Origin of the sequence: Terasakiella sediminum, from assembly GCF_033100395.1 — a bacterium.
GTDB lineage: Bacteria > Pseudomonadota > Alphaproteobacteria > Rhodospirillales > Terasakiellaceae > Terasakiella.
In genome coordinates this window covers 1-57,671 of record NZ_JAWLVJ010000025.1, presented here as the reverse complement: position 1 = coordinate 57,671, position 57,671 = coordinate 1, and the positions used below count along the sequence as shown (strand labels likewise).

The window sequence follows — 57,671 nt, the reverse complement described above, 5'->3', positions numbered from 1 at the left end:
CCCCATGTGGATAAGGTCAACCATGCAGCCGATCGCATTCGGGCGCTGCGTCCCGACCTTCCGGTCGATGGGGATTTGCAGCTTGATGCCAGCCTGGTGCCGAGCGTGAGCGAGAAAAAAGCTCCTGATTCAGATGTGGCGGGTCACGCCAACGTGCTGATCTTCCCGGATTTGGAAGCTGGTAACATCGGTTACAAGATGGCCGAACGGATCGGTAAAGCGCATGCCATCGGCCCTGTTCTTCAAGGCCTTGCACGCCCGGCCAACGATTTGTCACGCGGCTGCGACGCTGATGCGGTTTATCGCATGATCGCTGTGACGGTTGCCCAGTCACATGCCCAGACCCAAGCTTAAGAATTTTACCAAACGGATTTAGAAAAATGACCGATACCACCATGAAAACGGAAACTGGAATGTTTGATAAAGTCACCCGACTGTTCCCCGGTCTTGCCATTTGTTTGGTGATTGCGGCTGCTGCCAAGTTCCTTTCGGAACATTATGGGGCCCCGCAAATGCTGTTTGCCCTTCTGCTGGGGATGGCATTGCACTTCCTGATGGAAGATAAAGCCTGTAAACCCGGTATTGAATCCGGTGCAAAGATCATCTTGCGCACAGGTGTGGCCTTGCTGGGGCTTCGGATCACGGTTGACCAGGTTGTGGGCCTTGGCGCAGCACCGATCCTGTGGGTTGCCGGTGGTGTATTCCTGACCATTGCCTTTGGGGCTTTGCTCAATAAAGCCATGGGCCGCACTTTCCGTTTTGGGATTTTAAGTGGCGGATCCGTTGGGATCTGTGGAGCCTCTGCGGCACTCGCTATTTCTTCTGTTATGCCTAAAGACGACCGTCTGGAACGTAACACCATCTTCGCCGTTCTGACCGTAACGACTTTGTCTACCATCGCCATGATCGTTTACCCGATCATTTGTACAGCCCTTGATCTGACGGATGAACAAGCAGGCCTCTTCCTGGGCGGAACAATCCATGACGTGGCGCAAGTGGTTGGTGCGGGCTATAGCTTGTCTGAAAGCACGGGCGATATCTCCACCATCACCAAACTGTTTCGTGTGGCTTTGCTGGTACCTGTGGTCTTCGTTCTGGGTGTCTGCTTCAAGATGTGGGCGTCCAAGCAGGACGGCATGGAAGTGGAAAGTGGCAAGCTGCCGGTTCCTTTCTTCGTCATCGGCTTCTGCCTGCTGGTGTTTGCCAACACCATGGGCTGGGTACCGGAAATGGTACGCGAACCCATGATCGGTGCCTCTGGCTGGTTTCTGGTCACAGCGATTGCAGCGCTCGGTATCAAAACATCCCTCAAATCTCTCGTCGAAGTGGGCTTCGGACCCGTCGCCCTGATGATCCTGGAAACAGCTTTCATCGCTGTCTGGGTATTGCTCGGCATCATGTACATTCTATAGATTGAAGTAACGGACCATGGACCACAATTTTCACAATGTCAGACGATTACCTCCCTACGTTTTTGCCGAAGTGGACGCACTGAAAACCCCGGCACGTGCGGCAGGCGAGGATATTATTGATCTGGCGATGGGAAATCCGGATCGGCCCACGCCACAGCATATCGTTGATAAGCTGGTGGAAACAGTGGCCGACCCCCGGACCCACCGTTATTCGAATTCTTGCGGTATCCCGGGCCTGAGAAAGGCGCATGCCAATTACTATATGCGCCGTTTCGGGGTTGAGATTGACCCGGATTGCGAAAATATCGTGACCCTTGGGTCCAAGGAAGGCCTTGCAAACCTTGCAAGCGCAATTTCAGCCCCGGGTGATGTGATGCTGGTCCCAAACCCCAGCTATCCGATCCACCCGTTCGGGTTCATCATGTCCGGTGCGTCTGTGCGCAATATTCCGATCAAGCCGGACCAGACCTTCTTTGATGCGTTGGAACGTGCAGTTCAGCATTCTGTACCCAAACCAACCGCCGTCATCCTGAATTATCCCAACAACCCAACAGCAGAACTTGCAAGCGTTGAGTTCTATGAAGAAGTGGTGAGCTTCTGTAAGCATCACGGTATCTGGATTTTGTCTGATCTGGCTTATTCAGAGATTTATTATGGCGACACGCCACCGCCTTCTGTTCTGCAGGTCAAAGGCGCGAAAGATGTCGCCATTGAATTTACGTCCATGTCTAAAACTTACAACATGCCGGGATGGCGTATCGGGTTTGCAGCCGGGAATAAAGAACTGATCGCAGCCCTTACCCGCATCAAATCATATTTAGACTACGGGGCCTTCACACCAGTTCAGGTCGCCGCCATTGCCGCACTGAACGGTCCGCAGGACTGTGTGGAAGAAATTCGCGGTGTTTATAAAGAACGTCGCGACGTCTTAATCAATGGATTGGCGGCTGCGGGTTGGGATATTCCCGCCCCGGAAGCAGGCATGTTTGCCTGGGCCCCGATCCCTGAAAAATTCGCACACCTTGGATCACTTGAATTTGCCAAGCTGTTGCTAACCGAAGCCAAGGTTGCCGTGGCACCGGGTATCGGTTTTGGCGAACATGGCAACGAACATGTCCGGATTGGTCTGGTTGAAAATACACAACGTATCCGACAGGCCGTTCGAAATATCAAAGCATTTATCAATCAATAAAAAAAAGGTGAAATAAGCAATCAGCGGAGGCGCACAATGAGTACTAAAAATCCTATACGAGTATTATATAATTGCATTGATGGACAGTTTGGTGTCCGACAGAAATTGATCGGCGCATTTGCGGCTGTGTCCATTCTGGCCGTCATTTCCGGTGCGGTTGCTTTCGTTGCCTTTAATGTTGCGGGTGAAGCCCTGCAGGAAATCACCGATGATCATATCCCGCCGATGGTTTCCGCCAACGAATTGATGCTGAACAGTGAACGACTGGCTGCTGATATCCGGGCATTTGCTACCATTGAAGATTTGGAAGCGCTGAATAAGGAACGTTCCCGCATTGAATTCAGCTTTGCGGTGGTTGATAAGAACTTTCAGGCGCTGCGGGCCGTGTTCCCCAGTGATGAACGTGTCCAGAAAGCCATGGACCTTGAACAGAAACTGAAGGTCAATTTCAAAGAAATCGCTGATATTCAGACAGAGAAACTGACCATTGCCCAGCAACTGAACCAGATTTTTGCAACCATTGGCGAGACACGGGCAGAAGTTTCTAAAAAACTGGCACCCGCTTATTCATTTTCGCGCGGGATCATTGATAACGGGCGCATGATTGTGGATGAACAGGATTATCTGCTGGACAGCGTCAGCTCTTCCAAGCAAGTGCTGAGCGAAGTGATTGAGGCAGCGGAAGGCAGTATCGTTTATGCACAACTGGAACGTCAGATTTTGCAATATGAAGCCAACCTGACGGCCTTGCTGAATATGACTGATCCGAAAACACTGGAACTGGCGAATATCCGCACCTTTGATTTGATTGTGACCGCGCAGGAAATAGTTGAAAAGCTGCCACCTTTGATGAAGGAAAATTACAGCCCACTGGTGACGACACTGGTTGGTTTTTCCAAGCAGGAAGAAGGTAAGGATACGGTTCTTTCGCTACATATGAAAACATCTGAAGCCACGGCCAAAGCCAATGGTTTGATTGAAAGTCTCTACAGCAATTTGAACCGTCTGGGCTCTCTTATCGGTAATCTGAATTCTGATTTGAATGAGAATATCAATCTGGCAGGGGCGAACGCCAAACAGACCAGTGACAAGATGTTGTGGGCTGTGGGTGCAGCGACCATTACCAGTTTGCTGGTCTCAGTTCTGACTGTTTGGCTTTATGTTATGCGCAATGTGGGGCGTCGCCTCCAGGCGCTGCATCAGACCATGCGTGGCTTGTCCCGTGGCGACCTGAGCGTGGATATCGATACTGATGGCAATGATGAAATTTCCAAAATGGCAAAAGCTGTTGGGATTTTCAAAACCAATGCCATTGAAATTGAAAAGCTGAAAGCCGAAGAACTGGATAAGGAATATCAGCAGAAAATTGGTCTGGCCCAGGAATTGGAAAAGCTGGCAAGCTCTCTGTCTGACGAAGTTCTTGAACTGGCCCATGGAGTGAAAGATCAGTCTGTCGTCCTGCAGAGTTCAGCCGATAAAATGGACAAGGTGGTTGAAGATACTTTTGCTCAGAGTAACAAGCTTGATACGGCCTCGAACGAAACCAGTCAGGCGGTCGCGACCATTGCGACAGCGGTGGATGAACTGGCAGCAACGGGCGATGAAATTCAACGTCAGGCTCATCATTCCCTTGAAATTTCAGATGCAGCACAAGTTCAGTCACAGGATGCCAGTGGCAAGGTGACGGGGTTGAAAAAAGCGGCTGACAGCATTGGTCAGGTGACCGATCTGATTTCTGATATTGCGGAACAGACCAACCTTCTTGCCCTTAACGCGACCATCGAAGCCGCGCGCGCGGGCGATGCAGGTAAAGGCTTTGCTGTGGTGGCAAGTGAGGTTAAGACGCTGGCGGACCAGACCGCTAAGGCGACCGATCAAATTTCGCAACATATCGCGGATATCCAGTCTGCAACGCAAGGTGCAGCCGACAGTATCACCAGCACATTGGGCACGATCAATCAGATAAATGAAATCGCCGGATCGATTGTGCATACGGTGGAAGAACAGAGCAATGCAATCTCTGAAATTTCCCACAATATGCATACGGCTGCCGATAAAACCAACGAGGTTTGCAGCGGGGTGACGGCTGTTCATAAAGATACGGAAGAAAACAAGAAACTGTCAGGTGAAGTAAGAACGGCGGCTGATAGTGCAGGTCAGCAGATCCACCAGTTGGACGAAAATATCGAACAGGTGATCATGACCCTGCAACAATCCGCAGCCGGGCAAAATGCTGCCGCTCAAGAGGTACTGAACAGCAAGAAGGCTTAACAGCTTGGTGCGGCTCCCCACAGTCGCACTAAAGCGGGGCGTTCATCCTAATATGTGGTCCACCCTTTTATAGGGGAGGGTGAACGTCCCAGCTTTTTACGAAAGGTACTTTCCTCATGATCCTGCCGGGCGCGGTGGTTGGGTATTTTCTAAGAACTGGTCCGGCCATTCTGGCTGGCGTTTTGGGCGGTATGATTTAGGCACAGGTGTACTGGAAAATTTCCGCGAAAATCTTTGACCAGTTCATAAATGTCCAAGGTGGTGATAACCGCGCGAATGGGCGAACAGGCTTGGGGCTGAATATCTCCCGGTCGATTGTCGAAGCTCATGGCGCGGAATCGGATATCGTGACAATCAGTCACATGGTTCGGTTTTTACTTTGATACTCCGGTAAAACAAGCGGTATAAGCACCGAATTTTGAAAGAATTTATAACTCAGAACCTTTCATACCTGTATCCTATCACATTGAAATAGATAGAAATAATTTTGCATAGCTTGACGTAAGTTGATGTGGTTAATGAGATTGAGAGTGATTCTTAAAAAAGTGCTTGATGTGAATGAAATTGCGAACTATTCTCAGCCGCAGCTAAATATTCATGTTGAGGAAAAACTATGAAAACCACCTTTAAAGTTGGTGCGGCAGCACTTTCTTTTGCATTGCTTGCTTCTACGGTAATGGCTGACGATAAAGTCTATGCAGACTTCCCGATTACGGTAAAAGGCTATGAAGGTAAGAAAACCACTTCTGTTTCTTACACTGGCCAGATCGCACGTCAGACACTGCATGATTCTCTGAAAAAACTGGCAGGTCAGGGCAACGGCAAGCCAAATGCAGAACTGAAAGCAAAGATGCTGTCTTACTTTGAAGGTAAAGATGCAGGTCGTGCGATCCTGGCACCAAAATCAAAAGGTGCGTTTGTTATTTCCCAGACAGAAGTTGACGCGATCAGCAAAAAGAAAAACCTGTCCGGCAAGACCTATAAAGGGGTCATCGTTGGTATGCCAAACGGCCTGACAGGTGAAGAGCTGGTGAAATTCTGGATCGAAAAAGCATCAGAAGCCAACAAAGGTGTGGACTTGGCAAACGGGTACAACTACCCACAACTGATTTCCAAATTCATCATGGGTGCTGTTCTTTATAACCAGGCCGTTGATAATTACCTGGATGAAAAACTGGCGGCAGACACCAAGCCAAACGACAAGCCTTATTCTGATGGCGCGGCCTACACAGGTAAAGAACATGTCTGGGACGAAGCTTTCGGTTATTTCGGCACACCTGCCCACACCATGACCCTGACAGCCAAGCAAGTCTATGAAATTGCCAAGCTAGGTTCAGCTTCCAAAGATGCGAAAGATGCGCTGATGTATGCCGACTATAACAAAGACGGCAAAGTAGATCTCAAAACAGAAGCAGCTTTTGGTCCGGCTTACTATGCGGCGGGCTTTGATAAAGGTGGCAAGACCACTTATCTACACACCATCACCGAAGCTTTCATTGATGGCCGTGCGCTGATTGCCTCTGCCAAGGGTGAAAAACTGACAGATGCACAACGCACCCAGTTGAAAGGCTACGCCGACACCATCGCCAAAAACTGGGAAATGGTTTTGGCCGAAGCTACGTTTAAATATGCGGGTTCCGTCTATAAAGACATGGCGAAGCTGCAAGTGATCATGGACGCCAATGGCGAGACAGACAAACAGTATAAAGCCTACGTCAAGCACTGGGGGGAGCTGAAAGGTTTCGCACTGGCGCTACAGACAGGCAAAAGCAACATGGGTGAAGCTTCTACCAAGCTGAACCGTCTGATCGGTGCGGGTCCGCTGCTGTTGAACGCGAGCCAGGTGACAGACATTGATCGCAAAGGCAATTACCTGCGGGATCAGACCATTTCCTGGGGAGAATACATGCTGCATATGGCCAAAGTGCAAAAGCTGATGGTTGATGCCTTTGGTGTGAAAGCCAAGTCAAACGATGTCACCAAAGAAATGGCTGAGTTGATTGACAAGCTGGGTGATTCCCTCACAGCTGAAAACGACTAACAAAACATGGAACAGGGCGGTTGGTGATCAGTCGCCCTGTTTTCTTTAAAAGAAATAAAAGCTGATGGATTTCTCTGCCCTGACATTTTTAGAGGATCTGGTTGATCCTCTTATCAATCCTCAAAAGCGAATCTTTATCGGATATTTGCTGAGTGCGCTTGTTGTCGCACTCATTTTTTATTTTATTTCTTCTAATTCTAAATTATCAGATGGGATCAAGCAGATATTCAGCAAAGATATCTGGTGGTCAAAATCAGCCCGCAGCGATTATCTGATCGTGGTGATCAACAAGGTCTTCATGATGGGGATTGCACCTGTGTTGCTGAGCAAACTGGCGCTGGCGACAATCCTGTTTGAAAGTCTGCATACGGTCTTTGATGGGCGTCCACAGTTGTTGGTCACAGCGTCTGACTGGATGATTGCCTTTCTTTTTACGCTCACGCTGTTTTTGTTTGATGATTTTGCCAAATACTGGCTGCATCGCTGGTTACATACGGTGCCGTTTTTGTGGCCATTCCATAAAGTGCATCATACGGCAGAGACATTGACACCCTTTACAGTCTTGCGTGCACATCCGGTTGAAGGCGTGTTGTTTGCGCTGCGTTCGACCATCGTGCAGGCAGCGACGTTGGGCGTTTTCTTCTTCTTTTTTGGCAGCCGGATGGAATTGATGACCGTCTTTGGGGCCAATATTTTCCTATTTATCTTTAATGTGACCGGGGCAAACCTGCGCCATTCTCATGTCTGGATCAGCTATGGGCGTTGGCTGGAACATATTCTGATTTCACCTGCCCAGCATCAAATCCATCATTCCATTGAACAACGTCATTATGACACTAATTATGGGGCTGTTCTGGCGATCTGGGACTGGATGGGCAAAAGCCTGCATCTGGCTGTGGGTGAAAAAAATATTCAATTTGGCGTTGCCGGGGAAACTTCGGCCTGCCATAACCTTAAAAACATATATCTGACCCCGTTTTCTGAAGCGGTGCAGTCTATATCTGTATGGAGACAAGAAAAAATGAAAAATATTGGTTCCAAATTGCGTGCCGGGATGAAATCACTGCTGGTTGCAGGCGTTGTTGGCTTGCCGATGATGGCAAGCTCTGCTGAGGCGGCAGAACTTAATATCTATTCCCACCGCCAGCCATTTCTGATCAACCCTTTCATCAAAGCCTATGAAAAAGAAACCGGAACCAAGGTGAATATCGTTTATGCCGCCAAAGGTTTGGCCCAGCGTCTTCAGGCAGAAGGCAAGCGCAGCCCGGCAGATGTGATCCTGACCGTGGATATTGCACGCCTGAGCGTCTATGCCGATAAAGATCTGCTGGCCCCGGTAAAATCCGATGTGCTGATGAAAAATATCCCAGCCCATATGCGCGACAAAGATGGCAAGTGGTTTGCTTTCTCCAAACGTGCCCGCGTGATTGTGGCTGCCAAGGTAGCCGAAGACACCAAAGAGATTAAAACATACGAAGACCTGGCTGATCCGAAATGGAAAGGCCGCATCTGTGCACGACCGGGCAGTCACGTTTATAACCGCGCCCTGATCGCGTCCTTCATCGAACATAAAGGAGAAGAGGCTGCACAAAAATGGTCACAGGCCATCGTGGATAATCTGGCGCGTCGCCCACAAGGCAATGACCGCGCACAAGTGAAGGCCATTTTCGAAGGTGTGTGTGATCTGGCTGTGATCAACAACTATTACTTCGGTAAGCTGAAACATTCTGATAAAGCGGATCAACGTGAATGGGCGGAAAGTGTGCGTTTGATCTTCCCGAACCAGGAAGATCGCGGCACACATGTGAATATTTCCGGTGGCGGAATTGCGATCCATTCCAAAAACAAGGAAGAAGCCACCCGTTTCCTTGAATTCCTGACCTCCAAAACTGCGCAGGGGCTTTATGGTGCAATTAACTATGAATATCCTGTGAACCCTGCTATTGAAGCCTCAGATGAATTGAAATCCTGGGGTGAGTTTAAAGAAGACGATATGCCAATCGGTCGTATCTCTGAACTGGCCCCCGAAGCACAACGAATTATTGACCGGGTTGGATGGTAAAGCAGGACACTTTCTCGCGCCTTTTGCGTAAACGACCACAGATCACGCCATGGACTTTAGTGACCATGGCGCTGGTTTTGGTGTTTCTTGCCCCCATCTTTGCGGTCTTTGTGGCCGCAAGCGGGGACAGTGGTGGGCTGTGGGCGCATTTGTTCACGACCGTTTTGCCGCGCTATACGGCCAATACCCTGACCCTGATGTTTGGCGTTGGTGTGGTCTCACTGGTCTTTGGGGTTTCAAGTGCGTGGATGATCACCCGCTATGAATTCCCAGGGCGCAGGGTGTTTGAATGGCTGTTGCTGTTACCTGCAGCGGTGCCGACCTATCTGATTGCTTATACCTATACTGATTTTCTTGAATATGCGGGACCCGTGCAGCAAATGCTGCGTGAACTGATGGGCTGGAAATCGGCACGTGATTACTGGTTCCCGGAAATCCGGTCCATGTATGGGGCGATGTTGGTGCTGGGTGCTGTGCTCTATCCTTATGTTTATATGATGACGCGCACATCATTCTTGCTGACGCCCTCTGCCTTGTTTGAGGTTGGCCAGCTTGCCAAGCGTAATGTGTTTTTCAAGGTGGCTTTGCCATTGTCGCGCCCTGCCATTGTGGCGGGCCTGTCGCTTGTCTTGATGGAAACGATTTCTGAATTCGGCGCGGTGGAATATTTCGCGATTGAGACTATCACCCTTGGTATTTTCAATGTCTGGCTGGGGATGAACAGTCTTCCGGCGGCAGCCCAAATCGCCTCTATTTCTTTCCTGTTCATCATCGCGCTTTTGTCTTTGGAACTACTGGCCCGTTCCAAACGACGGTTTCACAATACGTCCAAAAAATCCAAGGGCCTGCTCCCGGTTAAGGCAAGCCTCGGTCGCGCCATCGGCTGTATCACGGTCTGTTTGATCCCGGTTGTGGTTGGATTTGTTGTGCCTGTCGGTGTGCTGCTGACTTTTGTATTAAAAGGCTATTCCATCGATTTTGAAGATACGGTGATCACGGCCTCCATGAACTCCATCACGCTCGCCGGATCAGTTGCGATCTTCATCGTTACGTCAGCGGCCTTTATGGGAATTGTGTCGAACTATCAGGGTGGGACTTTCCTGAAACGAATGACCGCACTGGCCTCCATCGGATACGCCTTCCCCGGTACCATTCTGGCCATCGGTGTTATTACAGTTGGCGGTGCGGTGGATAATACGATTGCCAATTTCCTGGAAAACACCTTCGGGATTTCTTATCAGGGCTGGCTGACGGGCAGTGTGGGGTTGGTTGCTATTGCCTGTACCATCCGCTTTCAGGCGGTCGGGTATGGCGCGGTGAATTCCGGCATGGAACGTATGCCACGCTATATGATGGATGCCAGCCGGGTGCTGGGCCGCACTTTCATGCAAAGCATCGCTAAAGTCATCATGCCCTTGCTGAAGACATCACTTCTGACGGGGGGCTTGCTGGTGTTTGTGGATGTGATGAAAGAACTGCCCATGACGCTGCTGTTGCGGCCCTTCAACTATGAAACACTGGCAACTTTTGTCTATCAATACGCCAAGGATGAACTGCTGGAAGAAGCCGCTTTGCCTGCGCTGTTTATCGTCTTGATGGGGATCATTCCGGTCATGGTGATGAACGCGACCTTGCGCAGGATGTCCAAGTAACTTGCTTGACAATCGAGCTTAAAAGGATCACAAAGAGGGCATGAAAAACGTATGTGCCTCTTTTGTGAATTTCTATTATTCGCTGTTATCATAACAGCGGACACATACCCTATTGTTTACCCGCTGCGTTGTCAGCGAAACATTCAATAGGTCCTTTTCGGCAACGCAGTCATTTTAAGAGAAATGCGATGCCTGATATAAAATCAATCAAAACTGTCGGAATTATGGGGTTTGGTGCCTTTGGCCGCCTGATTGCCGAACACCTGCAGGATCACTTTACCTTACGTATCCATGATCCCTCCCTATTGTCCTTTGAACATCAATGTGATGTCGCGACACTTGGGGACTGTGATCTCATCATCCTGGCTGTTCCGGTGCAGAAACTGGAAGACGCCATCCATCAACTGAACCCGCATCTGAAAGAAGGTACGATCATCGTTGATGTCGGCTCGGTCAAACTGAAGGCCGTTGAGGTCATGCAGCGCTGCCTCCCACCGTTCGTTGAGGTCATCGGCACGCACCCTTTGTTTGGTCCGCAAAGCGCCAAGGATGGAGTACAGGGGCACAAGGTTGTGCTCTGCCCGGTGCGCGGGAAATCTTTTTTGCGGATTGCTGCATTCTTGAAGAATGTGCTGGGGCTTCAGGTCTTTATTGAGACAGCAGATAAACATGATCGTGATGTTGCCATGGTGCAGGGACTGACCCATCTGATTGCCCGCATTCTCTTGCGCATGGAACCCTTTCCCAAGCGGCTGACGACAGCGAGCTTTGATCGCCTTGTCGAAGCGGTGGACATGGTGCGTCACGACTCAGAAAACGTCTACCAGACCATTGAGCGCGACAACCCGCATGCCGCGCGCATCCGGGATGAGTTCTTTAAGAATGCCAACGACATTCTGGCTGAACTGGACCCGGATACGACATTACGCCAGATATCGAACTAACCGCCCTATATTGTCATTCCCGCGAACGCGGGAACCTAGAAATCCCCGGTAACCACTGGGTCCCCGCTTTCGCGGGGATGACAGAAGGTGGATGCGTCAATGACGAGTGAGGGGAGGTGTAAATGACAAGTGATTGGGATTAATGGCTCGTCCCGGCAGAATAGGAAATCTTGTTCCATACATTATACTTCCCAACAGGTTTTTTCATCGGGATGCGTTTGACTTCTTCGAAGGTGGCGGCGTCATAGACCACAAGCGCACCGTCCATATCCCACACCGATACCAAGGCGTATTTGCCATCCTTGGTGAATTCGACGTGGGCATTGGTTTTGCCCGGTTGCGGGTTAATCGTCTTCACGATTTCCAGCGTGCGTTTGTCGATGATATGCAGCAGATCACGATCCTTGCCGAAGAATACATCGGTCCAGGCATACGGCGTGTTTTCGTGGCTGCGCATAAAGAAGCCGGGACCCTTGGTTTCAAGGCGTTTGATGGTTTTCCAGCTTTCCATGTTGATGACGCTGATCTTGCCTTCTTTCAAATGCGGGGTCGCCATGACCGGATCACCTTTATATTCCCAGGTGATGCCGGAGCCTAAGTGCGGCATGCCTGCCAGGTCAAGGTTGGCGATCTTTTTGCCCACGTCCAGGTTATAGGCGACACCGTGGATACCATCGCGCGACGCGCCAAAGACGTTGATATAGTCCTGATCAAAGAAGAAATCGTCCAGATAGTCTTCAAGCTGGATGCGTTTGTAAGAAAGGGTCCCACGCTGGGTGATCTCGACTTCTTTCTCATCCCCACGATAATCATGAACGAAGGCCCCGAACTTTGGGCTCGCATCCGGATCATAAGTGATTTCCCAAATCTCTTTCAGGTCTTTCAAGGCAGCAATAAAGCTCATGCGTGGCGGGGCGTTATAGACCGCACTGACGCGGGAGGAATTGCCCTTGCCGTCGCTTACATCAAAATATTTCACAGGTTCCAGTGTCTCTGCATTCAGCACCACCATGGAATGGGGCAGGTAGTTTCCGGCCAAGACCCATTTGCCGTCACTGGAAACCGCGATGTTGCGCATGTTCACAGCCACGCGGATTTCTGCCACGATCTGCAGGGTGTGCAGGTCATATTTAGACACCCAGCCATCACGGGACCCCAGATAGACAAAGCGCCCATCCGGTGAATATTTCGCCCCGCCATGCAGAGAGAAGCGGGATTTGAAACGCCAAATCGGCTCAAACTTGTCGCCATCCAGAATGGTGACAGAATGATCACCCGTTTCCACAACAGTAAAGAGGTTCAGCGGATCGGCGTTATGGATCGGTTTACCCGGCAGACGGGACGGGACGACATGGACTTCGTGGGTCTCTTTCATCTGATCCATGGTCCATGTGGGGATTTTACCCAGTGGGCTGTAGATGAAATCTGTAAGGGCTGCGATTTCTTTATCGTTTAAATCTTCGCCAAAGCCAGGCATCTGTGTTGCAGGGCGGCCATTTTTGATGACGCCGACAGCCTTTTTCTTGCGAAGCCGTTTGAGGTTTTCCGGCAGCAAAGCCGGGCCAATGGCGCCATAGCGATCCAGCCCGTGGCAGGCCGCGCAATTGTCTTTATAGAGTTCTTTGACATCCAGGTCAGTATCGGTCGCAACGGCGGAGCCGACATAACAGGTGGTGAGAAGGGCAGTTGCCGCCATGAGTTTCTTAAGCATATTCTTCTTCCTTATTGTGCTGCTGCACCGGGGCTGTCTGTCAGCCCGATTTCTTCATCCGTCAGGTAACAACCCGGATCTTCGGTCCAGTAATCGTTGGTGATGCGATGGGCACGGCACCGTGTGTTGCCGTTACAAACATTCAGATAGGCACATTCCCCGCAGCGCCCGGTGACGGGACGGGGGCGTTGTTTCAGGCCTGCCATCAGGGGATCACTTGTGTCGTGCCAGATGTCGCCAAAGGCGCGTTCTTTCACATTGCCCAGCTTGTGATGCCACCACATGGTGTCGGGGTGGACGTTGCCCAGGTTATCAATATTGGCCACATTCTGCCCCGAGGCATTGCCGCCCCACTGGATGAGCTTGCCGAGGAAATGATCGGCCTTGTCCGGGTGGTGTTTTCTGACCCACTGCAGCATGTAAATGCCGTCAGCGTCGTTGTTGCCTGTGGTGATTTCCAGCTCGACACCTTTTTGCAGATTGTTCCAGCATTTTTCAAACAACAGGTCCATGGCCCAGCGGGTATGCTGGAAATAGGCATCATCGTCCTTGTTCTGGTTTCCACGCCCCGCGTAGTTCAGGTGCGAGAGATAAAACTTGTCCACGCCTTCTTCATCCAGCAGGTTGAGGATTTTGGGGAATTCTTCCACATTATCTTCGGTGAGCGTAAAACGAAGACCGACTTTCAGGTCGTGTTCCTTACACAGGCGAATACCGTTCAGGGCTTCATCATAGGCCCCTTCTTTGACGCGGAAAGCATCATTCACCGCCCCAATGCCATCAATACTGACACCCACATAGTCATAATCAATGGCCGCGATTTGATCGATATTATCCTTGGTGATCAATGTGCCGTTGCTGGAAAGAGCTGTATAGAACCCCATGTCTTTGGAATGTTGGGAAATCTTGAAAATGTCCGGGCGCAGCAAAGGTTCGCCCCCCGACAGGATCAGCACAGGCACGCGCGCAGCTTTCAGATCGTCCATGACGTTGAAGACTTCCTGCGTATCCAGTTCCCCACGGAAGGCCTTGTCCACAGAACCTGCATAACAATGCTTGCAGCCCAAATTACATTGGCGCACCAGGTTCCAGATCACGACCGGGCCGGGGGGATCACGATGTTCGCGGACCTCGCTCGGATTGATCAGTTCTTTCATCATGGATGTAATACGAAACATGTCTGATTTTCCTTTTAAGCAATCCGAAGACCGGTTTTCTTTAAAATGCGCGAACTGAACAACACTTCATGTCCGCGATCATCCTCACCCAGCATGTCAGCGATGATCTGAACGCGTGCGTGGCAGGTTTCCTTGTCTTTGCCATGCACCATGGCGAACAGGTTATAGTTCCAGATGCCTTGATGGCGCGGGCGTTCATAACAGTGGCTGACGAAATCAAGCGCGCCGATTTTCTCGCCAATCTCTTTGACCTTTTCATCGGGCACATCCCAGGTGGACATGCCGTTTGCGGTATAGCCAAGCGCATAGTGGTTCGGCACAGCCCCGATGCGACGAATAGCACCCGCTTCCAACATCGCATTCATGCGGGTGCGGACTTCTTCACCTGTCAGGCCGACTTCTTCACCCACTGCATCATAAGGAGCTGCGACCAACGGTAGGCCTTCCTGTGTGGCTTTGATGATCTTGCGATCTGTTTCATCCATTGACCAGCTCATGCTTCAAACCTCAGACCGATAAAGAATTCCTGCTTCTTGGGCATGTTATAAACCTGATACCCCGTGGCCTCAGTGATCTCATCACAGCATTCCTGCACACGTTCCGGTGTTTCGGTTGCCAGTACGAACCACATATTCAGTTCATGTTCACGCTTGTAATTATGGGCGACTTCATCAAAGCCGTTGACGATGTCATTGACGCGATCAAATTCATCTTCGGGGATGGAAAGGGCCGCCAGTGTCAGGCCACCACCCATCCGTTCAGCGTGATACATGGGGCCGAAGCGCGACAGCACGCCTTTTTCCCGCATCACTTTGATCTTGGACAGCACGGTTTCTTCATCACTGCCCAAACGTTCTGCCACATCAGCAAACGGACGTTCAGAAAGCGGGAAGCCGCCTTGTAATTCATTGATTAACAGGCGATCCAGCTCGTCCAGCTCAACAGGGTCGATCTTGCGTCTCATTCGGCAACCTCCTGCGCGGATACATCTGCCGGGCGACAGAGCGCATAATGTGCGCCGCGTTGCTTAAGTCGTTTGGTGCTGAAGAGAATATCGCGCTGAATATCCAGCAGGCCATTGTCTTCGGCCAGCATCCGGGCCTGGGCGCGCACCATGGTGCGTTCCTTGCCGTGGATCATGCAGAACAGGTTATAGGGCCAGTCCGGCAGACGGCGGGGGCGCTGGTAACAGAGCGTGACAAAATCATACTTGCTAAAGGCCTGACCGATTTCCACCAGCTTGTCATCGGGGATATCCCAGACGCACATGCCGTTGCAGCGATAGCCCAGTTCGTGATGGCGAACAATCACGCCGAAACGTTTGACCACGCCCATATCCTGCATGGATGCCAGACGATCCATAACCTCACTTTCCGACATGGCGATTTCAGCACCGATATCGGCGTAAGGTGTGGCGGAAAGCGGCAAACCGCCCTTGATCGCGTCTAACAGTAAAAGATCTTTTTGTGTCAGTGCCATTTGATACCGAACCCCAGATCAAGGTGGAAATCCTGCAGCATGGGCAGGAAAAGCACGTCCAGACCTGTTTCTGTTTCAATGCGTTTGATCACATTCTGCATAACCGCTTCGTTGGTGGCATTCAGCACAAACCACATATTATATTCATGTTCACGCAGATAATTGTGGTTCACTTCTTCAAGGGAGTTGATGTAATTCCCAACTTCCCCCAAGCGATCATCCGGCACCTTCAGTGCGGCCAATGTGCTGGCCCCAACTGAACCGGGCTTAACAATCGCCCCGATGCGCGAGATATGGCCGTCGTCTTTTAGACGCCCCAGACGTTCCAGCACTTCGTCTTCAGAAATGCCCAGATCATTGGCCATGGCCAGATAGGGGCGTGACTGGAAAGCGATGTCGCGCTGGAAGTCGTTTAAGAGCTTTTTATCAATCTCATCCATGGCTTACAGTCCGATTTTATGGGCGCGATCGGTAAAGAAGATACCGCTGGGTTTGATGGTTTCCAGATCGCCGACTTTTTCAAAGTTGTCGGTGCGATAGATATCGATGCGGTTTTCATCACGAACGGACATCCAGACCTTTTCCCCGCGCGGCGTAAATTCCATATGCAGCACGCCTTTGCCCGGCTTCATTTCCTTGATGACTTTTAACTGCTGCACATCGATGACCTGAATGGTATCATTGTTGGGTACTGAAAAGTTCACCCAGATGCGCTTGCCACCGGGCTGGGCCATGGCGAATACGGGCTGTCCATGAACCGGAATGCGGCCCACTTCTTGCCATGTGTTCTTATTCAGGATCAGCAGTTCATGACGGCCAATGGCGGGCAGGAACATTAAATCGCCTGCGACAGCCCAGCCTTCAAGGTGCGGCATTTTATAGACAGGCAATTTCTTTTCGCCCTTGCCGTATTTATCCAGAATACGTTCAACGCCTTTGTCTTCGTTCCAGAGATCAAGCTTGGCCAGACCATCTTCGCCAAACAGGCCAGCCACGTAATAACGACCATCCGGGCTGATCAAGGCATCATAAGGGTTGGTGCCGACATCTTTGAATTTGGTGATGTCCGGTGTGTTGCCTTTTGAAAAATCAAGCTTCCAGATCTCGCCATCATCCCACAGGCTGACCATAAAGATGTTGCCTGGCGCATCGGCCAGACCAACGGTCTTGGACCCGTCATTGGCCGGGATATCGGCGACCATTTCCAGGGTATCAGCATCAAAGACACGCACGCCGCCGGGTTCATAATTTGAGACCGCAACCAGCTTGCCATCTTGCGAGATCGCCCCGCCGATGGAATTGCCGCCCTGAATGACGCGCTTGACCAGTTTTTGGGTCAGGATATCGATTTTGCTCAAACCGCCGTCACGGCCAAATACATAGGCATAACGGGCATCACGGGAATAGACGATAGAGGCGTGGGACAGATCGCCCAATCCTTCCACACGGGCAAGGGTAGCATCATTGGTGTTATCGACCACAAGGACCGATCCGGTGGCACGTTCAATCACCACACCCATATCGCCTGTGCCGCGGACCATATCGCTGGTCACACAGCCGGATAAAGACAGGGCCGCACAGAGCAGACCCGCATTTGCGAATTTACGGAGTTTCTTAAATGACAGCATTTTTAGTTTAATCCTTCTCGCAGGTGCTTGATCAGAAAATGAGCTTCTTCTTCTGAAATCAGGGCTTTCCACGGAGGCATGGCCGTATTGGGCACGCCGTTGAGAATAATGTCGGCGACCATCTCGTCATCAAGATGGGCGATGTTTTCTGGTGTCAGGGGCGTGCCAAGGCCGCCTTTGCGTTTCAGCCCATGGCATGATCCGCAGTCCTGTTCCAGAAAGTTCAAAAGTTCAGTTTGGCGGGGCTTGTCAATATCAGCACTGGCGACTGAGGAGAGTACAACAGCGCCAACAAGCCCCGCCAGAACGGCCTTAAAGGGCCGCATAGCGTTGTTCTTTATAGGGTTCATCATTTGTCTCCCATGTGTCGTTCTGCCAATTCAGCTTGTCGGCGAGCGACACGACTTTACCGATGATAAACAGGGTGGGAGGCTGGAAGTCGGCCTCGACCACATCATGGTGGATATTGTTCAGGCTACTGGTCAGACGACGTTCATCTTCTGACAGGCCTTTTTCGATGGCCGCAACAGGTGTGGATGCAGGCAGGCCATTTTCCATCAGCTTTTCAGCAATAATGCCGATACTGGATACACCCATATAGACAACCAGGGTGGTCTGTTCACACGCAAGACTTGCCCAGTTCAGACCCAGATCACCATCATTGCGACGGTGTCCGGTGACAAACCGCACGCCAGTGGAATAGCCACGATGGGTCAGCGGAATACCATTTAAGCTGCCGCAGCCTTGTGCAGCGGTAATGCCGGGGACGACTTCAAACGGGATGTTGTTGTCGATCAGATGTTCAGCTTCTTCACTGCCACGACCGAAGATGTACGGGTCACCACCTTTAAGACGAACCACCTTGCGACCACTTTGACCCAGACGCACGAGGATTTCGTTGATTTCTTCTTGCGAATGGTGATGGTTGCCCGGCTTTTTACCCACATAAACGCGGCTTGTGTTGGGCGGAATGATGTCCAGGATTTGATCAGATACCAGTCGGTCAATAACAACCACCTCTGCTTCCCTAATCAGTCGGTGGGCTTTTACGGTTAAAAGGTCGGGATCGCCGGGGCCTGAGCCAACCAAAAATACGTTCACCTGTTCGCTATTCATCACCAAGAGCCTCCTCACTCCATGGCCGTCAACACTCATGAAAGCCTGAACTTTCAATAGTCAAGAAAGTACCATGTAAGGATTTGAAAAGTGTTTGATGTTGATCAAAGCCCTATTTCGGAAAGGGATATTACAAGCGCCTGATATATCAGGAGTGGTTGAAAAATAAGGCGGAATCAGGGCAGCTGGGGACAGGGTGCGCTGTATGTTTTTATTTTTAAAAATAACGGTTCTAAATAAAGGCGCAGCAGTTAACCAAACTCAAATATTTCCGCATTCAAAACAGGGATACTGGCGTCCAATCTTTGTAGGAAAAGGGTAGGCAGGATGTCACAGACAGGTTTACATGTCGTGGTCGTGGGCCACGGGTCAACCAAGCGTCCGGATGCGGCAGTTTCGACCAACAATATTTGTCGAAAACTGTTTGATTCCAATCGCTTCGATGCGGTTCACTGTGCCTTTATGAAACAGGAACTCAAAGTCGCTGATCTCTTTTCCAGCCTGCCCAGTGGAATCGATCTGGAAGTGGTGCCGCATTTCGCCGCAGCAGGTGCTTTTGTCGAAGACCGACTCGCCGGATTTCTAAAAGGTGAGGCATCACGTTTCAGAAAGACCCGAATGCACCAGCCGTTGGGCCTGCATCCCGGGATTGCGCGCCATTTGATTCTGCAGGTGCGTAAATATAAAATCAATGATGTGATTATCGCTGCGCATGGGTCCACCGTCAGCAAAGGTCCGGCCCGTACCGCGCAGAAATTATGTGATCAGTTGGCGGAAAATGGTATTCGTGCCCAGGTGTTGTTTTTGTCAAACGCACCGCATCTGGATGAATGGCGTGATCTTGATTTGGGCCATAAAGTGATGGTTTGTCCCATCTTCGCCGGAAAAGGCACGCATCTGTGTGAAGACGTGCCCAATGCATTTGATTTGCCAGACACGCCCCATAGCGGCATCCCCTATATTATCGAGGGACGGCAGTTCTTTTTTGAATATCCCTTGCTGGATGATCAGTTGCTCGCAGAAATTTCCCTTGAGCAACTGAGCCCTACTCAACCGTTATAGTTCCGACCATGTCGTCCTTTTCCCAATGCGGACCGCACAGGTAAGGGTATGTGCCTTTTTCGATGAACGGAAATTCCCAGTATTCATCGGGGAAGAAACGAGCACTTTCTTTTTCGCCTGCTTCTTTCAGCCAGACACTGTGGCTGGTGCGTTTGTCTACATTGACGAACCGCACGGTGGTGCCAGCTTTGACGCGCAGGTTCTTGGGACAGAAATTATATTTGTAAAGCTTGACCACTGTGACGCCTTCATCTGACGGCAAATCCCCCTTGATCTCTTCATAACGTGCATCGGCCTTGGCGCAGACATCGCTTGCTTGAGCCGCAGACAGGCTGAAGGTCAATCCCGCAAGACCGAGTAGACATGATTTCAAAAGCATTACAGCATCCCCTTTTTCTAAGAAAAAGGCCCGATAAAAAGAATGACCTTTCCACCGGACCTTTGCAAGTTTCACACAGAAAATATTTACTGCATGGCAGCGTTGATCTCCGCTTCCGGGTTGTCCAACTGCATCTTCAATTCCAAAGATACATGGTGGAAGCGGGCATTGGTGTAGTCATCATGGATGGCGAAACCGACAACATATTCTTTGCCTGGTTCAAAGCTGATGTCGCCCGCTTTGTCCGACGCCAATGGACGTTGCAGGGTGACGGTCCAGACACCGTCTTTCAATTCACCAGAACCGGTGACTTCGATGCCTTCACCCATGACGCGTTTGTCGAGAACATAGCCATTTTCAAACTGACCACCGTTGCCTGACTTAAAGCGCATTAGGTCAAGGAACAGACCATCTTTCAACAGTGCATCAATCTCAGCCTGTGGTTTCAGTTTGTCCCAGGCCCCCTGTTTCTTGCCACGGCGGCCTTTATATTCAAATTCCGTGCGGCTTTCGTTCAGGTACTTGGTCACATCCTGACCTTCCGGGTGGTTCGGCATGTAACGGTTATCGTGGTGGCAAGTTGCCCAGCACCCAGCCTGGCTTCCGATGAAGTCTTCCTTGGTGGGGGCAACCATCATCGCCAGCTTGACCTGGTTTTCCTTGTCCATTTTGCCACCATCGGCAAACGGTACTGGATTGTGGCCGCCTGTGTCTTTCCATGAAACCTGGAAGTAGACGTTTTTACCATCGTGAGCAGCTTTGATTTCAGCATCGATAGCAGCAGCCTTGCCCGGGATCGGAGAAGTCTCTGCTTTTTCACCACCAACGATTTTGGCACCCATGTCGGGCTGTTCGTTGCCGTGACATTCTGTACAACGGTCCCCCACTTTGGAGACAGCACGTGCTCCACCATGGTCTTTGCCACGAAAGATCCACTCAATGGATGCCTGACCTGGATAGAAGAACGGAACCTTCTTGCCAGTGATGGCGGCCCAATTTACGGATCCCCCGCTTGCCGCTGGTGCAGCAGCTGCTGAGGAAGTCGCACCAGCGGCAGGGGCAGCGCCACCAGAGGGCGCGCCAACTGTGACGGCATTGATATCGGCTTCAGCGTTATCAAGACCGAGATACCAGTCAATGGAAACATGGTGGAAACGGGCATTTGTGTGATCGTCATGGACAGCAAAGCCAACTTTATAAAGTTTGCCAGTTTCCAGTGACACATCACCCGGTTTGTCAGAGACCAGTTTACGGGTCATATAGACGACGTTGACACCGTCTTTTTCTTCATGGACAAAGTTTACCCCCTGACCGCCGGACATAACACGTTTTTCAAGCACGTGACCGTCTTCGGATTTTTTGGAACCGCTGTTATAGCGCAGCAGGTCAAGGAAGAGACCGTCTTTCAACAGTGCATCAATTTCTTCCTGTGGCTTCAGTTTGTCCCAGGCCCCCTGTTTCTTGCCGCGACGGCCTTTATATTCAAATTCCGTGCGGGTTTCGTTCAGGTACTTGGTTACGCCATTGGCCGTATCCAGACGGGTTGCCAGATCGCCTTCGACCTTTTCAGGGTGGTTCGGCATGTATCGGCTATCATGGTGACAAGTCGCCCAACAGCCAGCCTGTTCACCAATTTCGGACTTGCCGGAATTGATCATCATGGCCAGTTTAAAGGCATTTTCCTTGTCCATCTTGCCGCCATCAGCAAATGGGGCAGGGGTATGAGGATTGGATTTCCATTCATAACGCATGTAAAGGTTACTACCGTCGTTGGCCGCTTTTACATTCATTTTGATGAAGGGTGCTTTACCCGGGATGGGTGTCGTTTCGGCCTTGTCGCCACCAACGATTTTGCCACCCATGGCATCTTCTTCACCTTTGTGACATTCCGCACAACGGTCCCCTGTTTTGCGAAGGGCGCGGGCACCGCCATGGTCTTTGCCACGGAAGACCCATTCCAATGATGCCTGACCGGGATACATCAAGGTGATGTCTGATCCTTGAATGCCATCCCAGGCGACAGCTTGTGCGCCCCCAGCACCACCAGCTGCAGCCGGTGCATTTTTCGCAGCTTCCATTGCAGCCTTGGCTTTGGCTGCAGCTTCCTCAGCAGCCTTTTTCTTGGCCTCTGCTTCTGCTGCTGCTTTTTGGGCTGCTTCTTTTTCTTTGCGAATTTTCTCTTTGCGTGGATCAAGAACTTCCAGACGCGCAGGGTTTGGTTTACCGTCGTAGAAAGTTTCTTCATCTTCAATCAGCTGATGGACATTACGGTGGGCAATACCTTTGTGACAATCAATACATGTCATGCCGTCTTGTTTGGCGGTCTGGTGTTGTTTCCAGGCGCGACGTTTTTGTTTCTTGTCGGTCATTGCATCCCAGGAGTGACAGTTACGGCACTCACGAGAGTCAGTTTCCTTCATCGCTTTCCAGACGCTTTTCGCCATGGTCAGACGTTGGGACTCAAACTCTTCCATTGTATCGTAGGAACCCATCAACCAGCCCCAAACTTCTTTAGAGGCCTGGATTTTACGGATCATTTTATAAATCCAGGGACGTGGGACGTGACAGTCAGGGCATGTCGCTTGCACGCCTGTGCGGTTTTGATAATGAATGGTTTCCTGATATTCCGGGTATACCAGCTGATCCATTTCGTGACAGCTTACACAGAATTCCATTTGGTTGGTTGCTTCCATTGCTGTGTTGAAGCCACCCCAAAAAATGATACCGCCGATAAAGATAACAGCCGCTGCAAAAATGCTGACACCCATGATCTTTAATTTGGAAAGGCGGGAGAAGAAACTACCTTCGGCCATGATTTACCCCAAAGTTTGAGGGGAAATGCCCCTCGATTGTACGAAGCAATATTTTTAAAAGAAAGATTATTTGGAAAAAAACGGGCACAGATAAAATTAACCATGCCCGTTTTCCTCAGTTCACGTCTGACCTGAAATTAGGTTACGTGGTGGACACGGTTGTAAACGTTAAATTTACCAGTTGGAGTTTCCAACCCTTTGATACGTGCTTTCTCTTCAAGAGTTTTTGTATCGTAAACAACGATTTCACCATTTTTCCAGTCAGCTTTACCGCCACGAGCCCATACGGATACCCACAATTCAGAACCGTCTTTGTTGAACTCGCCGTGCAGGACGAGAGATTTTTCACGTTCTGTTACACGGATTGTTTTCACAATTTTGCGAGTCTTTTTGTCCATGATTTGGATAGACTGTTGTACTTCTGGTTCTGGGTGTTTGGGCTGGTCCATAAACACGAAGTCTACGTTCGGGTGTGTACGGATGAACAGGCCTGCACCGTCAGTTTCCACTTTGTCACAGATTTTCCATGCCTGGTCTGGGTGACCTTCCGGATCAGAACCCCAGAAAGTGATCATACCTTCACCGATGTGACCTGTACCGGATACGGGACCACATTTCGGGTCAATCCAGTTTGCACCAGGACCTGGGTGTGGCATTTTACCAGTCGCGATAGAAGCAACAGCTTTACGTGTTACTGTATCTACAACTTCCATGTGGTGCGAAGCGTTCGCAGCGATTTGGAAGTAACGTTGTGTTGGATCGAAGAACCCGTCATGCAAGAATTTTTTAGTATCTTGCTGTTCGATACGCAGGTTATCAAGGTCAGAGTAATCAACTTGCCACATTTGGCCAAGCTCTTTAACTGCAACCATCCAGGTTGGTGCTTTAGGTGTGTTGTAGATCGCAGCAACACGTGCTTCGTTTACAAACTCACCATCAACGTTCACACCACGTGTAGAGATCACTTTAAGTGGCTCAAGTGTTACAGCATCAGAGATAACGAAGTGTGGAGGCCAATAACCACCAGCGATGATGTATTTGTCTTTCCATTCGCCATGGTGAGAAACAGCGATATCACGCGCATCATATGCGATTTGTGATTCAGCGACCACTTGTGGTGGATCCATCCAAAGGTCGATTTTGTTTTGCTTACCGTCACGACCAATTGTGTAGAAGAAACGACCGTCAGAAGTTTCTTTGGTTACGTGTACCGCATAACCAGTGTCCACTTTAGACAGAACTTCTTTTGTATCGCCGTCGATGATCGCCATTTTACCAGCGTCACGCAGGATAACCACGAAGAAGTTTTCCCAGTTGCGGCCGTGCATTGGCTTTTTAACATAATCTTCTGGCTTCACATAAGTCTTCACAGACTTGCGCATTTGTTCGATAGACATTTCAGATGGCTTCGGTGGTTCCATCTGGATGAAAGTCGCCAGTTTAGAGATTTGCTCTTTGTTGAAAATGTCATCGAAGTTGTTCATACCGCCTTCGGTACCCAACGTGATGATTTTCTCCAAGCGCTTTTGACCAAGCTTCTGAGTATCTTTTGGCTCAAGACTTTTACCTGTTGCACCTTTACGCTCAGCACCATGACAACCGGCACAGCGTTGGAAGTACATAAGCTTAGCTTCTTCAAAATCAGCTTCAGACATTGTAGGTTCTGCGGCACTTACTGTAGCGGTACCCATACCGAACATGAAGCCGGCAGCAAGGCCCAACAGTGAAGTACTAAATGCAAATTTACGCATTTGATAGCCCCCAAATTCAATTAAAAAAAAACGATAGTTTGGGGAACCTGATACTTTAGTGCCCAAAACCAACCGAGCCTGCTTTTCACACAAAACAGGCCTTTAACGTAACTGAGGGCCTCTTTCACATCCTTATCGTTAGTCAAATGTGTCAAAAAAATGGAGATTGTCACAAAAATGTTCGATTTCGGAAAAAGTACACAACTGCAATGGGTTATCGATAGTATTACAATTATCCTTATCTGGTACTTTAGGATAGGTCTAATCTGAAGGGCGAAAAATCAAAAAAATGCCTCTTTTTTTGTCACTCATTTGAGTGATTTTTTTGGGGACTGATTCTGAAATTTGCGAATCTGTAAAACTTCTGTCGTTGATGTAAGGGTGCAGCCTTAATGCATCAAATTTATTTCTGAAAGGTCCAATCCAATGGCTTGGCTGAAACGTATTCAATAAGTCAGCAGCATGAAAAAGGATGGATCATGAAGTATGTTGTCTTTGTCATTTTAGCTCTGTTTTACCAGATCAGCATTTCCTGGGCATCAAATCCTGTTTCTATCTATGGCAGAAGCGTGGAATTCGACGTCTTAAGAGAAGGCGACGTGGTTGGTGAACATGTTACTGCCTTTGATATGGAGGATGATGTTCTGATGGTGCGATCCAAAATGAACATAGATATATTTTTGTTGTTCATCCCGGTTTATGGCTTTGATTATCGCGCCGATGAAAAATGGCAGGACGGGCGCATGGTTGCTTTGAATGTAAATGTAGTGGATGGCCCGGACAAATTTACCCTTCGTGCAGATCGTGAAAACGGAGATTTGGTTGTCCATAATAAGGGCCAGATGTTAACGGTGCAGGGCGATATCTTTTCGACCAATCACTGGAACATGAATGTGGTGGAGGACAGCCGGGTTTTAAATACGCTGACCGGAAACCTGAATGAAGTGACCATTACCCCTATGGGCGAAGAAAAGGTGGATGTGGTTGGCGGTACCGTGATGGCCAGTCGGTTTGATTATTCTGGGGACCTGAAAGATACCTCGGTCTGGTATGATGATCAGGGACGCTGGGTGAAGCTGCAGTTTAAGGCGCGTGATGGATCAGACATTATATATAGATGCCGCACCTGTCTTTCAGGGCAGAAGTCATGAAGACGGTCTGGATCACAGGTGGCGGCAGTGGCATTGGCCGCACCCTCGCCATCAAAATGTGCCGCGCGGGACATCGGGTTTATATCTCCGGACGTAATGAGGATAAATTACAAGAAGTCGGCCAGGGAACGCACCCGGTCGCTTGTGACATTACAAAGGAAGAAGACATCAAACGGGCCCTGAAAGAGATTGGGCCTGTTGATCTGGCCATCCTGAATGCCGGGACGTACGAGCCGGGATCAGTCGAAGATACCAAACTTGCAAGCTTTCATCAGGCGATGGAGGTAAATTATTTCGGTACCATCAAATGCATTCAGGCCATTCTGCCACAGATGAAAGAGAAAGGCGGACATCTGGCTGTGGTGGCGTCATTGGCTGGATACCGGGGGCTTCCCAATGCGTCCGGCTATGGACCCAGCAAGGCAGCTGTCATTAGTCTATGTGAAAGCCTGAAAGCCGAACTGGCTGACAGCCGGGTGAAGTTTCAACTGATCAATCCCGGTTTTGTGAAAAGCCCGCTGACGGATAAAAATGATTTCCAGATGCCTTACCTGATGGAACCGGTTGAAGCCGCAGCAGCCATTGCGGCAGGTTTGCAGAAAGACAGTTTTGAAATCGCTTTCCCAAAACCCTTTGTACGTCAGATGAAAATCCTTAGACTGTTGCCATATCGATGGTTCTTTTCACTTATGCGCAAAGTCACCAAATCATGAAATATATCGAACTGTTTGAAAGTCTGTCGCCGGACCGGATTGAGGCCTGCGGGGACTTTGTCAGCCCGGACATTCAGTTCACCGATCCGTTTAATGATATCTGCGGGATCGATGCCTTCAAGCGCCTGCTTTATAAGACGCTGAATGATGTGGAAAGCGCCACCTTTAATGTGACGCACCAATCAAAAGATAAAGAGGTTCTGTTCGTGCGCTGGGAATTCAGTGGCGTTGTAAAAGGATTGGGCGACTGGGATGTTGTGGGGATGAGCGAGATCCATTTTGATGACCTGGGTCGCGTTGTGCGTCATATCGATCATTGGGATGCCTCTGAACAGTTTTACGCAAAGCTTCCGATCATCGGGTTCCTACTTCGTCAGATCAGGAAGCGTTTGCAGGTTTCATGAAGAAGAGGGACACTTCCCCAATTTCAAATCCCCATTTGCTGACGGTTGCACGGTTGATCATGACGTTGCCTTTCTGCAGGAACATCCAGTCATCGAAATGGACTTTAAAGGTACTGTCGCCCACCTTCAGCGCCATATTATAAGACCAGTTTAACGCATTGCCTTTTGAAATGCCTTGCGCTGTACCCAGTACATCGCCAGCCGAGCCTTCATAGATGCCGGGGCTGGTCTGGTTGATCACCCAGATACGTTGATCCTTTTCCCCATCGGCATAATCGAAATGTTCATCCAGCGTCAGGGTGTTGTCGTTTATGGTCCCGGTGATATCGACCTGAAACTGGCGACGCACGGTGCCGAAGCGATCTTCAAAAATCCCCCAGGCCAGGGTCTTGCCTTCAAAATAGTCAAAGAGGTCCAGCTTGGGTTCCTGATTGGCAAAATCTTCGGGTTTCATTGAACTGCATCCTATCAATAACAGGCAGAGGCAAAGGGGGAGAGCTAGTCGTTTCATGGGCGTCGCTCCAAAGCAAATTGAATGGCGTGGTGTTTTGTTCGCCCCAGTGGGAAGGTCCACATCATGGCAATTGCACCTGTTTTTAATACGACGGGTAGGCCTGCGTAGATCACTATCAGGGCAATTATTGCATTAGAATTTCCATCTTCCAGCCCGAAGAAATCAAGGACGGGGAAGGTGATGCCGACGGCGAGGCCCAAAGCCAGTTTCGTTGCCATGCTCCAATAAGAAAAGAGGGTGGCGAGCCGTTCCTTGTTAAAGCGATATCGATCCCAGTCGGCACAATCGCCCTGTATGGAAGGCGGCAGGGCAAGGTCACTGCCTAAAGCTAGTCCGGTCAGTGCGCAGATGACCCCAAAGGCGATCACGTCGCCCGCCCCCAGGAAAGGGACAAAGGCAAAGACGATACAGGCCATGATCATGGACAGGCACCAGATATGGTTTTTATTATATCGTTTTGACAGGTGCATCCAGAGCGGAATCCCGACAATGGCAAAGAGGAAATAGACAAACAGCAAGCCCGCTTTTGTCTGTTCATCCACTTTCAGCACATGGGTGAGATAAAGCGGCAGGCAGACAGCCGGGATGCCATTGGCTAGCCCATTGATGAACCAGGCAGACAGCACACGTAAGAAAAGCTTGTTTTCTTTGGGGAAGGTGAAGCGGGACTTCTTGTTGGTGATGCGTCCTTCAGGTACCCATTTCAGCGCTATGAAAAAGACTATGACCCCACACAGCACCGTAACCCATGACGTGGCGGAAAGGCGGCTTGTTTCTTCCATTTCTGAAAGGGCAACGCCAAGGCCTGCGACAAACAGGATGCCAGCAATGCCTGCGCCTTCGCGGTATCCATTTAATAACGTGCGTTTGTGATAGTTCGGTTCCAGCTCAGCTGACCAGGCGAGATAAGGGATTTGGATCGCGCTCCAGGCAAGATAAAGAATAAAGCACCAGATCGCGAAATAGGTGAGGGTGACATCATCCGGCGGGATGAAAAGCGCGATCAGGGCAGGTGCCCCGATCAGACCGCCGATGGCGATCGGGAGCTTACGTTTGCCAAACCGTGCCGGGATATGATCGGAGACCCAGCCCAAGATAGGATCGCTGATCACATCGAAAACACGGATGATTAAAAGGACGCTGCCCACACTGGCTAAGCCTAATCCCAAGGTCTCCGCATAGTAGGTGGGGAGGAGCACAAAGACCGGGATTGTTGGAAAGGCCAGCACAAATGCAGGCAGCGCATAGAAAATCTTATGCCGGTTTGTTGATTTTGAATAAGCCGACATCAATCGTTCCTGCTTTAAAACCGGAAATGCAATAAGACAGATAATATTCCCACATGCGTTTGAAGCGGGCATCAAACCCCATGGGCTGGATATCGTCCCAGGCATGCTGAAAATTCTTCTGCCAGATCTCACATGTCTTGGCGTAAGACTGTCCAAACAGCAGGGTGTCTTCCAGTTTCAGGTTATGGTTCTGGATGGTTTCAGTTAAGGCTTCGATACTTGGCAGCAAGCCCCCGGGGAAGATATATCGCTGAATGAAATCCACTTCCTTGCGGTAGCTGTCAAACCGTTCATCTTCGATCAGGATGATCTGCAAAACGGCGGAACCACCGGCTTTCAGCCTGTTATAGACCGTTTCAAAATAGGTGTCCCAGTTTTCATACCCAACGGCTTCGAACATTTCGATGGAGACGATTTTATCGTACTGTCCGTCACTGTCGCGATAGTCGGTGAGCGACGCTGACGCCAGATTTTGAATATCGTGGTCATGATAGCGTTTGTTGGCATAGGCCAGTTGTTCTTTGGAAAGGGTCAATCCTTCGATCCGGCAGTGATATTCTTCTGCCGCGACTTGAGAAAATCCCCCCCAGCCGCAGCCGATCTCCAGAACGCGTTCACCGGGTTTGAGTTCTGCCATATCAGCGATGGTGCGATATTTGTTCATTTGGGCAGACTGTATATCTTCATCGCTTTTAAACAGGGCGGAGGAATAAGTCATGCTGTCATCCAGCCACTTCTGATAAAAGGCGTTTCCCAAATCGTAGTGATAGGAAATATTGCGCTTTGAACCCCGCTTGGAATTTGCGTTTAACAGATGACGCAGGCGGTTTAGCGTGCGAAACAGAAAACCACCACGGTTATCAAGCGAGAAAACCTGTTCATTCTTTAAGGCCAGATCAAACAGACTGGTTAAATCCGGACACATCCATTCCCCGCGCAGATAACTTTCAGCCAGTGCAAGGTCGCCCTTCAGGATCAGTTCCGAAATCGGTTTATAGGAATTCAGGATAACAGAGGCATGAATGGAACCTGATCCATAATGAAGGGATGTGCCATCCGGCAGCGTCAAGGAAAGGCGGCCATGTTCCAGTTTGGAAAGCTGGCTGGAAAGCGCTTTGACCCACGGGTGGGTATGACGGGCAGGGACGGGGGCGTCAATTTGGATTGCTTTATTCTCGCTCATGATTTTGTCTCCATCTTAACGTAGGTAACGGGGCTTTCGGGGGCATCGGGGCGTTGAACCAGTTTTAAACCCTTTCGCCAAAGTTTCAGGGCTTCCCAATGGATGCCGACCATGACTTTCAGGGTCATTAAGGGATAGCGTGCTAAAAGACCAAGCAGGGTGCGGTCTGTCATGTCTGTTTTCGCGCCGCTGAAACAGGCTTTTAAAATTGTGCCTTCAGCGTCTGTTTGATTGATCATCACCGTGATGTCATCTGCAGGCGGGCGCATGGAAAAATGATAGGAACAATCCATCTCCATAAAGGGCGATACATAGAATTCTTTATCACAGCGTTGATGGATGATTTTGGTGCTGTCGCTACCGACTTCGATCACATAGCTGTGGCGTTCCCCAAATGTGTTGCTGACCTCATAGATAATTGCCCTCAGCGTTTCTGATCTGTCGTAACAGTAATAGACGCTTAAGGGGTTGAACACATATCCAAACAGGCGGGGATAACACAGCAGGCGGATGGGGCCGTTGTCGGTTTCAATCTCCGCGCTTGCCAGAATATTTTCTACATAGGGGCGAAGCGGACGGCCTTCGCTTGGGCCATGATCTCTATCCCAGAAGGAAAAAAGGTTGAATTTGTTATGGCTGAAAAAACGATGGGTCTTGCTGATGTTGGGCAGTTCATCAATATCAAACAGAAAGCTGAACACCCGATAGGCCAGGCGATGTTTTTTCGGCCGGGTGCGTTGATGAAAAACGCGTCCCTCGTAAATTCGGCTAAACATTTATGCGGCCTCCTTTTTAATCAGGGTCGGCCAGTCTGCAGGCAGATTGATGCGCCCGCTTTCATTTTCCACCATCCAAGGGCGACGCACGCCGCCTAAGGCTTCGGCGACGGCCAGGCCGGATTGCAATCCATCTTCGTGGAAGCCATGACCAAAATAACTGCCGCAGAACCAGATGTTACGTTTGCCCTGAATGTTCCAGAGCATGCGCTGGGCAGCAACGGCTTCGCGGTCAAACAGGGGATGATGATAAAGGAAACTGCGGATGATCTTGCCATCGGCGGGCATATGGGTTGGGTTTAGCGTGACGAAATAATCCGTATCACCCTTCAGGTGTTGCAGGTTATTCATCCAGTAGGTCACGCAGACATCGTTTTTGTCATTGATTTGTTCGCTTAGATAATTCCAGCTCGACCAGGCTTTCTTGTTTTTCGGCATCAAAGATTTATCGGTATGGAGGATGGCTTTGTTGGGCTGATATTCAAACGCACTTAGCAGTTTTTTCTCTGCCCCGTCCGCATCGCTTAACATCTGTAAGGCCTGATCGGCATGACAGGCCAGCACCACATGATCAAACTGTTCGACGGTGCCATTGCGGTCTTCAACATTGACACGCCCACCGTCGTGCCAGACCTTGGCGGCACCCCGGTTCAGGTAGATATTGCCTTTGTAACTGCGGGTCAGTTTGTCGATATACCGGCAGCTACCGTTGACAACGGTGCGCCATTTGGGGCGATCGGTCAGTTGTAAAAGACCGTGGTTGTCGCAAAAGCGCAGGAAGGCTTCCAGCGGATAATCCATCATGGTGTCTACAGGTGTTGACCAGATGGCCGCGCCCATGGGCAACAGGTGATCGCGTTGGAAACTTTCTGAATAGTTATTCTGTTTCAGGAACTCCCCCAGCGTGATGTTGGGCATTTGGTCCATGGCCAGCAGATCGGGGGCTTCTTTATAAAAGCGCAGGATATCGCGTACCATTTTCCAGAAACGCGGGCGGAAGAAGTTTCGTTTCTGCGCCAGCATGCCAAAAGCATCGGTTCCGGCATATTCAAAATCCCCCTGACCGACAGAAACCCCAAACGACATATCGGTTTCATGGGTATCTACGCCAAAATGATCAAACAGTGCAATCAAGTTGGGGTAATTCTTTTCATTATAAACAATGAAGCCTGTATCCACGTTGGTGCCATTTGCATTCACGGTATTGGTGTGTCCGCCAATGCGATCATCCTTTTCAAAGATGGTGACATCATGGGCCAATGACAGCAGCCAGGAGGCTGACATGCCAGAGATGCCAGTACCGATAATGGCGATCTTTAATCTTTTTTCTTTTGAGGTGGTGATCATTGCGGGCTCCTTCCTATGTCGATGTAATCTTTACGGGAAAGAGAATTAATTGGATCACGCATATTAGAAAAAAATTGAAAAAAATATTTTTTTACATAATTCTAAAAAAATGATGATCCAATTGTCATCTGTCCACGTAAAGAAAAGCAAACAACAAGACTTAGGATGACCCGTGCAGGATCATAAAACGCAACCGCAACAGGCAAGCCTACCGGATACGCAGGAACTCACCGCGTTACTGGTTAAAGTGTCCGTTGATCGTGACAAACAGGCCTTTGCGGTTTTGTTTGAACATTTTGCACCGCGCGTAAAATCCTATGTCTTCAAGCTTGGAAGCGACGAGACAATGGCTGAAGAATTGGCGCAGCAAACATTATTACAGGTCTGGCGAAAGGCGCATTTGTTTAATGCGGATAAAGCTGCGGCTAGTACCTGGATTTTCAGAATTGCCCGGAACCTGCGTTTGGACCTGCTTCGAAAGGAAAAGCATTATGATTATGACGATCATGATTTTTCCCAGATCGAAGATGAACGCGAAAATGCAGATGTTCAGGTTGATCGTCATCAACACGCCGTGATCGTGCGTTCTGCTTTGCAAAAATTGCCCGCAGAACAAATCCAAATCGTTCAACTTTCATTTTATGAAGGGCTGAGCCATGGAGAGATTGCCAAGCGACTGGATGTGCCGTTAGGGACAGTTAAATCCCGAATGCGGCTGGCTTTTAAAAGGATCAAGGATAGTGTAGGAGGTGTGTTATGACCATTCATCATCATCTCAGTGACGAAACACTTATGGCCTACGTGGCAGGCAGCGTCTCAGAAAGCATGAGCTTTGTGATCGCAACGCACCTGTCCCTATGCGCCAGCTGCCGCAAAAAAGTGGCAGAAATGGAAAGTATTGGCGCGGTCGCGCTGGAAGATGAAAGCCCGCTTGCCATGAATGCAGGTGCGCTGGATACGATCCTGAATATGCTGGATGATGATTTTGATAAAGACGTCATCAAACCTGCCAATGATCATCCTTCATCTAACATCCCCATGCCGTTGCGCCAGTTTGTGCCGGACGACTTAAGTGATATCCAATGGAAGAATATGGCCCCCGGCATCAAGACCTTCCCGCTGCCGGAGGTCAAGGCGACGGCTGGGTCTGTGCGATTGTTGAAAATTTCCCCTGGTGTGACGATCCCTGAACATGGACATTGCGGAACTGAGTTGACGCTTGTCCTGAGCGGATCGTTCAGTGATGAGATTGGACGGTTCAAGGCTGGTGATATTGCTGACCTGGGTGAAGAAACCAATCACCAGCCAATCGCCGATAGTGACGAACCCTGTATCTGCCTGGTCGTGACAGAGGGACCGTTGAAGTTTAAGGCCCTGGTGCCCAAGCTGATGCAGTATTTCGTCGGGATGTAGACAGTTTAAGGGCTTTTTATCTGTTTTCGTCAAAAAGTGTTCGTCTTTCGTAATTCCGTTTATTCCAATTAGGCCTCCTCAGCATCACACTATCCATAATCAATCCCCCCTTTTGGTTATTGGAGAAATGAGGCAATGCAGTTTCAGTTAAAAGTAAACGGACAGGACCGGTCCGTTGATGTGGCACCGGACACCCCCTTGTTGTGGGTCTTGCGTGATGAATTAAATCTGACAGGGACGAAATATGGCTGTGGGGTTTCTTCCTGCGGGGCCTGTACTGTTCATCTGAACGGCACGCCCGTTCGATCCTGCCAGACAACGGTTGCAGATGCCGTTGGGGCCAATGTGGTCACCATTGAAGGCGCGAATGATCCGGTCACCAAAGCCGTGCAGGATGCCTGGCGTGAAAAAGACGTGGTGCAATGTGGCTTCTGTCAGTCCGGTCAGATCATGTCTGCTGTGGGTCTGCTGAGCGAAAATTCCAATCCGTCCGATCAGGAAATTGACGATTATATGTCCGGCAATGCGTGCCGTTGCGCAACATACGTGCGGATCAAAGATGCCATCAAGCTGGCAGCAACCAAGTTGGAGGCATAAAAGATGACCATTGATGTAAGTAGACGCGGATTTTTAAAAGGTGCTGCCACCGCAGGCGCTGCCGCCCTTTTTGTCGGTACAGGTGCAAACAATGTTCTGGCTGCAGGTTCTGAAGAGGTGGTGTTTAACCCTTTCGTGAAAATCGATGCGGATGGCACTGTTACTGTAATCGTTAAGCATTTCGAAATGGGCCAGGGCACCACAACGGGCCTGACGACACTGGTGGCGGAAGAACTGGATGCGGACTGGGAACAGATCAAAGTCGATTTTGCCCCGGCAGATGCCAGTAAATATAACAATCTGCACTGGGGCCCGATGCAGGGCACGGGCGGATCATCGGCTATCGCCAATTCTTTCCAGCAATATCGCAAAGCGGGTGCTACGGCGCGCGAACTTCTGGTGCGCGCAGCCTCGCAAAAATGGGGCGTGGAAGAAAGTTTGATCCGTGTGGAAAAAGGGGTCTTAAGTGTCGGCAACCGTTCTGCTGGGTTCGGCGCGTTCGTTCATCGCGCTTCCACACTGGAAGCTTCGCCGGAGCCAACCTTGAAAAAGCCGGAAGATTTTACACTGATTGGCAATCAGAATCTGCCGCGCAAAGACAATACGGATAAGACAGATGGCACGGCCATTTTCGCACAAGACGTTTCCCTGCCGGGCATGGTCACTGTGGTGGTGAAACGCTCGCCCAAATTTGGCGGCACACTCACCGGATTTGATGCGGCTAAGGCACAGAATGTCAGTGGCTTTATTGATGCGAAAGCGCTGCCGAATAAAGCAGGCGTTGCAGTTTATGCGCAAAACACCTGGGCGGCGTTTCAGGCACGCGATGCGGTGGATGCCAGCTGGGATTTTTCAAAAGCTGAAACCCGCAGCAATGATGAGCTGATGGCCATCCATACAGAAGCTGCGAAATCCCCACAATATCTGGCCTCCAAAGTCAGTGCAGATGTGGCGGCAGCTGAAATTGCAAAGGCAGAAACTGTGGTGGAAGGGGAATTTACCTTCCCGTTCCTGGCTCATGCACCGATGGAAACTTTGAACTGTGTGATTGAACCAACCGCCAAGGGTGTTCGTTTCCACGATGGCTGTCAGGCCCCGACCTTTGTGCAGGGTGCCGTTGCCCATATCCTGAACCTTCTGCCGGAAAATGTGGAAGTAAACACGGTTTATGCCGGGGGCTCTTTCGGGCGACGCGCTACACCAAATTCAGATTACCAAAGCGAAGCAGCCATGGCGTTTGACCTGTTGGGACGTAAAGTTCCGGTCAAGCTGATCTGGAGCCGTGAAGATGATATCCGTGGTGGTCGTTATCGTCCCATGTTCGCCCATAATGTTTCGGTTGGTTTGGATAAGGCTGGCGACATTGTCGGCTGGAAACATGGGATGGCAGGCAAGTCCATCCTGATTAGTTCACCCTTTGAGCAGTTCATGGTGAAAGATGGGGTGGATGAAACCTCGGTCGAAGGGGTGGCCCATCCACTTTACAATATCCCGCAGATGTCTGCGGGTGTCAGCAATATTGAAAGTGCGGTACCTGTTTTGTGGTGGCGATCTGTGGGCCATACACACACAGCTTATGCCATGGAAAGCATGCTGGATATGGTGGCCGACAAGGCCGGGCGGGACCCGATTGATTTGCGTCTGTCCCTGCTGGATGAAAGTGACGCCAAACAGAAACGTCTGGCGGGTGTGATCAAGGCCGCGCGCGATGCGGCAGGCTGGAAAAAAGGAGATAAACGTGGTTTTGCTTCTCACTTCTCTTTTAACTCTTACGTGGCTGTTGTGGCCGACGTTTCAGTCGATGGCAGTCGCGTTCATGTGGACAAGCTGCACATAGCCGTTGATTGCGGTGTTGCCGTCAATCCGGATGTGGTGATTGCCCAGATGGAAGGTGGGGCTGGTTACGGCCTTGGTCATATTTTACGTGACGAGATCACGCTGGAAAACGGCGAAGTCGTTCAGGAAAACTTCCCGGATTACGAACCATTGCGCATGTCCGATATGCCGGAAATCGAGGTCACCATCGTGGCTTCTGCCGAAGCCCCGACCGGGGTGGGGGAGCCGGGCACACCACCAACAGGCCCCGCTGTAGCGAACGCAATTTTCGCCATGACAGGCAAACGCATCACCCATTTGCCGATGACAAAATCGGGATTTGAGTTCGTGTAATATCCATTCTTTGGGGCTGGATGCTTTTTACATCCAGCCCCAAAAGGAGGTTTGAATTATGAGTAATCAACTTTCTTCATTACTGGATGAATGGGCGCAGGCTTCGGACAAGACCGACTGGGTCCTGGGCACTGTCTATAAAACCGAAGGGTCTGCCTATCGCAAGGCCGGGGCCATGATGTTGATTAATGGTGACGGTCAGCAGTTCGGTTTGCTTAGTGGCGGTTGTCTGGAAGCGGACATCATCCGAAATGCCCGCAAAGTGATGATGCGCGGCAAAAGCCTGACCCTTGTTTATGATGGAACGGACGAAGACGATCTGTCCTTTCAGCTCGGCATCGGTTGTGGTGGCAAGGTTTATATCATGCTGCAACCCGTAACGGCTGAAAACGATCTGGGGCTGTCCGCCCTTCGTGCAGCTTTGAAAGACCGTAAATCAGGTACCTATTACCAGAAGGTTGGGGAGGCAGAGGCCCGGTTTGTCGAAGGGGAAGATCATTTCCTGCCTAACAGTGTGATCGAAGACGACTGGCTGATCACATCTATTTCGCCGGAACCACATTTGCTTGTTGTCGGTGGTGGCATTGATGCGCGCCCGCTTGTGCGTATGGCTAAGGAAATGGGCTGGCGTGTGACGCTGAGCGACCCACGCCCCGCCAATGCACGGGCTGAATATTTCCCGACAGCTGATGTTATTTTGCGCGAAATTGGGGGTAGTCTAACCCAGTATATTGAGGCGCAAAAAGTCGATGTGGCGGTTCTGATGTCACACAATATCAATCTGGATGCAGAAGGGCTGAAAAGCTTTCAGAAAACGGCGTTGAAACATATCGCCTTGCTCGGCCCCAAGCACCGTTATCATCAGGTGTTGGAACGCGCAGGGCTTAGTGAAATGGAACTGACCTGTCCGGTTTCCGGCCCGGCAGGTCTTGATATTGGTGGGCAGTTGCCGGAAAGTATCGCGCTGTCTATCCTGGCCGAAACCCATGGGGTGTTGCATCAAAAACTGTCTCGTCCTCAACTGAGCTTGGCGGCAGAATGATGAAACTGGCGTGTATCATGTTGGCCGCAGGCAGAGGGTCTCGCTTTGGCGGGAAAAAGCAACTTGCTCGGATTGACGGTCAGGCGATGGTCGCGCGCAGTCTGGGTGAGGTTCAACCGCTTTTCCCGAACGATACCTATGTGGTGCTGGGGGCTTATGAGGACCAAGTTCGTTCTGTCCTTCCAGCGGCCTGTCGGGTCCTGCATCATCAGAATTGGGCGGATGGTCTCGGGGCTTCCCTTGCTTTTGGCATGAAGGCGCTTGAGGGTTATGACGGTGTGTTGGTCACGTTGGCGGATCAGGTTGCGCTGAAACAGGCGGATTTTGAACGGATGATTGATCCGTTTGATGGGACTTCGATTGTTTCTGCGCATTACAAAGACAAACATGCTGTACCGACCCTGTTCCCGGCCTCTTTCTTTGATCAACTGAAAGGCCTATCCGGGGATCGCGGTGCACAGAAACTGTTGAAAGAAAATTTAGATCGGATTGTCTCTGTTAAAATGGCGTGCGCCGCCATAGATATAGATACACAGGACGACCTGCTTGAATATGGGAAACGACATCATGACGCAGCTTAATAAAGTTCATTTCAGCTCTATTTCAGATTTTATGGAGTCCATGGGGCTTGCCCGGCCGGAACATCCCATGCTGGCGGTTTGTGAGAAGAAAAACATCACCTCCACCGGGGATGTAAGCGCCTGTTCGTCACCGGGAATTTGTTATTCAACGGATTTTTATGCCATTGCCATCAAGGAAATTGTATCGGGTGAGTTTCATTATGGCCGCACAAAATATGATTTTACCAATGGGTCCATGATGTTTATGGCTCCACGTCAGGAAGTTAGTTACAGCAACCTGGTGGTCACAAAAGAAGCGATTATGATCTTTATCCACGAAGATTTCGTCAAAGGCCATGAACTTCATAACACTTTGAAAAAGTACAGTTTCTTTTCCTATGCAGCCAACGAGGCCTTGCATCTGTCGCCCAAGGAAGAAAAGCTGATGCGTCAGTTGATGCAGAATATTCATGAAGAATATCAGAACAATCAGGATGAATTCAGCAAAGAGCTTCTGCTGTCGCAACTGGATACATTGCTGAAATATGCCAACCGTTATTACAAGCGCCAGTTCCTGAACCGAACTGATATGTCGAGCGAGATTGTGACGCGCTTCAACGATGCTATCCGCAGTTATTTTGAAGAAGGCAAGATGGACCTGATGGGGGTGCCGAAAATCGAAGATATCGCGGATGAACTTAAAATGTCAGCGCGCTATTTAAGTGATATGTTAAAGGCGGAAACGGGTAAAAACGCCATCGAACATATCCATCTTTATCTGTTGGATGAGGCCAAGAACTTGTTGTTACAGCCCGATAAAACTGTGGCCGAAGTGGCGTACCAGCTGGGGTTTGACTATCCGCAGTATTTTTCCCGCCTGTTTAAAAAGAAAATTGGACAGAGTCCGAAAGAATATCGCGAACAGAATTCATTGCACTGACCAGCTTATTTGTTATCGCTGAAGGATGTTAGCATGCGCTTGACCGTGCGCCCGGCTTCATAGGCACGGTCATCAGCGCTTGCGATGTTTTTTACTTCTTTGGCCGCGCGCTGGGCGGCATCGGCTGCTTGCTGGCGCGCAACCGGGTCAGATGCGATCTTCTGAACCGCATAGCTGGCAAATTTTCGAAACAAAATAGACATGGCAGAAGTATACACCAATTCGCCCCTTCACCAACAGGCTGTTTGGTTATTTAATTGCGTGATGCCAGATACGCCCCGGCCCTCATCATGATAGACCCGGCACTGCGATTCAAACGGCGCACAGAAACTTCGGATGTAAAGAAACGACGCGCTTTTGACACAAAGACAGCAATCGTCATCGTCTTGTCTCATGGAAAAGTCGTTAAATCAGGTGCGGATAATACAGGGGGGATAAAGCATTGTCTAATGAAAGTCCCGACTGTCCACGCTGAACGGCGCGTCCTTGTCCTGACTTTCCTCAGCCAGTTCGTGGATGGATTTGCGTTGGGGCGTGACCGACCAGGAGATATTGCGCGGATGGCGGCGGGTGCGGCTCTGGATCACGGTATCCTGACTGAGTTCCTGCAAAAGACCGGAGAGATCAAGCAGTTCTTCGGCGATTACATGGATGACCCCGTCTTCACATTGCACCTTGCCGCGCACGGCCAGCAGGGTGGAACTCATCAGGATGCGGCGGTGTTCTTCAAATACTTTGGGCCAGACGATGATATTGGCGATGTCGGTTTCATCTTCTAGCGTCATGAACACAACCCCGCTTGCAGTGCCGGGACGTTGGCGTGCGATGATCAGCCCGGCGACTGTTGCCTTTTTGTTATTGGGGACGTTGACCAAATCCTTGCTGGGACACACGCCAGCTTGTGTCAGGCGGTCACGTAACAGCAAAAGGGGATGGGCTTTCAGTGAGAGGCGCAGGCTGGCGTAATCTTCAATGACTTCTTCGCCCACAGACATTTCTGGCAGCACGACGGTTTCTTCTGTGCCGTATTCCGCAGGGGTGCCGATGTTATGATCATTTTCAAGCACTTCAAACAGGGGTAAGGGCGCAGCCTGTTTATGTCCCTGACCCAATCGCCGGATCGCCCAAAGCGCATCGCGCCTAGATAACCCAAGTGACGCAAAGGCATCCGCATCGGCGAGTTTTTCCAGAACGCGCGGAGACAGGCGGGTCTGGCGCGCCAGCAGGGTCAGATCACTAAAGCCATATTCCGGGCGCTTGCTGATCAGGGTCAGCGCATCCAGTTCGCCCACCCCTTTGACCTGCCGAAAGCCCAGACGCAGGGCTTCACGTTCCATATGGTTGTCCCAATAGCTGTGATTGATGTCCACGGGCAGAACTTTGACATGATGCTGGCGGGCATCGCGGATCAGTTGGGCAGGCGCATAAAACCCCATGGGCTGGCTGTTTAAAAGCGCGCAGGCAAAGATATCGGGGTGATGGCATTTTAACCAGGACGATACATAAACCAGATTGGCAAAGCTTGCCGCATGACTTTCCGGGAAACCATAGTCAGCAAACCCTTCGATCTGCTGGAAACAGCGTTCAGCAAATTCTTCAGCATATCCTTTGGCAAGCATGCCTTTTAAGAATTTTTCGCGGTGTTTCTGCACTTGCCCGATGCGGCGGAAGGAGGCCATGTCGCGGCGCAATCGGTCTGCTTCTTCCGGGGTGAAACCTGCCCCGACGATGGCGACCTGCATGGCCTGTTCCTGAAACAGGGGCACCCCGTAGGTGCGTTTCAAAACATCTTCCAGTTCTTTGGATGGATAATCGACCTTTTCCTTCCCCATGCGGCGTCTCAGGTACGGATGCACCATATCGCCCTGAATGGGACCGGGGCGCACGATGGCAACTTCGACCACCAGGTCGTAGAATTCCTTTGGTTTCAGGCGTGGCAACATGGATAGCTGCGCACGTGATTCCACTTGAAAAACCCCGATGGCATCGGCCTTTTGCAGCATGTGATAAACTGCCGGGTCTTCCTTGGGCAAGGTCTGCAGATTGAGGTCAATGTTTTTATGATCACGTAGCAGATCAAAGGATTTACGGATGCAGGACAGCATGCCCAAGGCGAGCACATCGATTTTCAGAATGCCCAAGGCTTCGATATCATCCTTGTTCCATTCAATTGTCGTGCGCCCTTCCATGGCCGCATTGGCGATGGGGGACAGTTCATGCAACGGGCCACGGGTAATGACAAAACCGCCGACATGTTGCGAGAGGTGCCGGGGAAAGCCGATCAGTTCCGCACTGATTTCCATCACCGCGCGAATGCGTTCATCATCAGGCGATAGCCCAGCCTCGCGCACCTGATCTTCGCGGATACCCGATGTGCCCCAGCCCCAGATGGTTTTGGCCATGCGGGTCAGGGTATCATCGTGTAACCCAAAAACCTTGCCGACTTCACGAATGGCACTGCGCGAGCGATAGGTGATAACCGTCGCGGTCAAACCAGCCCGATCGCGGCCATAACGTTGATAGATATACTGGATCACCTCTTCACGGCGTTCATGTTCAAAATCCACATCAATATCGGGGGGCTCGTCACGTGCGGCACTGACAAACCGTTCAAACAATAGATCAATGCGATCCGGTGCCACTTCCGTAATAAACAGGCAGTAACAGACCGAAGAATTGGCGGCTGACCCGCGCCCCTGACACAAGATATTCTGTGACCTGGCAAAAGACACAATGTCATAAACGGTCAGAAAGTAAGGCGCATAATTCAGCCGTCCGATCAGATCCAGTTCATGATGCAGGCCCTTTTCGACCTTTTCCGGCAGGCCATCGGGATAACGTTTCTTTGCGCCTTCCCACGTTAGGCGGATCAAGCGTTCCTGAGAGTTTTCGCCTTCTTCTGCCCCTTCGTCCGGATATTCATATTTCAGCTCATCAAAACTGAAGGTACAGGCATTTGCGATGTCACAGCTGGCAGACAACCAGTGTGGGGTGTCGGGGAAAAGCGCGGCCATCTCATCCGGGGATTTAAGCGTGCGTTCGGCATTGGGGAACAGGCGATAGCCCGCTGTTTCTAGGCGGCAATGTTCACGAATGCAGACCAGCACATCCTGCAGGGCTTTGCGGTTGCGGGTATGCATATGGACGTCGTTGGTGGCAACGATGGGTAGGTCCAGCTGGCTTTCCACCTGTTTTGCGAAATCAATGCGGTCCTGATCAAACCCGTCCAGATGACGACTGACAGCCATCCAGAGTGATCCATCCAGTTTCTCTTTTAGACATTTGAGTTCTTCCATGAACCCGTCAACGGGCCGTCGCGGTTGCAGGGCGATGAACAGTGATCCTTCGGCAAAATCAGAAAGGTCACTCAGGTAAAGTTCAATATCCCCTTTCTCTGCCCGACGCTTGCCGATGGTCAAAAGATGACACAAACGTCCATAGGCTGCCCGGTCTGTGGGATAACAGAGCAAAGACGGTGCATCTTTCAAATCCAGATGCAGGCCGGGGATGAAGGGCAGGTTATGTTCTTTGGCCGCCACATGCGCGCGCACGGTCCCGGCAAAGCTGTTGCGATCACACAAGGCAAGACCGCTCAACCCCTTGGCACTGGCCGCCCAGATCAACTCGTCCGAATGGGAAGCGCCATGCAGGAAACTGAAGTTACTGACGGTTTGCAGTTCGACATAATCGACCATGGGCTTATCCAAACCAGCCATGGACGAACCAGCGAAAATCGTGGGCCTGTGATTTCACACGACAGAGCCAGAGGTTTCTTCCTGCCTTGTCTTCGGCGCGGAAATAGTCACGCATGCCCAACTGTGCATCCCACAGGTCATGGGACAGTTTGCGCCACCATTCCCGCGTGATCCGTTCCGGGCCCGACAGCTGCCGGATCTCCATATCCATGCGTCGCCATTGGCAGTGCTGGGGCATGCCATTCGCATCCTTTTTCGTGACCTTCAAGGGTTCAGGTGGAGAAACCAGACGGATGGGACGTTTGGGCAGAACAGGTGGCTCATCGTTATGTGCCTGGGGTGTCAGGCTGGTAAAGACCGCGCGTTCCGGCAGGTGGCTTTCCTGGTGGGCGGGGTAGCTGACGCTCTGTGTGCCTAAGCGATGGCGCAGTCGGTCAATCAACCCATTCAGCGCAACCGGGTCATAACGTTCCGATGGTTTATCATTTAAGCTTGCCTGTTTCTTTTCCTGCCACTGGGTCTGCATGGCCCGGATGTGGAGATGTTCAATCCCAAAGCCCGGATCAACACCGGGCAGGTCATGTTCAATCAGGCGCATCAGATGTTTGACCTCATGGGTGGGCGCACTGGTTGCGATTTGAAAAAAGGACAAGCGGCCATCGACCCGGCGAAACTGTAGTCCCAGACGGCGCAGACCGAGATGTTCTTTCTTCAGGCGCAGACACAGGCGAATGAGCAAATGATTAACGGCTTGTTCAACATTTTCTGCCGCGCCCAACGGGTCAGGAAAGAAAGCTTTTTCTTCAAACAGGCGGGCGGACTGCAGATAAGGCAGATGCAGCGGGATGGTGCCGACCAGTTGATCCAGTCGTTCAATGATTTCATGCCCAAAGCGCACGGTCAGATTGGCGCGTGGGATATCGCGCAGGTCTGCAAGGGTTCGTAGGCCCAGACGGTTCAGGCGCTGGATGACTTCGGTTTCCAGGTTCAGGGCTTGTAAGGGGAAGCTTTGGGTTTCCTGCCAGGTTTGATGTTCCCTTAATCGTCCCTTGCCGCCATGAAAACGCGCCGCTGCCCAAGCGGCTGGGGCACTGTCGGCGAGACCCAGTCGCAGGGTGGCGTTAAAGGGACGGTAGCTTTCCAGCACCTGTTCCATCATGGCTTCTTCCCCGCCAAAAAGATGGGCGGCGCCTGTGATTTCCAGCCAAAGCCCGCCTTCGCCAATTTCCACATGGGGGCCATCAATGGCGATCCAGGGGGAGAAAAGATCAGCGGTTTTTGCCATCTCCAGCAGGAAGGCCTGATCCTGATCCGGGGCGATGGGCAGGGTTTGTAAGGGCGGATAAATGGCGCGCGCATCGGTCAGGCGCATCTGGGTCTGTAGATGTTCCTTGATGGCGGCCTTATTGAGACCAGCAAGCAAGACGCCGCGATGATCACTTGTCACGGTGGCAAAGGGAAGCTGATCATCCTGATCCATCCCTTTAACCTGCATGTAGCGATCACTCGCCAGATGTGGATACCAGAGATAAAGAAAGCGTTGTTTCATTGTATTTGACCGTCCATTTGCCGGGGCGCACACCGCGTCCGCCCAGCAGTTCCAGTTTCCAGTTTTGTGAAGCAGCCCCTGCGATACGCCAGCGGGTGCGCGCCGCACTGCTTTGATGCAGCCCCAAAGAGTTTTGACAAAGCGCGAGGCCTAAACTTTGTCCTTTCTCACAGGCCAGTTGCAGACGCCGCGATGATAAAAGATCAAGGTGGGAAACCTCGGCAATGACCGTGCTGGCTTGCCCTGATGCGAGGCATTCTTCAAAAGACCACATCACGTCGCGTTCTGATCGGGGGGTGATGAAATGCAGCCGTTTCTGAAAAGACGCAGGCAGGCTTAAGGGATAAAGTCGTCCGCCATCATTCAAATTCGACGGCATGACCCAGAATATAATCCTATCATCAGAATCAAAAAAAAGTGCTGAAAAAAGTGCAGCATAAAAATCCCTCCCGCCATGACCCACCTGGGTGTAAACCTCGTGGATAGAAGACGAAAGTCCCGTTTTTTCAGAGATGTTGCGCTCCAGTCCCTCAATTCCCAACGCGAATCGCATATCATTCGCGGTCACGGGGTGTGACCAGCCTTGTTGCGCCTCCCGCAGCAGGAGCCGGGCCTGTTCTAATCGACTTAGCATAATATTCACCATTTGTTCTGTGTAATGGTCCTGAATCTCGCAAGAAGAGTCAAGTCTTTAATGTGTGTGTGTGAGGGAGTGTTGAATGAATTTTTAGTGGTCTTTGAAATGTATGTGAAATTCTGTTCACAATTCAGGATAATCGGGTCACACCTCATTGTTATTCTTTATCCTCACCAACAACAGCATCTTAATGTGAGGCTTCTGATGAAACTTTATGAATTCACTTACGAGATCACCAACACCAATGCCATGGTTTCCAACACATCCAAAAGCGCAACAAGTCCGGCCAGTGACTATTGGATGAGCAAACGCATCTATTCTGTGGAAGCCAAAAGCGAAAGCGAAGCGATGGCCATGGTTGAAAAGAAATATCCCAAAAATGATGGCTTTAACGTGTTGTTTTACAAAAACCAGCAACGCCGCTTGATCCGCAAAAGCGCTTAAGGAAAAGTTTCTTTTTATTGAACCTTTAGCTGAAATTACACGGAGTCCATTTCAACTATTGTCGCAGTGCGTCTGCATGTTAAACTTACATCTGATTTGTACGAAAAAGAGCAATCAAGAATGTCTTTGGTATTGGTCGTTGATGACGACCCCATCACACGAGAAACGATCAAATCCTATCTGGAGGATGAAGGCTTTAGCGTCATATCCGCAGAAGACGGGCATGACCTGGACAGTGTTTTGGCCCAGAATCCGGTGGACATTATCTTTCTGGATGTACGCATGCCCGGCAAAGATGGCTTAACCCTGACGCGTGAACTTCGGGCAAAATCCGAAATCGGCATTATTCTGGTCACCAACAAATCCGATCGTCTGGACCGGATCGTTGGCTTGGAAATGGGCGCAGATGATCATATCGCCAAACCAGCAGACCCGCGTGAGTTGGTGGCTCGTGCCAGAAATTTGCTCCGACGGTTAAAAAGTCAGCGCACGGATACTCTGGACCGGGCCTATGTCTGGGATAACTGGACCCTTTATATGGAACGAGGTCGCCTGTTTTATAATAATGAAGAACATATCAAACTGACCAAGGCCGAATTTGATCTGCTGACCACTTTTGTCAGCAAACCCGGGCGCACCTTGTCACGGGACTTCCTTTTACAGACGATCCCGCATCGAAAAGAAAATGCAAATTCGCGCACTGTAGACACACTTGTCAGACGCCTTCGAAAAATCATTGAAAAACACCCGGAGCGACCATCATATATAGTGACGGTACATGGCAGCGGATACATCTTTTCCGGTGATGTGGTGGAACAAAGCGGCCTCACCCCGCCGCAATGACAGGAAGGTAAGCATGGCAAAACCCACATTGGCAGTATTGATTTTTTTGTCCATATCTTTGGGGCTTTTTACCTTCCCCCAATCGACACAAGCCGGCATTCTGGATGACATTAAAAAACGCAATGCGGTTGTCTGTGGTTTTCGCATCGGCACCCCCGGTTTTGCCGCCGTCAATGAAAATGGCAAACTCAGTGGTTTTATGGTTGATTTCTGTAAGGCCCTGGCTGCTGCCACATTGGGCGACGCCAATGCTTTTCAGGCCGTCACTTTGCCCGACAAGCCTTTGGAATTTAAAGCGGTTGAACAGCATCAGGTCGATATCGCCCTTCAAACCACCACATGGACACTGACCCGCGACAGTTCTTACAATATCGAATTTATTGATCCGATTTTTTATGATGGGCAAGGCTTTGCCATTCTGCAATCGGGCACACCGCCAGAATTGACATCCATCAAAGATCAAAGCATCTGCGTTAAATCCCCCACGACCACCCATCGCAACGTGATTGATTTTTCCAACAAGATTAACGGCAATTGGACCATCCGCGAACATACGACTTTTGATTCCGCCCTGCAGGCTTTCCTCGCGAAACAATGTTTATTGCTGACAACTGATAAAAGCGTGCTGGTGACGTCGCTTTCCCAATATCGTGATCTGGGGGTGGAATATCATCTTTATCAGGGTGTGATTTCGCGCGAACCTTTCACCCCCTATATCCCGGCAGGCGATCGTCAATGGGCCGATATCGTCAGATGGGTGTTTACCACCTTGTTGGTTGCGGAACTGGAAGGCATCGATTCCGTCAATGTCTCTGAAATGAAAGACAGCCCGCAGAAAGGTGCGAGCTTGTTGAACGTGAATGAAAAGACCGCAGAAAAACTGAACCTGCCTGCCGACTGGGTCTACAACATCATCCATCAGGTGGGGAATTATGATGAGATTTTTGAACGTAATCTGGGCCAGCAATCTGTCTTTAAAATGGAACGGGGTCTAAACAGGCTCTGGCGTGATGGGGGATTGTTCTATCCGGTTGTTCATAAATAGATCATTGGAAGACAGGTGCATAAAACGCCCCACCTTCCGTCCAGGGTTTATTGGCTGTGCGGGGGAATTTATAGGGCGTGTTTTCACCGATATTGCGCTCAAATATTTCCCCATAGTTCCCGACCGAGGAAATCACCTGGGAAGCCCAGTTCATCGACAATCCCGTTTTCTTGCTAAAACTTTCATTGCCCTTCAAAAGGCGTTGAATTTCACGATCCCCACTTTCGCGCATTTCTGCGACATTCTGACTGGTCAGCCCCTTTTCTTCGGCCAAAAACAGGGCGTAATGCACCCACCGCACCACCGCCAGCCAGTTGCGGTCTTCGTTAGAAATCACAGGCGCAATCGGTTCGCGCGAGAAGGTTTGCGGGAAAATCGTAATCTCATTTGAAATATCCATCAGAGAGGCTTTTAAAATGGACATATCAGACGTAATCATATCGCACGCTTTCCCAAGGAACCCTTGCAGTGTTTCAGCACGGGACTGATAAGTCACCACCTGCCAGTCCAGTCGGTTGGTGCCGATGAAGTTTTTAATATTACGCTCAGAGGTCGATCCTTCAATCACACAGACCTTGCCCGATTTTATTTCTGTAGGGCGGCTATATTGTTGATCATTGTTGCGGATCGCAATGGCTTGACCATCAAAGAAAATCACCGGGCCAAAGTCGATTTGAAACTGAACGTCACGTGACAAGGTCCAGGTCGTCTGCGCAAAGGAGACATCAACACTGCCTTCTTCCAGTGCCTGAAATTCAAGGCTTTTGGTGGAGCTGACAATCTGAATGGAATTGGCATCATTAAACACAGCAGCAGCCAGTGCGCGGCATAAATCAACCATCAAACCCACAGGTTTGCCGTCTGCATCGTTGGAAGCAAAACCGGGTGTTGTCCCTGCCCCGCAGGTTACCACCCCTTTTGTCTTGATCCGATCAAGTGTACCAGCCTGAACGTCAACAGAAACCAGAATAAACAAAAGAAGGAAGAGATGAGAAACACGCATAATGATCAAGCCAGTCCCGTAAAATTTTATGGTATTACCAATCTTTAAGATAGTATCATATACAACAGAAATTCAAGAAGCTGAATGGAGAATATGGTGTTTTTAAAACACAATATGCTGAGTGTTCGCACCTACCTGTTTGTCGCCGTCCTGATAAATGCGGTGGTTGCCATTTCAATTGGCCTGGGTGCCTTTTATGGTTTTTCCAATCTGAATACCGGAATTACGGAACTGACGTCCAAACTGTTCCCGGCCGTTGTGTCGTCTTCAAAGGTGGAACGTCAGCATCAAAGGATCATGCGTACCCTATTTGAATTGTCTGCCGCGCAAAATGATCTGGAAAAATCCATTATCTCCCAACAGCTGAAAGACCTGTTTGCGGGTCAGAAAGAACTTCTGGAAGAACTGTCCGCCCAAAGTGACGAAGAACAAAAGCTAAAAACCAGCCTGTCCAAAATCAATGGGCAGATTGAAAAAGTCACAAACGAGATCGATAAAAAAGTCACCAGTTTTATCCAGCTTCAACTTTCTATCGAAGGGGTGTCCCAGCGGATCAACGATATCCGCGCTAAACTTGCTGAACATAAGTTTGACGACAGCAACGACATCAACACCTTCCAGTCCAATGCCATTATTGAACGGGTGATCCATGCGCTCGCCAATATGGAATATGCGGAAAACGAACATATCCTGAGCAATCTGAAAGAGGAAATTGATCTGCAGCTTCACCTGCTCAACACCTATCGTTTCAAGCTGTCTGATGAGACTTATATCGTGGTGGACGGCATTTACAGCCAGTTGAAAGTCTTTCTTAGCGAGAGTAATTCCATCTTTGATTTGCGTAGTAAACAACTGGCAGCAAAAAACAGTATACGTGGCCTTTTATCACGCGCCGATCAGATCTCGCGCATCAGCACAGGTTTAAACACCGGGGTGTTTGTTGATAAGACGGGACAAGCCGAAACCCGTAGAAACCAGATCATCAATTTCACCGAAGTTTATACCTGGATGTTTTTTGGCTCCATTGGGGTCATTGTTGTCGGCTTTGCCCTGACCATGCTTTATATCCAGAAAAAGATTATCAATCGGCTGTGGAAAATCCGCCAATCCATCCGCCATGACCGGGACCACCCGCAAAGTCTGCAAGGTGATGAGATTGCCGAACTGTCCAATGCGCTGCACTTTTTCATCAATGAAACCAGCCAGAAAAGTAAGGCCCTTGAAGATAACGAACGCTGGCTGAGCAAGGTTCTGGAAACTGCCCCCTTCCCGTTGATCATTGTCACCAAGGAAACAGCGCGCACCCGCTTTATCAATAAACGCGCCCTGCATCTCTTCCCCTGCCTGGGTGAAACAGAAAAGAACCCGCAGACGCTTTCTGCTATCTGGCATCATCCGGAAGATTGGGAGAATTTCAAAGCCCGTATCCTGCAGACAGGCCATGTGCGTGATTTTGAAACCGAATTTCAAAGCCCCAGGTCTGATGTCTTCTGGGGGTTGGTTTCCGGTCAGACGCTGGAATATCAGGGCGAAGAAGTTTATCTGGTTTCCCTGATTGATATTACGGACCGCCACAAGGCCGAAGAAAACCTGCGTCAGGCCAAGGATCAGGCAGAAAAAGCGGATGCCGCCAAAACCGATTTTCTGGCAACCATCAGCCACGAAATGCGCACTCCTTTAAACGGGATTTTAGGGATTGGGCGTATTTTGCTGGAACAACAGACGTCACCGTCCGATAAAAAACACTTAAAGACCATGATGAACTGCGGACGCGCCTTGCTGGACCATGTAAATGATCTGCTGGACCTGCGTAAAATCGAAGACGGCAGTCTGGAATTGCACCTCGCCCCCATGGACCTTTGGGGGATGATGGATGATATTGAAACCACCGTGCAGCCATTGGCCCAGGAAAAGGACCTGGAATTCCGCCTGAATATTTCAAAAGCCGTGCCGCGTGGCGTTATTCTGGATGAACATCGTATGCGCCAGATTTTGCTGAATCTGATCGCCAACGCCATCAAGTTCACCGAAAAGGGCGGCATCTATGTGTATGTCGATGCGAAAGAGGCAAAAGATGATACGTTCGAGTTAACCTTCATTGTCGAGGATACCGGCATTGGCATCCCGCCGGAACGGATCAAAGCCATTTTCCAGAAATTTGAACGTGCGGACCAGACGATCTCGCGACGTTTTGGCGGTAGTGGTCTGGGTCTGACCATTTCCAACCAGTTGGCGAAAGCCATGCTCGGGCGTATCAGTGTAGAAAGTCAGCTGAATAAAGGCAGTGAGTTTAAATTCAGCCTTCCAGCCCAAAGCACGGAAGAAAATCAACTGACCGCAAAAGCAAATACCGGAAATGAAGAGGAAAGCCGCCCCCTGAAGCTCTTGCTGGTGGAAGATGACCCGGTCAATCTGGAAATCGCAACCACCCTGCTGGAAAACTTGAACCACGAAGTCACCGCCGCCCAGACTGGATATCGCGCCCTGGAACTTGCCAGCCAGCATATCTATGATGCGGTCCTGCTGGACATTCGCCTGCCTGATATTGACGGGGACCAGATCGCCCGGCAAATCCGCGCTTTTGATGATCGCAAACTGGCCGAAGTCACCATCATTGCTGTCACCGCCAACCTCTTTAAAGATGATATCGCACGCTATATCGCCTCCGGTATTGATGATCTGATTGAAAAGCCCATCCTGCCGGACCGCTTGATGGAAGTTCTGTCCAATATTTCCAGCACCAAAAAGAAATTAAAATTTGCGGATGACCAAACGGATGCAAAAGATGACATCATCAATTTGGATATTCTGGAACGCTATTTCAATTCACTGGGCCGTGAACGGTTTATCAAGATTCTGGATCAGATGGATAAACAGGCGAACAGCCTGATCCCCATCATTCAGGATGAAAATTCCACGACAGAAGCCATTGGGGATGCTGCCCATAAAATCGCCAGTGCGACCTGTCATTTCGGGCTAAATGACTTTGTTAATCAAATGCGTACCCTTGAAAAGATCGCCGATACAAAAAATGAAAAAGAAGTTCGTGAAAGGACCAAAGATGTATTACAGTCATATGAAACCGCAAGAAATGCTTTGGGAAAGTGGCTCAATCAATAGGTTCGGTTTAAGGGGCTTGATGAAACCATATGACTGATAACAACATCCTTGTCGTCGATGATGACCCCATCACCCGCGAGACATTACAGGCATATTTCAGCGATGAAGGCTACTGTGTCCACACGGCTGAAGACTGTCAGCAAATGGAACAGGTATTGGCGTCCAAAGACATCGATCTGATTTTCCTGGATATTAATCTGCCGGACAAAGACGGCCTGACCATCACCCGCGAACTGCGCGCCAATTCAGAGGTCGGTATAGTTCTGATCACCGCACGCACCGATCAGATCGACAGGATCATTGGGTTGGAAATGGGGGCTGATGATTATGTCACCAAACCGTTTGAACCGCGTGAACTTCTGGCCCGATGCCGCAGTCTTCTGCGTCGCATCCAGTCAGACAATGACAAATTGAAGCAAAATGTCCTGTTCTTCAAAGGCTGGAAAATCTATCTGGAAAAAAGAAAACTGATTGACCCGGCGGGTAATCAAAAGCAACTGACTACCACCGAATTTAACCTGCTCGCCGTCTTTGTACAAAATGCCGGGCGCGTGCTCAGTCGTGATACGCTTTTGGACCTGACACCACGTACCGATGATGAACCGTTTGATCGCACGATTGACCGGCTTGTTCATAAAATCCGCCTGTCTATCGAAGATGACCCTGCTGACCCACAGCTTTTACAAACGGTTTATGGCAGCGGTTATATTTTTACCTATATTCCGGAATAAGCGGATTCCGCCATTCAATCATATATTTTGTTGAATTGAAGTGAAAATCATCCATAAGTTATGTGTTGTGCCTCGGTTTCGAGGCTATTTTTTTACCTGTTCACAACAACTTAACAATAAAAAATATTCCATTCACATCTACGCGACAAACAGTTCACAAGCCCTACCTAACATGTGAAGTGAAGCAACAGATGGTTTTCAAAGAACACCTTCTGAAACTTCATCAATAATTACTTTTAACAGTACCTTATTTAGGAGACTTCACATGAAGACAATCAGCAAACTATCCTGTGCAATTATCGCCGGGGCAATGTCATTTGCAATTGGTGCAGACAATGCACAAGCAGACGGCAAAGGCTTTATCTCAATCGGCACAGGTGGCGTTACTGGTGTTTACTACCCGACAGGTGGTGCGATTTGCCGTTTGGTAAACAAAGGTCGTAAAGATCACGGCGTTCGTTGTTCCGTGGAATCAACAGGCGGTTCTGTCTACAACATCAATACCATCAAAGCTGGCGAACTCGACATGGGTGTTGCCCAGTCTGATTGGCAGTATCATGCCTATAACGGTACCAGCAAATTCAAAGACGCTGGCGCATTCAAAGACCTGCGCGCTGTCTTCTCTGTTCACCCGGAACCTTTCACTGTTGTTGCGCGCGCTGATGCAGGCATCAAAACTTTTGCTGATTTGAAAGGCAAACGCGTCAACGTTGGTAACCCTGGTTCTGGTCAACGCGGCACTATGGAAGTTCTGATGGACGCACTGGGTTGGAAAATGGGTGATTTCGCACTCGCTTCCGAACTGAAAGCGGCAGAACAATCACAAGCGCTGTGTGACAACAAAATTGATGCCATGGTATACACTGTTGGTCACCCATCCAGCTCTATCAAAGAAGCAACAACTTCCTGTAACTCCGTGATCGTTGAAGTCTCTGGCCCTGAAGTTGATAAGCTGATTGCTGACAACTCTTACTACCGTACAGCTACAATTCCAGGCGGCATGTACCGCGGTAACGACGCTGATGTGAAAACATTCGGTGTGGGTGCGACGTTCGTTTCTTCCACCAATGTTGACAGCAACACCGTCTACAACGTTGTGAAATCCGTCTTCGAAAACTTCGACGCGTTCAAAAAGCTGCACCCAGCCTTTGGCGTTCTGAAGAAAGAAGAAATGGCAAAAGATGGTCTGTCTGCTCCACTGCATGATGGCGCAGCCAAATACTACAAAGAAGCTGGCCTTCTGAAGTAAGGGACCAGCAAACTTGGAATGAGGGGATTTTCATCTCTCCCTGGCCCCTCATTCCCTTTTTAACTGCCTGTTTCACGCCTTTGTCACCTCACAGAATAGGATGAATGTCATGTTTAAAAACATTTCCCCAGTCCGCCATCCTAAGATAGGCATTCAAATCCGGCTCTTTCTTGCGATTGGCGCAATCCTGATCATGACGATCTGGGTTTCCATCATTGCTCTGCTTTCTTTTTCCGAAACGGGCGACGTGGTGGATGCATTAAGCAAAGAAAGCATCCCCACAATCGTTAAATCGCTAGAGCTTTCGCGCGACGCCTCCCAAGTCAGCGCACAGGCCCCCGTTATGGCCGCTGTGGAAAATGGCGAAGGATTGAAACAGGCAAAAGAAAAACTCGCAGCCCTCGGTCAGGTGATTTCCGGCCGTATTCAAAGCCTCAAAGATCAAAATGACAGCAGTGTTCAACTGGAAAAGCTCGAAAAAGCCTATGGGCAGCTCAATAAAAAACAGCAGGAAATTGAATTCCTGACAAGTGCCCGCCTTGGTCTTGAACAAAACCGTGCGGACCTGCTGGTTGATATCTTCTTTGCTTATTCCGATTTTTATTCTGCATTGCTTCCCATCTCCGAGTCCGCCGGAACCGGGGTAAATGGCCAAGTCCGCCGACTGTTGGAAAACGCCGACCCCGCGACGGTCGCAGGCACCATGAAACAACGCCTGCAGCTGGAACGCAGCCTCAAAGATATGGTTGGCGATTTGAACCTTGCTTTCGGTATGCTGACAGCGGCCGTTGCCATCCCCAAGGGTGGTGCAATTGATGAAGTCAAAAGCAAATTCAACTGGGCAGAAGAACGGATCACCACTACGCTGGACGCCCTGGCAGATAACCCCGAAGTTTTCATGATCGCAGATTTGGCAACAGAACTGCTGAACTACGGCAAAGGTGAAGACAGTGTCTTTCGTCATCGTGAAAAGACCATCGCCAATGCTGAAAATGTTACAGCTACGCTGGATCAAACCCGTAAACTTGCCGCCCAACTGATGGAATTGACCGATGTTCTGGTTAATGAACAATCCATGTTTGTGGAAGGCTCTGTTAACTTGGCAAAAAATTCCGTGATGGAAGGGCGCACCTTTATTACGGCCATCGTTGCCGCCACCTTGGTGATTTCTATTCTTATCGTCTGGCTTTATGTCCGTCGCAATCTGATCCGTCGCCTGATGCGCATTATCGCCGCCATGGAAAAAGTCTCCAAAGGTGATTTCTCCATCGAAGTGCATGATCGTGGAAGTGACGAAATCTCAGAAATGGCCCGCATGCTTAAGGTTTTCTCTGAAACCGGAAAAGCGGCACAGGAAGCTGACAACAAGCTTGCGGCGGAACGGGAAAAAGCAGAAATGCAACGCCATGAAGTGATGCGTAAACTGCTGAACGACTTCAAGGAAAGCGTGCTGGGTGCGGTGGAAAATGTCTCAAGCGAGGCCACATCCATCAACAAAGAAACCGATATGCTTTCTTCCAGTGCCAATGAAACTTCGATCAACACTTCTGCTGTGGCAGGTGCGTCTGAAGAAATGCTGGCAAACGTGCAAACGGTGAATGAAGCAACAGATGCCTTGCAGCAAAAGGTGCAGGAAGTGGCTGTCAAATCTGATGCATCCCTGATGGTTGCCAATCAGGCCGTGGCTGATGCCACCCACACCAGCAAGCTGATTGAAAGCCTGTCGGTGGAAGCAAAAGAAATCAACGACATCATCGCCATGATCCAGGATATTGCGTCCAAAACAAACTTGCTGGCCCTGAATGCTACGATTGAGGCATCGCGAGCGGGTGAAGCAGGCAAAGGCTTTGCGGTTGTCGCAAGCGAGGTTAAACAGTTGGCCGACCAAACCAACCGGGCGACCGATCAGATCGGTCTGAAAATTGGTGGTATTCAGAATTCGACCAGTTCCGCTGTCAGTGCCATCACCGATATCTCATCGCGCATTTCTGAAATCCAAAGCACCGTTGCTTCCATGTCGGAAACAGCAAATGCGCAGGGCAAGTTTGTTCTGGATATCTCTGAAAATATTAATCAGGCCACAACAGCCACCAAAGAAGTTGCCCACAACATCGCTTTTGTCAGCAGCTCTGTGGAAGATAACAAGAATGCGACGTCAGTCGTCAGTTCTGCCACAAAGCGTCTGGGAGAGCTTTGCAACACCATGCGTGGTTCGGTCGATACCTTTATTTCCTCTGTTCAGGCAGACGCCTAATTTCTCTCAATAACCAAGGAGTATGTCATGCTTCGTCCCCATCATCAAAATGCCGCCAAGCAGTTCCGTTTAACCGTTTACAACCAGGCTGTTCGTGAACTGGTCAAGCTGAACAAACATCATGAAACCTATGAAGATTACTGGGCAGAAGGACGCGACTATATCATTGATGCCAATGATGAAAATGGTGCCATCACCATCGTGCGCAAGGCCATGCCTGTCGAAGATGGATTTATCATTTCCAAGATTGAATCCGTCAAACCCTTTTCCTTTCATCGATCATAGCCATACCATCAGGACCCAGGGACAGATTATGAAATCGACCGCTGAACAAAACAAAGACCTCCTCATCCGCAAAGTTGCTGATGCCACATCTGAAACTTTGGGGGCGGAGGCCTCTTTTTTTGTAAAACACTTTTTTGCAAAGGCATCTGCGCAGGATATTCTGGATGAAAGCTTCGATGTGCTTTTCGGGGCCACAACCTCCCTCTGGCGCTTCATGTCAAAGCGCACAAAGGATGAGGTGAAAGTCCAGATTTACAATCCCAATCTGGAAGAACACGGCTGGCAGTCCGACCACACCATCATCCAGATTTGCGTCACAGACCGCCCGTTTCTGGTGGACTCCATCATCAGCGCCCTTGATGACTATCACGTCAATGTCCTTAAAAATTTCCACCCTGTCCTGCATATGGTACGCGGTGATAGAGGCAAACTGGTCAAGCTTGTCCAATCACCTGAAGAAATCGGTGTTACAGATGAATCCATCATCTTCCTCTCCATCACCAAACAGACCTCTGAAGTTCGCCTGAAGGCCCTGGAAGATGTCATTCACAACAGTATTGTTGAAGGCACAGCAGCTGTATCTGACTGGCGTTCAATGCGCGAAGAATTGGCATCCTTGAGTGATCGCTTGCTGGAGATTGACCACAAAGAAGCAGGTGAATTCCTTCATTGGCTGGATTGTGATCATTTCACCTATCTGGGTCTTGTCAGCGCGAAAGAGGGCAAACTGGATTTAAATTCCGCCCTTGGCATCTTCAAACAGTCCAACCGGCCACTTGCCCACGAGATTGTAGAGTTCGCAGAAGGCCTGGATAAAAAATCCCCCATTTCTCCGCTGACCGTCTTTAAATCCAGTCATAAATCTCTGGTCCATCGCCCGGTCTTTATGGATATCATCTGCATCAATCACTATGATGATGACGGCGCAATCAATGGCTTCACTTTCCTTGCAGGTCTCTTTACCTCCAGTGCGTACCGCAAGTCTCTGCGTGACGTGCCTTTTATGAAAACCAAATGGCGCTACATTCTGGATAAGGCAGGCTTTACTCCCAAAAGCCATAACGAAAAGTCTCTTCAACATGTGATCGAAACCTTCCCCCGATCAGAATTGTTTCAGGGTCAGCCGGACCTGTTGTTTGATACTTGCTACGGTATTTTCCAGTTAAATGAGCGTGAAAAAGTCTCCCTCTTCATCCACCCGGATATCTTTGGACGTTCTGTTTCTGCTATCCTCTTTGTCCCCAAGGATGTCTTTACCACCCGCCTGCGCCGTAAGCTTCAGGGCATTCTGGAAGACAGTTTTAATGCCACGGTTCTGGCCTTTTACACCAAGATTGATGACTCGCCCCTTGCCCAGCTCCATGTGGTTTTGAAAACCACGCGGCAGGACATCAAATCGGTCAATGTGGCCGAAATTGAAACCCTGTTGATCGAGGCAGCGCGTAACTGGTCGGATCAGTTGCGGGACCAGTTGGTCACAAGCAATGGTGAGGAAAAGGGGCTGGAGCAGTTCCGGCGCTATGCAAACGCTTTTCCATCCGGCTATATCGAAGGCAACAACGCAGCCATTGCGGTTTCTGACATTGCCAAGCTGGATGAGGTTGTTCGTACCGGGGAACTTCAGCTGAGCTTGTACCGCCCCATCGAAGCTTCTGAAAATGTGGTGCGTTTCAAGCTGTACCACCCCAGTGGTGCGGTGCCGCTATCCCATGTTCTGCCGATGCTGGAGAATATGGGCTTGCGGGTGATGGATGAACATCCTTATCCCATCCGGCCGGAAAATGCCGATGTCGATCTCATTATGATCCATGACTTTGGGTTGGTGACAGCCACAGGTGACGGGATTGATCTGTCTGCCATTCGTGAAAGTTTTCAGGAAACCTTCCGTCAGGTCTGGAACGGGGTTGTGGAGAATGACGGGTTTAACCGTCTGGTTATTCAGGCAGGCATCAAGCCCTGGCCGGTGATGTTGCTGCGCGCCCTTTGTAAATATCTGCGCCAGGCCAATATCACCTTCTCGCAAAGCT

At 50.0% G+C, this 57,671-nt stretch carries 50 protein-coding genes and 1 pseudogene (1 of these 51 running past the window's edge); 28 read left to right on the top strand and 23 right to left on the bottom strand.

The features are described 5' to 3' along the window. The 8 genes from pta to RYZ26_RS16895 all read left to right on the top strand — a co-directional run. A protein-coding gene (gene pta / locus RYZ26_RS16930) for a phosphate acetyltransferase (protein ID WP_317684432.1) crosses the window boundary here: on the top strand, positions 1–354 show its end. The gene continues 654 nt to the left of window position 1, outside the view; 354 of the gene's 1,008 nt are visible here — the last part of the coding sequence; its start codon lies beyond the left edge, outside the window; its stop codon occupies positions 352–354. A gap of 26 nt (positions 355–380) precedes the next feature. Continuing rightward, on the top strand, positions 381–1,412 hold the full coding sequence (locus tag RYZ26_RS16925; protein WP_317684431.1) for a YeiH family protein: 1,032 nt from the start codon (positions 381–383) through the stop codon (positions 1,410–1,412). A gap of 16 nt (positions 1,413–1,428) precedes the next feature. After that, positions 1,429–2,604, top strand: a complete 1,176-nt coding sequence (locus RYZ26_RS16920; RefSeq protein ID WP_317684430.1) for an LL-diaminopimelate aminotransferase — start codon at positions 1,429–1,431, stop codon at positions 2,602–2,604. Positions 2,605–2,640: 36 nt separating this feature from the next. Then, positions 2,641–4,875 carry a HAMP domain-containing methyl-accepting chemotaxis protein gene (locus tag RYZ26_RS16915; RefSeq protein ID WP_317684429.1) on the top strand — a complete coding sequence of 745 codons (2,235 nt, stop codon included), beginning with the start codon at positions 2,641–2,643 and terminating at the stop codon, positions 4,873–4,875. Between the two features lie 613 nt (positions 4,876–5,488). Next, positions 5,489–6,916 (top strand): DUF4856 domain-containing protein, encoded by a 1,428-nt coding sequence (locus RYZ26_RS16910; protein WP_317684428.1) that lies wholly within the window; start codon positions 5,489–5,491, stop codon positions 6,914–6,916. Positions 6,917–6,980: 64 nt separating this feature from the next. Continuing rightward, the gene (locus RYZ26_RS16905) at positions 6,981–8,978 is read left to right on the top strand and encodes an extracellular solute-binding protein (RefSeq protein ID WP_317684427.1); all 1,998 of its coding nucleotides are present in this window, start codon (positions 6,981–6,983) and stop codon (positions 8,976–8,978) included. After that, positions 8,972–10,630 (top strand): ABC transporter permease, encoded by a 1,659-nt coding sequence (locus tag RYZ26_RS16900; RefSeq protein WP_317684426.1) that lies wholly within the window; start codon positions 8,972–8,974, stop codon positions 10,628–10,630. The genes RYZ26_RS16905 and RYZ26_RS16900 overlap by 7 nt, the downstream gene beginning before the upstream one ends. A gap of 188 nt (positions 10,631–10,818) precedes the next feature. Continuing rightward, positions 10,819–11,574 carry a prephenate dehydrogenase/arogenate dehydrogenase family protein gene (locus RYZ26_RS16895; RefSeq protein ID WP_317684425.1) on the top strand — a complete coding sequence of 252 codons (756 nt, stop codon included), beginning with the start codon at positions 10,819–10,821 and terminating at the stop codon, positions 11,572–11,574. A 139-nt stretch (positions 11,575–11,713) separates the two neighbouring features. On the opposite strand, the gene RYZ26_RS16890 is transcribed toward RYZ26_RS16895, so the two are convergent. The 9 genes from RYZ26_RS16890 to cobA are packed head-to-tail and all read right to left on the bottom strand — an operon-like array spanning position 11,714 to position 18,686. Continuing rightward, positions 11,714–13,285 carry a cytochrome D1 domain-containing protein gene (locus RYZ26_RS16890; protein ID WP_317684424.1) on the bottom strand — a complete coding sequence of 524 codons (1,572 nt, stop codon included), beginning with the start codon at positions 13,283–13,285 and terminating at the stop codon, positions 11,714–11,716. Between the two features lie 11 nt (positions 13,286–13,296). Beyond that, entirely contained in the window at positions 13,297–14,463 is a 1,167-nt protein-coding gene (gene nirJ / locus RYZ26_RS16885; RefSeq protein WP_317684423.1) for a heme d1 biosynthesis radical SAM protein NirJ, read from the bottom strand. Positions 14,464–14,477: 14 nt separating this feature from the next. Beyond that, the gene (gene ahbB / locus RYZ26_RS16880) at positions 14,478–14,960 is read right to left on the bottom strand and encodes a siroheme decarboxylase subunit beta (RefSeq protein WP_317684422.1); all 483 of its coding nucleotides are present in this window, start codon (positions 14,958–14,960) and stop codon (positions 14,478–14,480) included. Next, on the bottom strand, positions 14,957–15,427 hold the full coding sequence (locus RYZ26_RS16875) for an Lrp/AsnC family transcriptional regulator (protein ID WP_317684421.1): 471 nt from the start codon (positions 15,425–15,427) through the stop codon (positions 14,957–14,959). Before RYZ26_RS16875 ends, ahbB (RYZ26_RS16880) begins: the two co-directional genes overlap by 4 nt. Beyond that, positions 15,424–15,942 (bottom strand): siroheme decarboxylase subunit beta, encoded by a 519-nt coding sequence (gene ahbB, locus RYZ26_RS16870; RefSeq protein ID WP_317684420.1) that lies wholly within the window; start codon positions 15,940–15,942, stop codon positions 15,424–15,426. The genes RYZ26_RS16875 and ahbB (RYZ26_RS16870) overlap by 4 nt, the downstream gene beginning before the upstream one ends. Beyond that, positions 15,933–16,382, bottom strand: coding sequence for an Lrp/AsnC family transcriptional regulator (locus RYZ26_RS16865; protein ID WP_317684419.1), 450 nt, complete (start codon positions 16,380–16,382; stop codon positions 15,933–15,935). Before RYZ26_RS16865 ends, ahbB (RYZ26_RS16870) begins: the two co-directional genes overlap by 10 nt. Positions 16,383–16,385: 3 nt before the next feature. Further along, positions 16,386–17,570 carry a cytochrome D1 domain-containing protein gene (locus RYZ26_RS16860; RefSeq protein ID WP_317684418.1) on the bottom strand — a complete coding sequence of 395 codons (1,185 nt, stop codon included), beginning with the start codon at positions 17,568–17,570 and terminating at the stop codon, positions 16,386–16,388. 2 nt (positions 17,571–17,572) lie between these two features. Further along, positions 17,573–17,896: a c-type cytochrome gene (locus RYZ26_RS16855; RefSeq protein ID WP_317684417.1), complete on the bottom strand. Its 324-nt coding sequence runs from the start codon at positions 17,894–17,896 to the stop codon at positions 17,573–17,575. Further along, a complete protein-coding gene (cobA, locus tag RYZ26_RS16850) occupies positions 17,883–18,686 on the bottom strand; it encodes a uroporphyrinogen-III C-methyltransferase (RefSeq protein ID WP_317684416.1) in 804 nt (267 codons plus the stop codon). The genes RYZ26_RS16855 and cobA overlap by 14 nt, the downstream gene beginning before the upstream one ends. Positions 18,687–19,013: 327 nt before the next feature. On the opposite strand from cobA, the gene RYZ26_RS16845 reads away from it, so the two are divergent. Continuing rightward, a complete protein-coding gene (locus RYZ26_RS16845; RefSeq protein WP_317684415.1) occupies positions 19,014–19,748 on the top strand; it encodes a CbiX/SirB N-terminal domain-containing protein in 735 nt (244 codons plus the stop codon). Here RYZ26_RS16845 and RYZ26_RS16840 read toward each other — a convergent pair. The 3 genes from RYZ26_RS16840 to RYZ26_RS16830 form a co-directional block, all read right to left on the bottom strand. Beyond that, on the bottom strand, positions 19,732–20,127 hold the full coding sequence (locus RYZ26_RS16840) for a cupredoxin domain-containing protein (RefSeq protein WP_317684414.1): 396 nt from the start codon (positions 20,125–20,127) through the stop codon (positions 19,732–19,734). The genes RYZ26_RS16845 and RYZ26_RS16840 overlap by 17 nt on opposite strands. An 86-nt stretch (positions 20,128–20,213) precedes the next feature. After that, a complete protein-coding gene (locus RYZ26_RS16835) occupies positions 20,214–22,940 on the bottom strand; it encodes a NapC/NirT family cytochrome c (protein ID WP_317684413.1) in 2,727 nt (908 codons plus the stop codon). Positions 22,941–23,077: 137 nt separating this feature from the next. Continuing rightward, on the bottom strand, positions 23,078–24,691 hold the full coding sequence (locus RYZ26_RS16830) for a cytochrome D1 domain-containing protein (protein WP_317684412.1): 1,614 nt from the start codon (positions 24,689–24,691) through the stop codon (positions 23,078–23,080). A 479-nt stretch (positions 24,692–25,170) separates the two neighbouring features. Here RYZ26_RS16830 and RYZ26_RS16825 point away from each other — a divergent pair, with 479 nt between their 5' ends. From RYZ26_RS16825 to RYZ26_RS16815, 3 genes are read left to right on the top strand one after another with little or no spacing between them, the layout of a single operon-like run. Then, complete coding sequence (locus RYZ26_RS16825; protein WP_317684411.1) at positions 25,171–25,842, top strand: DUF6134 family protein; 672 nt, start codon at positions 25,171–25,173, stop codon at positions 25,840–25,842. After that, positions 25,839–26,555 carry an SDR family NAD(P)-dependent oxidoreductase gene (locus RYZ26_RS16820; protein WP_317684410.1) on the top strand — a complete coding sequence of 239 codons (717 nt, stop codon included), beginning with the start codon at positions 25,839–25,841 and terminating at the stop codon, positions 26,553–26,555. The genes RYZ26_RS16825 and RYZ26_RS16820 overlap by 4 nt, the downstream gene beginning before the upstream one ends. Further along, positions 26,552–26,959, top strand: a complete 408-nt coding sequence (locus RYZ26_RS16815) for a nuclear transport factor 2 family protein (protein ID WP_317684409.1) — start codon at positions 26,552–26,554, stop codon at positions 26,957–26,959. Before RYZ26_RS16820 ends, RYZ26_RS16815 begins: the two co-directional genes overlap by 4 nt. Here the strand turns inward: RYZ26_RS16815 and RYZ26_RS16810 are convergent. The 5 genes from RYZ26_RS16810 to RYZ26_RS16790 are packed head-to-tail and all read right to left on the bottom strand — an operon-like array spanning position 26,934 to position 32,068. Continuing rightward, a complete protein-coding gene (locus tag RYZ26_RS16810) occupies positions 26,934–27,413 on the bottom strand; it encodes a DUF3833 domain-containing protein (protein WP_317684408.1) in 480 nt (159 codons plus the stop codon). The genes RYZ26_RS16815 and RYZ26_RS16810 overlap by 26 nt on opposite strands. 53 nt (positions 27,414–27,466) lie before the next feature. Beyond that, positions 27,467–28,762 carry an MFS transporter gene (locus RYZ26_RS16805; protein ID WP_317684407.1) on the bottom strand — a complete coding sequence of 432 codons (1,296 nt, stop codon included), beginning with the start codon at positions 28,760–28,762 and terminating at the stop codon, positions 27,467–27,469. Beyond that, on the bottom strand, positions 28,728–29,945 hold the full coding sequence (locus RYZ26_RS16800) for a class I SAM-dependent methyltransferase (protein ID WP_317684406.1): 1,218 nt from the start codon (positions 29,943–29,945) through the stop codon (positions 28,728–28,730). The genes RYZ26_RS16805 and RYZ26_RS16800 overlap by 35 nt, the downstream gene beginning before the upstream one ends. After that, a complete protein-coding gene (locus RYZ26_RS16795; RefSeq protein ID WP_317684405.1) occupies positions 29,942–30,721 on the bottom strand; it encodes a DUF1365 domain-containing protein in 780 nt (259 codons plus the stop codon). The genes RYZ26_RS16800 and RYZ26_RS16795 overlap by 4 nt, the downstream gene beginning before the upstream one ends. Continuing rightward, complete coding sequence (locus tag RYZ26_RS16790) at positions 30,722–32,068, bottom strand: NAD(P)/FAD-dependent oxidoreductase (protein ID WP_317684404.1); 1,347 nt, start codon at positions 32,066–32,068, stop codon at positions 30,722–30,724. A 172-nt stretch (positions 32,069–32,240) separates the two neighbouring features. Here RYZ26_RS16790 and RYZ26_RS16785 point away from each other — a divergent pair, with 172 nt between their 5' ends. From RYZ26_RS16785 to RYZ26_RS16755, 7 genes are all read left to right on the top strand, one after another. Continuing rightward, positions 32,241–32,828: a sigma-70 family RNA polymerase sigma factor gene (locus RYZ26_RS16785; protein WP_317684403.1), complete on the top strand. Its 588-nt coding sequence runs from the start codon at positions 32,241–32,243 to the stop codon at positions 32,826–32,828. Beyond that, entirely contained in the window at positions 32,825–33,481 is a 657-nt protein-coding gene (locus RYZ26_RS16780) for a ChrR family anti-sigma-E factor (protein ID WP_317684402.1), read from the top strand. The genes RYZ26_RS16785 and RYZ26_RS16780 overlap by 4 nt, the downstream gene beginning before the upstream one ends. 135 nt (positions 33,482–33,616) lie before the next feature. Then, positions 33,617–34,078, top strand: a complete 462-nt coding sequence (locus RYZ26_RS16775; protein ID WP_317684401.1) for a (2Fe-2S)-binding protein — start codon at positions 33,617–33,619, stop codon at positions 34,076–34,078. Positions 34,079–34,081: 3 nt separating this feature from the next. After that, positions 34,082–36,247 carry a xanthine dehydrogenase family protein molybdopterin-binding subunit gene (locus RYZ26_RS16770; RefSeq protein ID WP_317684400.1) on the top strand — a complete coding sequence of 722 codons (2,166 nt, stop codon included), beginning with the start codon at positions 34,082–34,084 and terminating at the stop codon, positions 36,245–36,247. Positions 36,248–36,305: 58 nt separating this feature from the next. Further along, on the top strand, positions 36,306–37,289 hold the full coding sequence (locus RYZ26_RS16765) for an XdhC family protein (protein ID WP_317684399.1): 984 nt from the start codon (positions 36,306–36,308) through the stop codon (positions 37,287–37,289). Beyond that, a complete protein-coding gene (locus tag RYZ26_RS16760; RefSeq protein ID WP_317684398.1) occupies positions 37,286–37,870 on the top strand; it encodes a nucleotidyltransferase family protein in 585 nt (194 codons plus the stop codon). The genes RYZ26_RS16765 and RYZ26_RS16760 overlap by 4 nt, the downstream gene beginning before the upstream one ends. After that, positions 37,857–38,789, top strand: coding sequence for a helix-turn-helix domain-containing protein (locus tag RYZ26_RS16755; RefSeq protein ID WP_317684397.1), 933 nt, complete (start codon positions 37,857–37,859; stop codon positions 38,787–38,789). The genes RYZ26_RS16760 and RYZ26_RS16755 overlap by 14 nt, the downstream gene beginning before the upstream one ends. A 5-nt stretch (positions 38,790–38,794) precedes the next feature. Here the strand turns inward: RYZ26_RS16755 and RYZ26_RS16750 are convergent, their stop codons facing one another. From RYZ26_RS16750 to RYZ26_RS16730, 5 genes are all read right to left on the bottom strand, one after another. Continuing rightward, positions 38,795–38,992 (bottom strand): hypothetical protein, encoded by a 198-nt coding sequence (locus RYZ26_RS16750; RefSeq protein WP_317684396.1) that lies wholly within the window; start codon positions 38,990–38,992, stop codon positions 38,795–38,797. A 50-nt stretch (positions 38,993–39,042) separates the two neighbouring features. Further along, entirely contained in the window at positions 39,043–39,171 is a 129-nt protein-coding gene (locus tag RYZ26_RS16745) for a hypothetical protein (protein ID WP_317684395.1), read from the bottom strand. A gap of 64 nt (positions 39,172–39,235) precedes the next feature. Further along, a complete protein-coding gene (locus RYZ26_RS16740; RefSeq protein WP_317684394.1) occupies positions 39,236–42,484 on the bottom strand; it encodes an error-prone DNA polymerase in 3,249 nt (1,082 codons plus the stop codon). Positions 42,485–42,488: 4 nt separating this feature from the next. After that, complete coding sequence (locus RYZ26_RS16735; RefSeq protein ID WP_317684393.1) at positions 42,489–44,033, bottom strand: Y-family DNA polymerase; 1,545 nt, start codon at positions 44,031–44,033, stop codon at positions 42,489–42,491. Further along, positions 43,987–44,412 (bottom strand): ImuA family protein, encoded by a 426-nt coding sequence (locus RYZ26_RS16730; RefSeq protein ID WP_317684392.1) that lies wholly within the window; start codon positions 44,410–44,412, stop codon positions 43,987–43,989. The genes RYZ26_RS16735 and RYZ26_RS16730 overlap by 47 nt, the downstream gene beginning before the upstream one ends. A 462-nt stretch (positions 44,413–44,874) precedes the next feature. On the opposite strand from RYZ26_RS16730, the gene RYZ26_RS16725 reads away from it, so the two are divergent. The 3 genes from RYZ26_RS16725 to RYZ26_RS16715 all read left to right on the top strand — a co-directional run bounded on the left by RYZ26_RS16725 (position 44,875) and on the right by RYZ26_RS16715 (position 47,002). Beyond that, the gene (locus RYZ26_RS16725) at positions 44,875–45,114 is read left to right on the top strand and encodes a hypothetical protein (RefSeq protein ID WP_317684391.1); all 240 of its coding nucleotides are present in this window, start codon (positions 44,875–44,877) and stop codon (positions 45,112–45,114) included. Between the two features lie 120 nt (positions 45,115–45,234). Further along, the gene (locus tag RYZ26_RS16720) at positions 45,235–45,957 is read left to right on the top strand and encodes a response regulator (RefSeq protein ID WP_317684390.1); all 723 of its coding nucleotides are present in this window, start codon (positions 45,235–45,237) and stop codon (positions 45,955–45,957) included. Positions 45,958–45,970: 13 nt separating this feature from the next. Next, complete coding sequence (locus RYZ26_RS16715) at positions 45,971–47,002, top strand: transporter substrate-binding domain-containing protein (protein ID WP_317684389.1); 1,032 nt, start codon at positions 45,971–45,973, stop codon at positions 47,000–47,002. 1 nt (position 47,003) lies between these two features. On the opposite strand, the gene RYZ26_RS16710 is transcribed toward RYZ26_RS16715, so the two are convergent. Then, positions 47,004–48,005 carry a transporter substrate-binding domain-containing protein gene (locus RYZ26_RS16710; RefSeq protein ID WP_317684388.1) on the bottom strand — a complete coding sequence of 334 codons (1,002 nt, stop codon included), beginning with the start codon at positions 48,003–48,005 and terminating at the stop codon, positions 47,004–47,006. A gap of 93 nt (positions 48,006–48,098) precedes the next feature. Between RYZ26_RS16710 and RYZ26_RS16705 the strand changes: the two genes are divergently transcribed. The 6 genes and pseudogenes from RYZ26_RS16705 to RYZ26_RS16680 form a co-directional block, all read left to right on the top strand. Next, entirely contained in the window at positions 48,099–51,125 is a 3,027-nt protein-coding gene (locus RYZ26_RS16705; protein ID WP_317684387.1) for an ATP-binding protein, read from the top strand. A gap of 29 nt (positions 51,126–51,154) precedes the next feature. Continuing rightward, positions 51,155–51,856, top strand: a complete 702-nt coding sequence (locus RYZ26_RS16700) for a response regulator (RefSeq protein WP_317684386.1) — start codon at positions 51,155–51,157, stop codon at positions 51,854–51,856. 265 nt (positions 51,857–52,121) lie between these two features. Next, a complete protein-coding gene (locus RYZ26_RS16695) occupies positions 52,122–53,105 on the top strand; it encodes a TAXI family TRAP transporter solute-binding subunit (RefSeq protein ID WP_317684385.1) in 984 nt (327 codons plus the stop codon). A gap of 109 nt (positions 53,106–53,214) precedes the next feature. Beyond that, positions 53,215–55,359 carry a methyl-accepting chemotaxis protein gene (locus RYZ26_RS16690; protein ID WP_317684384.1) on the top strand — a complete coding sequence of 715 codons (2,145 nt, stop codon included), beginning with the start codon at positions 53,215–53,217 and terminating at the stop codon, positions 55,357–55,359. 27 nt (positions 55,360–55,386) lie between these two features. Continuing rightward, complete coding sequence (locus RYZ26_RS16685) at positions 55,387–55,644, top strand: hypothetical protein (RefSeq protein ID WP_317684383.1); 258 nt, start codon at positions 55,387–55,389, stop codon at positions 55,642–55,644. A 28-nt stretch (positions 55,645–55,672) separates the two neighbouring features. Next, positions 55,673–57,671, top strand: a pseudogene (locus RYZ26_RS16680) (NAD-glutamate dehydrogenase domain-containing protein); the annotation flags it as partial.

Excerpts from the sequence above, each read along its gene's own strand:
- RYZ26_RS16900 (WP_317684426.1), top strand. The coding sequence starts at position 8,972 with ATGGTAAAGCAGGACACTTTCTCGCGCCTTTTGCGTAAACGACCACAG.
- RYZ26_RS16715 (WP_317684389.1), top strand. The coding sequence starts at position 45,971 with ATGGCAAAACCCACATTGGCAGTATTGATTTTTTTGTCCATATCTTTG.
- RYZ26_RS16830 (WP_317684412.1), bottom strand. The coding sequence starts at position 24,691 with ATGCGTAAATTTGCATTTAGTACTTCACTGTTGGGCCTTGCTGCCGGC.
- RYZ26_RS16750 (WP_317684396.1), bottom strand. The coding sequence starts at position 38,992 with ATGTCTATTTTGTTTCGAAAATTTGCCAGCTATGCGGTTCAGAAGATC.
- RYZ26_RS16740 (WP_317684394.1), bottom strand. The coding sequence starts at position 42,484 with ATGGTCGATTATGTCGAACTGCAAACCGTCAGTAACTTCAGTTTCCTG.
- cobA (WP_317684416.1), bottom strand. The coding sequence starts at position 18,686 with ATGAATAGCGAACAGGTGAACGTATTTTTGGTTGGCTCAGGCCCCGGC.
- RYZ26_RS16775 (WP_317684401.1), top strand. The coding sequence starts at position 33,617 with ATGCAGTTTCAGTTAAAAGTAAACGGACAGGACCGGTCCGTTGATGTG.
- RYZ26_RS16805 (WP_317684407.1), bottom strand. The coding sequence starts at position 28,762 with ATGTCGGCTTATTCAAAATCAACAAACCGGCATAAGATTTTCTATGCG.
- RYZ26_RS16685 (WP_317684383.1), top strand. The coding sequence starts at position 55,387 with ATGCTTCGTCCCCATCATCAAAATGCCGCCAAGCAGTTCCGTTTAACC.
- RYZ26_RS16720 (WP_317684390.1), top strand. The coding sequence starts at position 45,235 with ATGTCTTTGGTATTGGTCGTTGATGACGACCCCATCACACGAGAAACG.
- RYZ26_RS16855 (WP_317684417.1), bottom strand. The coding sequence starts at position 17,896 with ATGCGGCCCTTTAAGGCCGTTCTGGCGGGGCTTGTTGGCGCTGTTGTA.
- RYZ26_RS16825 (WP_317684411.1), top strand. The coding sequence starts at position 25,171 with ATGAAGTATGTTGTCTTTGTCATTTTAGCTCTGTTTTACCAGATCAGC.
- RYZ26_RS16760 (WP_317684398.1), top strand. The coding sequence starts at position 37,286 with ATGATGAAACTGGCGTGTATCATGTTGGCCGCAGGCAGAGGGTCTCGC.
- RYZ26_RS16845 (WP_317684415.1), top strand. The coding sequence starts at position 19,014 with ATGTCACAGACAGGTTTACATGTCGTGGTCGTGGGCCACGGGTCAACC.
- RYZ26_RS16920 (WP_317684430.1), top strand. The coding sequence starts at position 1,429 with ATGGACCACAATTTTCACAATGTCAGACGATTACCTCCCTACGTTTTT.
- ahbB (WP_317684422.1), bottom strand. The coding sequence starts at position 14,960 with ATGAGCTGGTCAATGGATGAAACAGATCGCAAGATCATCAAAGCCACA.
- RYZ26_RS16700 (WP_317684386.1), top strand. The coding sequence starts at position 51,155 with ATGACTGATAACAACATCCTTGTCGTCGATGATGACCCCATCACCCGC.
- RYZ26_RS16905 (WP_317684427.1), top strand. The coding sequence starts at position 6,981 with ATGGATTTCTCTGCCCTGACATTTTTAGAGGATCTGGTTGATCCTCTT.
- RYZ26_RS16810 (WP_317684408.1), bottom strand. The coding sequence starts at position 27,413 with ATGAAACCCGAAGATTTTGCCAATCAGGAACCCAAGCTGGACCTCTTT.
- RYZ26_RS16875 (WP_317684421.1), bottom strand. The coding sequence starts at position 15,427 with ATGAGACGCAAGATCGACCCTGTTGAGCTGGACGAGCTGGATCGCCTG.
- ahbB (WP_317684420.1), bottom strand. The coding sequence starts at position 15,942 with ATGGCACTGACACAAAAAGATCTTTTACTGTTAGACGCGATCAAGGGC.
- RYZ26_RS16730 (WP_317684392.1), bottom strand. The coding sequence starts at position 44,412 with ATGCCGTCGAATTTGAATGATGGCGGACGACTTTATCCCTTAAGCCTG.
- RYZ26_RS16895 (WP_317684425.1), top strand. The coding sequence starts at position 10,819 with ATGCCTGATATAAAATCAATCAAAACTGTCGGAATTATGGGGTTTGGT.
- RYZ26_RS16815 (WP_317684409.1), top strand. The coding sequence starts at position 26,552 with ATGAAATATATCGAACTGTTTGAAAGTCTGTCGCCGGACCGGATTGAG.
- RYZ26_RS16925 (WP_317684431.1), top strand. The coding sequence starts at position 381 with ATGACCGATACCACCATGAAAACGGAAACTGGAATGTTTGATAAAGTC.
- RYZ26_RS16770 (WP_317684400.1), top strand. The coding sequence starts at position 34,082 with ATGACCATTGATGTAAGTAGACGCGGATTTTTAAAAGGTGCTGCCACC.
- RYZ26_RS16765 (WP_317684399.1), top strand. The coding sequence starts at position 36,306 with ATGAGTAATCAACTTTCTTCATTACTGGATGAATGGGCGCAGGCTTCG.
- RYZ26_RS16860 (WP_317684418.1), bottom strand. The coding sequence starts at position 17,570 with ATGCTGTCATTTAAGAAACTCCGTAAATTCGCAAATGCGGGTCTGCTC.
- RYZ26_RS16820 (WP_317684410.1), top strand. The coding sequence starts at position 25,839 with ATGAAGACGGTCTGGATCACAGGTGGCGGCAGTGGCATTGGCCGCACC.
- RYZ26_RS16790 (WP_317684404.1), bottom strand. The coding sequence starts at position 32,068 with ATGATCACCACCTCAAAAGAAAAAAGATTAAAGATCGCCATTATCGGT.
- RYZ26_RS16755 (WP_317684397.1), top strand. The coding sequence starts at position 37,857 with ATGACGCAGCTTAATAAAGTTCATTTCAGCTCTATTTCAGATTTTATG.
- RYZ26_RS16915 (WP_317684429.1), top strand. The coding sequence starts at position 2,641 with ATGAGTACTAAAAATCCTATACGAGTATTATATAATTGCATTGATGGA.
- RYZ26_RS16795 (WP_317684405.1), bottom strand. The coding sequence starts at position 30,721 with ATGTTTAGCCGAATTTACGAGGGACGCGTTTTTCATCAACGCACCCGG.
- RYZ26_RS16780 (WP_317684402.1), top strand. The coding sequence starts at position 32,825 with ATGACCATTCATCATCATCTCAGTGACGAAACACTTATGGCCTACGTG.
- RYZ26_RS16835 (WP_317684413.1), bottom strand. The coding sequence starts at position 22,940 with ATGGCCGAAGGTAGTTTCTTCTCCCGCCTTTCCAAATTAAAGATCATG.
- RYZ26_RS16840 (WP_317684414.1), bottom strand. The coding sequence starts at position 20,127 with ATGCTTTTGAAATCATGTCTACTCGGTCTTGCGGGATTGACCTTCAGC.
- RYZ26_RS16705 (WP_317684387.1), top strand. The coding sequence starts at position 48,099 with ATGGTGTTTTTAAAACACAATATGCTGAGTGTTCGCACCTACCTGTTT.
- RYZ26_RS16710 (WP_317684388.1), bottom strand. The coding sequence starts at position 48,005 with ATGCGTGTTTCTCATCTCTTCCTTCTTTTGTTTATTCTGGTTTCTGTT.
- RYZ26_RS16910 (WP_317684428.1), top strand. The coding sequence starts at position 5,489 with ATGAAAACCACCTTTAAAGTTGGTGCGGCAGCACTTTCTTTTGCATTG.
- RYZ26_RS16725 (WP_317684391.1), top strand. The coding sequence starts at position 44,875 with ATGAAACTTTATGAATTCACTTACGAGATCACCAACACCAATGCCATG.
- RYZ26_RS16890 (WP_317684424.1), bottom strand. The coding sequence starts at position 13,285 with ATGCTTAAGAAACTCATGGCGGCAACTGCCCTTCTCACCACCTGTTAT.
- RYZ26_RS16865 (WP_317684419.1), bottom strand. The coding sequence starts at position 16,382 with ATGGATGAGATTGATAAAAAGCTCTTAAACGACTTCCAGCGCGACATC.
- nirJ (WP_317684423.1), bottom strand. The coding sequence starts at position 14,463 with ATGTTTCGTATTACATCCATGATGAAAGAACTGATCAATCCGAGCGAG.
- RYZ26_RS16735 (WP_317684393.1), bottom strand. The coding sequence starts at position 44,033 with ATGAAACAACGCTTTCTTTATCTCTGGTATCCACATCTGGCGAGTGAT.
- RYZ26_RS16800 (WP_317684406.1), bottom strand. The coding sequence starts at position 29,945 with ATGAGCGAGAATAAAGCAATCCAAATTGACGCCCCCGTCCCTGCCCGT.
- RYZ26_RS16695 (WP_317684385.1), top strand. The coding sequence starts at position 52,122 with ATGAAGACAATCAGCAAACTATCCTGTGCAATTATCGCCGGGGCAATG.
- RYZ26_RS16690 (WP_317684384.1), top strand. The coding sequence starts at position 53,215 with ATGTTTAAAAACATTTCCCCAGTCCGCCATCCTAAGATAGGCATTCAA.
- RYZ26_RS16745 (WP_317684395.1), bottom strand. The coding sequence starts at position 39,171 with ATGACGATTGCTGTCTTTGTGTCAAAAGCGCGTCGTTTCTTTACATCC.